General features: G+C 49.9%; 28 protein-coding genes, 2 tRNA genes and 3 rRNA genes (1 of these 33 only partly in view). 5 read left to right on the forward strand and 28 right to left on the reverse strand.

Annotated features, from left to right (window positions below):
- The 3 genes from pncA to IEX60_RS20830 all read right to left on the reverse strand — a co-directional run.
- Window positions 1–227, reverse strand: partial view of a bifunctional nicotinamidase/pyrazinamidase gene (pncA, locus tag IEX60_RS20820; RefSeq protein ID WP_188753328.1) — the 5' end (the start) only. 364 nt of this gene lie to the left of the window's left edge; only the first 227 of its 591 coding nucleotides appear in the window; its start codon is at window positions 225–227; its stop codon lies beyond the left edge, outside the window.
- Window positions 228–276: 49 nt separating this feature from the next.
- The gene (locus IEX60_RS20825) at window positions 277–1,284 is read right to left on the reverse strand and encodes a hypothetical protein (protein ID WP_188753329.1); all 1,008 of its coding nucleotides are present in this window, start codon (window positions 1,282–1,284) and stop codon (window positions 277–279) included.
- Between the two features lie 135 nt (window positions 1,285–1,419).
- Complete coding sequence (locus IEX60_RS20830) at window positions 1,420–2,409, reverse strand: aspartate-semialdehyde dehydrogenase (RefSeq protein ID WP_188753330.1); 990 nt, start codon at window positions 2,407–2,409, stop codon at window positions 1,420–1,422.
- A gap of 149 nt (window positions 2,410–2,558) precedes the next feature.
- On the opposite strand from IEX60_RS20830, the gene IEX60_RS20835 reads away from it, so the two are divergent.
- From IEX60_RS20835 to IEX60_RS20850, 4 genes are read left to right on the forward strand one after another with little or no spacing between them, the layout of a single operon-like run.
- Window positions 2,559–4,178, forward strand: coding sequence for a lamin tail domain-containing protein (locus IEX60_RS20835; protein WP_188753331.1), 1,620 nt, complete (start codon window positions 2,559–2,561; stop codon window positions 4,176–4,178).
- A 5-nt stretch (window positions 4,179–4,183) separates the two neighbouring features.
- Window positions 4,184–5,164, forward strand: coding sequence for an NAD-dependent epimerase/dehydratase family protein (locus IEX60_RS20840; RefSeq protein WP_229717686.1), 981 nt, complete (start codon window positions 4,184–4,186; stop codon window positions 5,162–5,164).
- A gap of 3 nt (window positions 5,165–5,167) precedes the next feature.
- Window positions 5,168–5,893 carry a YebC/PmpR family DNA-binding transcriptional regulator gene (locus tag IEX60_RS20845; protein WP_188753332.1) on the forward strand — a complete coding sequence of 242 codons (726 nt, stop codon included), beginning with the start codon at window positions 5,168–5,170 and terminating at the stop codon, window positions 5,891–5,893.
- A complete protein-coding gene (locus tag IEX60_RS20850; RefSeq protein ID WP_188753333.1) occupies window positions 5,893–6,567 on the forward strand; it encodes a hypothetical protein in 675 nt (224 codons plus the stop codon). The genes IEX60_RS20845 and IEX60_RS20850 overlap by 1 nt, the downstream gene beginning before the upstream one ends.
- Window positions 6,568–6,573: 6 nt before the next feature.
- Here IEX60_RS20850 and IEX60_RS20855 read toward each other — a convergent pair whose 3' ends face one another.
- Genes IEX60_RS20855 through IEX60_RS20950 form a run of 19 tightly spaced genes read right to left on the reverse strand, consistent with a single transcriptional unit; the run spans window position 6,574 to window position 32,439 of the window.
- Window positions 6,574–7,911, reverse strand: coding sequence for an ATP-binding protein (locus tag IEX60_RS20855; protein WP_188753334.1), 1,338 nt, complete (start codon window positions 7,909–7,911; stop codon window positions 6,574–6,576).
- Between the two features lie 10 nt (window positions 7,912–7,921).
- The gene (locus tag IEX60_RS20860; RefSeq protein WP_188753335.1) at window positions 7,922–9,040 is read right to left on the reverse strand and encodes a hypothetical protein; all 1,119 of its coding nucleotides are present in this window, start codon (window positions 9,038–9,040) and stop codon (window positions 7,922–7,924) included.
- A gap of 11 nt (window positions 9,041–9,051) precedes the next feature.
- Window positions 9,052–10,305 carry an eCIS core domain-containing protein gene (locus tag IEX60_RS20865; RefSeq protein ID WP_188753336.1) on the reverse strand — a complete coding sequence of 418 codons (1,254 nt, stop codon included), beginning with the start codon at window positions 10,303–10,305 and terminating at the stop codon, window positions 9,052–9,054.
- Window positions 10,306–10,308: 3 nt separating this feature from the next.
- Window positions 10,309–10,938, reverse strand: coding sequence for a hypothetical protein (locus IEX60_RS20870; RefSeq protein ID WP_188753337.1), 630 nt, complete (start codon window positions 10,936–10,938; stop codon window positions 10,309–10,311).
- A gap of 16 nt (window positions 10,939–10,954) precedes the next feature.
- Window positions 10,955–12,727, reverse strand: coding sequence for an eCIS core domain-containing protein (locus tag IEX60_RS20875; RefSeq protein ID WP_188753338.1), 1,773 nt, complete (start codon window positions 12,725–12,727; stop codon window positions 10,955–10,957).
- Between the two features lie 26 nt (window positions 12,728–12,753).
- Entirely contained in the window at window positions 12,754–14,373 is a 1,620-nt protein-coding gene (locus tag IEX60_RS24890; RefSeq protein ID WP_229717688.1) for an N-acetylmuramidase domain-containing protein, read from the reverse strand.
- Between the two features lie 36 nt (window positions 14,374–14,409).
- Window positions 14,410–15,903: a contractile injection system tape measure protein gene (locus tag IEX60_RS20890; RefSeq protein WP_188753339.1), complete on the reverse strand. Its 1,494-nt coding sequence runs from the start codon at window positions 15,901–15,903 to the stop codon at window positions 14,410–14,412.
- Between the two features lie 6 nt (window positions 15,904–15,909).
- A complete protein-coding gene (locus tag IEX60_RS20895) occupies window positions 15,910–19,584 on the reverse strand; it encodes a hypothetical protein (protein ID WP_188753340.1) in 3,675 nt (1,224 codons plus the stop codon).
- A 2-nt stretch (window positions 19,585–19,586) separates the two neighbouring features.
- Complete coding sequence (locus tag IEX60_RS20900; protein ID WP_188753341.1) at window positions 19,587–22,535, reverse strand: baseplate wedge protein; 2,949 nt, start codon at window positions 22,533–22,535, stop codon at window positions 19,587–19,589.
- A complete protein-coding gene (locus IEX60_RS20905; protein ID WP_188753342.1) occupies window positions 22,532–26,101 on the reverse strand; it encodes a baseplate J/gp47 family protein in 3,570 nt (1,189 codons plus the stop codon). The genes IEX60_RS20900 and IEX60_RS20905 overlap by 4 nt, the downstream gene beginning before the upstream one ends.
- A gap of 3 nt (window positions 26,102–26,104) precedes the next feature.
- Window positions 26,105–26,524 carry a GPW/gp25 family protein gene (locus IEX60_RS20910; protein WP_188753343.1) on the reverse strand — a complete coding sequence of 140 codons (420 nt, stop codon included), beginning with the start codon at window positions 26,522–26,524 and terminating at the stop codon, window positions 26,105–26,107.
- 3 nt (window positions 26,525–26,527) lie between these two features.
- Window positions 26,528–26,815: a PAAR domain-containing protein gene (locus tag IEX60_RS20915; RefSeq protein ID WP_188753344.1), complete on the reverse strand. Its 288-nt coding sequence runs from the start codon at window positions 26,813–26,815 to the stop codon at window positions 26,528–26,530.
- A 6-nt stretch (window positions 26,816–26,821) separates the two neighbouring features.
- Window positions 26,822–28,573: a type VI secretion system tip protein VgrG gene (vgrG, locus tag IEX60_RS20920; RefSeq protein WP_188753345.1), complete on the reverse strand. Its 1,752-nt coding sequence runs from the start codon at window positions 28,571–28,573 to the stop codon at window positions 26,822–26,824.
- A 4-nt stretch (window positions 28,574–28,577) separates the two neighbouring features.
- On the reverse strand, window positions 28,578–29,297 hold the full coding sequence (locus IEX60_RS20925) for a CIS tube protein (RefSeq protein WP_188753346.1): 720 nt from the start codon (window positions 29,295–29,297) through the stop codon (window positions 28,578–28,580).
- Window positions 29,297–29,461: a DUF5908 family protein gene (locus tag IEX60_RS20930; RefSeq protein ID WP_188753347.1), complete on the reverse strand. Its 165-nt coding sequence runs from the start codon at window positions 29,459–29,461 to the stop codon at window positions 29,297–29,299. Before IEX60_RS20930 ends, IEX60_RS20925 begins: the two co-directional genes overlap by 1 nt.
- 14 nt (window positions 29,462–29,475) lie before the next feature.
- Window positions 29,476–29,967: a phage tail protein gene (locus IEX60_RS20935; protein WP_188753348.1), complete on the reverse strand. Its 492-nt coding sequence runs from the start codon at window positions 29,965–29,967 to the stop codon at window positions 29,476–29,478.
- Window positions 29,967–30,401, reverse strand: coding sequence for a phage tail protein (locus tag IEX60_RS20940; protein WP_090628859.1), 435 nt, complete (start codon window positions 30,399–30,401; stop codon window positions 29,967–29,969). The genes IEX60_RS20935 and IEX60_RS20940 overlap by 1 nt, the downstream gene beginning before the upstream one ends.
- Window positions 30,402–30,446: 45 nt before the next feature.
- Window positions 30,447–31,865, reverse strand: a complete 1,419-nt coding sequence (locus tag IEX60_RS20945) for a phage tail sheath family protein (protein WP_188753349.1) — start codon at window positions 31,863–31,865, stop codon at window positions 30,447–30,449.
- A 22-nt stretch (window positions 31,866–31,887) separates the two neighbouring features.
- Entirely contained in the window at window positions 31,888–32,439 is a 552-nt protein-coding gene (locus IEX60_RS20950; protein WP_188753350.1) for a Pvc16 family protein, read from the reverse strand.
- Between the two features lie 574 nt (window positions 32,440–33,013).
- Here IEX60_RS20950 and cobA point away from each other — a divergent pair.
- On the forward strand, window positions 33,014–33,802 hold the full coding sequence (gene cobA, locus IEX60_RS20955) for a uroporphyrinogen-III C-methyltransferase (RefSeq protein WP_188753351.1): 789 nt from the start codon (window positions 33,014–33,016) through the stop codon (window positions 33,800–33,802).
- Window positions 33,803–33,888: 86 nt separating this feature from the next.
- On the opposite strand, the gene IEX60_RS20960 is transcribed toward cobA, so the two are convergent.
- The 6 genes from IEX60_RS20960 to IEX60_RS20985 all read right to left on the reverse strand — a co-directional run bounded on the left by IEX60_RS20960 (window position 33,889) and on the right by IEX60_RS20985 (window position 40,531).
- Window positions 33,889–34,995 carry a formylglycine-generating enzyme family protein gene (locus tag IEX60_RS20960; protein WP_229717690.1) on the reverse strand — a complete coding sequence of 369 codons (1,107 nt, stop codon included), beginning with the start codon at window positions 34,993–34,995 and terminating at the stop codon, window positions 33,889–33,891.
- Window positions 34,996–35,185: 190 nt separating this feature from the next.
- Window positions 35,186–35,297, reverse strand: a 5S ribosomal RNA gene (rrf, locus tag IEX60_RS20965).
- A gap of 68 nt (window positions 35,298–35,365) precedes the next feature.
- Window positions 35,366–38,254, reverse strand: a 23S ribosomal RNA gene (locus IEX60_RS20970).
- Window positions 38,255–38,448: 194 nt separating this feature from the next.
- Window positions 38,449–38,522, reverse strand: a tRNA-Ala gene (locus tag IEX60_RS20975).
- 153 nt (window positions 38,523–38,675) lie between these two features.
- Window positions 38,676–38,749 (reverse strand) — tRNA-Ile (locus tag IEX60_RS20980).
- Between the two features lie 260 nt (window positions 38,750–39,009).
- Window positions 39,010–40,531, reverse strand: a 16S ribosomal RNA gene (locus tag IEX60_RS20985).
- Together the 16S, 23S and 5S rRNA genes with 2 tRNA genes alongside form the textbook arrangement of a ribosomal RNA operon.
- Window positions 40,532–40,541: the final 10 nt, after the last annotated feature.

Consider the following 40,541-nt stretch of genomic DNA (forward strand, 5'->3'; position numbering starts at 1 on the left):
ACCTGCTCCAGTCCACCGAGATCAATGACTTCAAATGGCTTACGACCGGAGTGGGCAGAAGCAAAACTTTTATGGCCCGCAGGGTGCCAATCCTGCGTGGCCACAACCAAATCGTAATCTTGCTGTATCCGGTTTATTTTTTCGATAATCTCATCGCCCATTGGCACCGCCAGTGCTCCGTTTGGTAGAAAATCATATTGAATATCGACAACAATCAATGCGTGCATATCCGAAAATCCAGTTTATTTAGAATAACAAACTTACGGAATTTCAGAACTAAAGAGCGAATTGCACGCCAACTATTCCGCCGAAATAGAACCCATTGAATACGTCATCTCCCTGCCACTTCCATAAGTACCGGTCGTTACGGATGTCAGGCTGGTCGCTTTCAAACAACAGGTGGTTGAACGTGGGGCCGGCAAATAATTCGAAGCGCGGCGTAATCCGGCAACCGGCAAGTACGCGCAGGCTCTGCCTACCGTATACACCATCCTCAAAATTGGTCATTGCAGCACTCGCCAGTTCCGCATTGAGCCGGAAGGCCTTCGCAGTGACCAGGTGTGCCCCCAGTCCTCCTTCGATTACGTAACGGGCTTCTTCATAACCAAAGTGATACCCCACACCCAAAAGGCCATACAATACGCTCCCTCCCGACCGCAAAGCCAGCATCGCATTTCCCTGTTCATCCGCGGTAAATCCAAGCTGCATTTCGCCTTCCTTAATGACATTCACAATGCCGATCGGATAATCACTCTCTTCTGCCACATTGATCAAGCCGGCTATCTGAACTCCTTTTACTTTCTTTGCGATATTGATCAGCCCGGCTACCTGAGTGCCCGCATCTCCCGCCTTATTTATCAGTCCCGCTAGCTGCACGCCTTCTGCATCGCCTGTGGAATTCAGGAGCCCGGCCACCTGGGCTCCTTGCGCGCGACCGTGGATCTGATTCAACACCCCTGCTATCTGTACGCCGTTTGCATCGGCACCCACGTGATTGGATACACCGGATACCAGGGTTCCATGGGCATCGCCTTTGACGATACCGGAAACCCCGGCAATCAAACAGATGTCTTCCTGCTGTGAAATTCCCGCTATCAGGTGCAACGAAAATTTATTGGTATCCAAAGCGGCTGTTTTGCCATTGGTACTGAGTGGATAGATGATGCCAACATGTGCATGGTTGGTTTTACCATGCTGTGCGATGGCGTGATCCGAAAAAATTAATGCCAACAGTGCGCAAGCAAACAGCCGGACTGGGTTAAGGGTATTCCTGCTTTCTTTCATTTTTTGTTGTTTTCAGCATAAGACAACAATTTCAGGAATTACCCCTACCCGGCATTCCGAAAAACCCGGTAAAAACAAAAAGCATCCGCTGATCGGTCAGCGGATGCTTTTATATGTTAGCCGATTATGCCGTATTTATAGCAGTCCTTTTTCAATCAGCTTTTCGGCAATCTGGACAGCATTGGTAGCTGCACCTTTACGCAGGTTATCGGCCACCACCCAAAGGTTCAGGGTGTTGGGCTGGCTTTCATCCCGGCGGATACGCCCTACAAAAACTTCGTCTTTGCCGTGTGCGTCTTTCGGCATGGGGTATTCCAGGTTAGCCGGATTATCTACCACCACGATCCCAGGCTGCTTAGCCAGTAAAGCGCGCACCTCGTTCACGTCAAAATCATTGTCAAATTCAATATTGATTGATTCAGAGTGCCCGCCGACAACCGGAATACGCACCGTGGTAGCTGTCACACGGATGCTGTCATCGCCCATAATCTTATTGGTCTCCTTGATCATTTTCATCTCTTCCTTGGTGTATCCGTTGTCCTGGAACACGTCAATATGCGGGATGACATTCAGATCGATGGGGTATGGATAGGCCTTTTCGCCCTCTACACCGGCACGTTCATCCTGCAACTGTTTTACGGCCTTCACGCCTGTACCGGTTACGGATTGATAGGTGGAAACGACCACCCGTCTGATGGTATATTGCTCATGCAACGGTTTTAATACAACCACCATCTGAATGGTAGAACAGTTCGGATTCGCAATGATTTTATCCTCCGCAGATAACACATCTCCGTTTACTTCCGGCACAACCAGTTTCTTCGCCGGATCCATACGCCAGGCGGAAGAGTTATCGATGACGGTGATACCGGCAGCCGCAAATTGAGGGGCATATTCCGTTGATGTACCTCCGCCGGCAGAAAATAATGCAACGTCCGGTTTAAGTGCAATGGCTTCGTCGGGTGTCACCACCTTATATTTCTTTCCCTTGAATTCGACTTCCTTGCCTTTGCTCCGCTCGGAAGCTACCGGAATCAATTCTGTTACGGGAAAATTACGCGCTGCTAACACGGTTAACATCTCCGAACCCACAAGTCCGGTCGCGCCGACTACTGCCACTTTCATTTTTACCTTGTTGTTTTTTGTGAACTAAATTTAATAATGTTTACCTTTAATTTTTAAAGCTGCCAAACATACGAAATTTGGCGCAACATCAGGCTAAGGAATTGTAAAAACCTTTAACCAAAACCCATTGTTTATCAGTCTTCAAACCCATGAAAAGCTATTTATTCCTATTCTTCGGCTGGTTGCCGATGCTTCTCGCCATCCAACCCCCAGTCAAACCCTTGTCTGGTAATCCGGTAAAGCCATCCACGCCCGCGCAAGAAAAGTTCAAACTTATGCCGGATGATACACTGGGTGTCCTTTTTTTTGACGACTTCTCGGAAAAGTTATCTAGCCAATGGGCTGGTGATCTCGCTTCCTTTACGCTTGTTGACCAACGGCTGACACTCACCACACAGGCTGCTCCACCTGTGTTCCTTTCCACGGCAACCAATCGTATGCTGAATACGTGTTGGGAAGCCGGCATACAGGTGCAGGGTGCATTGACCGCAACCAATTATGTGCGGCTCTATTTAGCATCGACCAGCCACTTACTTCACGATCCGCAACAGGGCTATCATTTGCAGATAGATGGCAAGCAGCAGACACATATATATAGCCTATGGCGGCAAAATGGCCGTACCCGTTCGCTAATCCTGCAAAGCCGCCCGTTCCCCAATCAGGGAAATGCGTTCCGCGCACGGGTACGGGTTACCTGCAGTCCAACCGGTAATTGGCAGATCCTTGCAGATGAAAACGACCGTGGGAAGTTTGAAGTGGTGACAGATCCAAACGGCATTCCAACCGTAAAAGACATCACCTACACCGCTGCAGCGTATGCCGGCTACGCAATCAATTTCTCACCTGCCCGATGGGCCGACTTTCAACTGGATTATTTTCTCATCAAACCACTTGATCCGACATCGGACGGGGCAACAACCCAAACCATCCAACCCGGCGACATCCTCATCAATGAAATCCTTTCCAATCCGAAACCGGATGGTGTGGATTTCGTCGAACTTTATAATTACTCCGATAAAACCATTGACCTGCAACAGCTTCATATAGCCAGTGTCAACTCAAAAGGTTTGGTGGGAAGCCGGAGGAAAGTAAGTGAGCGATCCGTTCCCATGCCTCCCAATGACTATAAAGTACTGACTACGGATCCGACGCTTCTGCAACGGCACTACCCAAACGGTGCCGCCAGCACATTTGTGGAAATGCCTGCATTGCCCAATTTCAACAATGAAACGGGTGGTGTGGTCATTTATAGCAATAATCTAACCCTTGACAGCCTCTTTTATACACCGGAAATGCAGGCCCCGTTTATAGTTACTCCAAAAGGTATTTCACTGGAAAGGCAATACTTCTCAACGCCTACTAACCAACCCGGAAACTTCCGATCAGCGGCCACCGTAGGCGGCGGTGCGACGCCGGGATACCCAAACTCCCAATCGAAATCAGCAGCTGAGCAGTATGGTTTTTTCCTCAACTCTAAAACTTTTTCGCCCGACAACGACGGATTCGAGGATGAATTGGAAATCACCTACTTTCTGCCAGATCCTGGTTTTATGGTCAACATAGAAATCTACGATACCAGCGGGCAGCTGGTCAAAAAATTACAGCGTAACCAAAGTCTTGGTACTCAAGGCTATATTACATGGGACGGCTTATCGGATAGCGGACAGCACCTTCCTATCGGGATTTACATCGCAGCAATTGAAATCTACCATCCGCAAGGGGAAACAAAAATGTACCGTCTGAGCTTCGTATTGGCCGCCAAACTGTGACGAAAATGGAAATTTTGCTAAGTTTGCAACCGATGGATGAACGGATCGTTATCATTGGATCAAACGGCCAGATCGGAACCGAACTGGCAATTGCTTTACGGGCAAAGTTTGGGCTGCAACAAGTGGTCACGTCAGACATACGGGAACCGCAAATATCGGATCCTGCCGGACCGTTCGAAATCGTCGATGTATTAGACCGAAAAACGCTGCATCAACTTTTTACGAAGTACCACCCCACCCAGGTTTACCTCTTGGCAGCTATGCTCTCGGCCACGGGCGAAAAACATCCCCGTCAGGCATGGGACCTCAATATCAACGGCTTGTTGAATGTGTTGGATTTATCCCTTGAATATGGCGTAAAGAAGGTGTTCTGGCCCAGTTCTATTGCTGTGTTCGGACCCCATTCACCGAAAACGGACACTCCTCAGTATGCTGTGATGGATCCTAACACCGTTTACGGCATCAGCAAACTCGCCGGGGAGCGTATCTGCGAGTATTATTACCAACGCTATGGCCTGGATGTGCGCAGCATCCGGTACCCGGGCGTCATCAGCTGGAAAACTGCTCCGGGGGGTGGCACAACCGATTATGCAATACATATTTTTCATGAAGCGTTGAAAAGTAATCGTTATGCGTGTTTTCTTGCTTCCGGCACCACTCTCCCCATGCTGTACATGGACGATGCTATCCGGGGTACGTTGGCACTGATGGATGCTCCGGCGGAAGATCTCAGTATCCGGTCCAGCTACAACCTGACGGGCGTAAGCTTCACACCGGCTATGCTGGCCAATGAAATCCGCAAACACCTGCCGGGATTTATCATAACCTATGAAGAAAATGACCCGCGCCAAGCCATTGCCGATACATGGCCCAATAGCATCGATGATACCGAGGCCCAACGGGAATGGGGATGGAAACCCCGGTTCAATCTCAGCGAAATCACCACAGACATGCTAACAAACCTTAAAGAAAAAACACAGATATAAAAGATGGGAAGAGCATTTGAATTCAGGAAAGAGCGCAAATTCAAGCGTTGGGCTAAAATGGCCGTGCAATTCACACGTTTAGGCAAAGAAATTGCTATTGCAGTTAAAGAAGGCGGCCCCAATCCCGAAGGCAACTCACGCCTACGCACAGCCATCCAGAATGCCAAGGCCGTAAATATGCCAAAAGACCGTATCGAAGCGGCTATCAAGCGAGCTTCCGATAAGGACGCGAAGGGTTATGAGGAACACGTATACGAAGGGTATGGCCCCCATGGAGTGCCTGTTCTGATTGAGACGGCGACTGACAACACCAACCGGACGGTTGCTAACATCCGTAGTTATTTCAGTAAAGCGGGTGGCACGTTGGGGAAAACCGGTTCACTGGACTTTATCTTTCAGCGGAAATCTGTTTTCCGGTTTACGGTAGGAGAAGATGTAGACCTGGAAGAATTAGAATTGGAACTTATTGATGGAGGGTTGGAAGAGCTTTACGTTGAAGCAGATGAAGAGGGAAACGATGTGGTGGTAGCACAAACTTCATTTGAGGATTTTGGCAATATGCAACGTTTACTGGAAGAAAAGGGTATCGAAATAAAAAGCGCAAAACTGGAACGGATTGCCCTCTCAACTACTGAAGTCTCTGAAGAAGATGCGGCAGAAGTACTCAAATTGATTGACAAAATCGAAGAGGATGACGATGTACAAGCTGTATATCATAACATGGCCTGATGACGTTTGAGGAATTTTTCATAAAAAAGAAAATTGACTTGGTACAGCTGCGACGTGCCAAACCCGATTTATATGAGGAATTCCAAAGTCACTATGTGAAAATGGGCGAAAAGAGTTTCGACCATACCAAAAAATACTGGTTCAATCGGCTCCGTAAAGACTATTTACTCAGGGAGTCAGATACAGTGGAAACTAAAGCCGTAACTACCGCCGCAGCGGTACCTGCGTCATCCCGAGATATTTCAACTACGAGCGCAAAAAATACATCCCCAGCAGCTGCGCCCCCCACTGGACTATCTTCGATGAGCCCTTCGGGCTTCAAACCTCGGTTTAAGCCGGGCGTAACCAAACCCGCCGAACCCGAAGAGCCGATAAAGGACAAGCCGACAGAACCGACGGAGAACAAGCCGACAGCTAGCGAAGCATCTCAGAAAGCTGCACCACCCACCGGGTTCAAACCACGCTTTAAGCCGGGTGTAACCAAACCAGCCGCACCTACGGAACCAGCGAAAGATCCGGTCCAACAGGAGCCAACCGCAGAACCGGAAGCTCCAAAAGAGGCCCTAGAGCAAACACCTGCAAAACCGTTGGGATTATCTTCGATGAGCCCTTCGGGGTTCAAACCACGCTTTAAGCCGGGAATCACCAATAAAAAAAATGAGGATAACGAATAATTAACGCTATTTAAATACCCGATCTTCCTTTTCAAATTCACGGCGAATGCCGGCGAGCAATTCATCCTTCTCCATAAAACGGTTTCCCTTTGAAAAGGCCTGGAGCGCCGCATAGTGCACGGCCTGCACAATAGCTGAGCCACTGAGTTCATACTTTTCGGCAACTTCTTTAAGCGCTATGTCGTCCTGAAGCTTCCCTTTGGTCGGAATCATGGTTTGCCAAAGCTTGAGTCGCTCTGCAATACCCGGCATGGGGAAATGAACCACCGCATTGAATCGCCTCATAAACGCTTTATCGATGTTATTTTTAAAATTAGAAGCCAAAATAACCAACCCCGGGAAATCTTCGACCCGTTGCAATAAATAGGCTACCTCTTGATTGGCGTATCGGTCATGGGAGCTCTGCACATTGGATCGTTTGCCAAACAGGGCGTCCGCTTCGTCGAAAAACAATATCCAGTCGCGGTTTTCCGCACGTTGAAAGATTTTCTCCAAGTTTTTCTCCGTTTCACCGATGTATTTGGATACCACCTGTGAAAGATCGATCCGAAAAACCTCCCGGTTGAATTCCTTTCCCAATAACGTAGCCGTGAGTGTCTTGCCTGTACCGGGTGGACCATAAAAAAGCACACGGTAGCCGGGCTTGATCACCCGATGCATCTCCCACTGGTCGATCAACGTTGCATTATAGCGAAGCCATGTCCTGATATCCTCTAATTGCTGGCGTGTTTTATCGGCAATCACCAAATCCGGCCACTCCAATAATGTACTTATCGGCTTAGCGGGAAAATCCGGACCAAACACGGGCCGTTGTTCTTTACCGAGTAATAATTTGGATAGCCATTCCGGCGTCACGACCAACCGCCCGCTCATCGGGGGTTCACCTTCTTTCACGGCCTCCAGGTAAATTACGCCTTGTTTGACTAACTGGCTTTCTCCCATAAGCAGCCGCTGGACTTCCATACGTTTTTCGATGTTACCCCCGGCGATAATAAACAAAGCGGTTTCACCCGTAGGAAGAAATCCACGGTGGTTACCTGCATTCTTTACGCCCCCCATTTCGATGATATCTCCGCCGTTGGGTAAAAAATCCTGAATGATGCGGTCGTAAAAAGCCGGGTGGAGATGCGGAGCCAAGGATAACATCAGCAAGGTTTTCTCGGTATCTGTTGCCTGTCTCAAGCACATCGAACAGTAAGACCCGTCATCGCGCACCGCCCAGTGCGGCTGTTCATCAGTGCGCGCATCACCCGGAGCAAAGTACGCGCGGAGCCTCAGCCTAACAAGCTGTTCGGTTTGCCTAAGCAGATCGGTCCATGTATGTGTCAACGTCTGTCGGTTCATATTTTTAGTTTCAAGCCATATGACGAAATTCTTCGATCACCGGAAAATCCCCACGCAATGCCGGTGGCGGCAGCGCTTGCATTTGCTTCTTCCATATATCGATATGATCCATAATGAACCGATGCCGTGCCGGCGAACGCAGTAGCAGCACGGAATTAGTATAGACATACGCAGCGATGGTTTCCGCAAAATCCTCCCCGGGTCCTCCCGCTACGGCATAGCGGGACATCGGCTGTTCGATCCACTGGGGGTTGTTCCAATCATGCTCCTGTATGTGATATTGAGTGGGAGGCGGCGTACCTTGACTTATCGCATCGGCAACCGTTTGCTGGCCGATATCAAATAACTGTCCGCCCACCCAGCCTGTTGCACGATTGAACTTGGTAAATACGTTGGAATCAGCACGGTGCGCATCTTCAGCCATCGCGTGCCCCAGTTCATGCACGATGTTCTCCCTCAGGCTGTGTTCACGCGATTGATAAGGCCGGGGGGCTCCCGGTGTTTCCCCCGCTGCGGGGGCAAGAACTACCCCTGCGGAGGGATAGGAACCACTGGCATTGCTCCTGGCATTTGGAAACGCGCGACTACGCGAAAATGCCTCAAAAACCGTCAACCTCCCTCCTCCAAATGAAGCCCCGACATCGGGTCTGGCAACGCCGATACCGGCAGCATCCGGCTCGTAATCCATCTTAAAAAACATCACTGTACGGATCGTCGGGATGGCACCAAAGGTTGCGGCCACATCTTCAATTGCCCGGATGATGTGAGTGTAGTCAGCCGAAGACGTACCGGGGTTCCAGGATTGCCAATTGGGAATGGAAGGTGTTGCGGGGCTTCCATGCCTGGTCAAAGACTCTTCTTGTTCGTCTTGGGTGCCTGTACGGATATCCTGCACCCCAAAGTAATCCATCAGGTATCGATCAAACTCCGCACGGCTGATCTCTCCTTGGGGTATAGACCTGAATAAAGGATTGGGTTGTCGCTGCGGGTTGCGTTGGAGGACCTGATTGCCTAACGGACTGAGCGCGGGCTGGAAAAAAGGCATGGCACCCAAACCCGGGTGACGGTGGGGCAATGTGACTGCCGGCACTGACAAAGAGGAAGTCCGCTGATTGTGATCGTACGCCATAAGGTTCGTCGTTAAGCCATGTGTGAAACCGTCCCTGCCGCCGGATAATCACCGATAGGGTATACTCGGGTATGGGACGCCTTCCAGTTACACCCTGTAAAGTAATACATCGCAGTGGTAAAGGGTGTGTAATCCCGTGCCGAAACAATCCACCCTGACCCCATGAGGTCGCCCCGCTCGCCGACTGTGTCGCCATATTGATCACCCGATGGGCAGGTACCTGTCTGCGGATCACACTCAATATGCGGTATACCCAACATATGCCCGAACTCATGCTCGGATGCCCGTTGCTGAAAATCCTGTCCGAGCCTATTGCGTGTCACCCTATCGTTGTCCAATGCATCCAGCCTTGCCGTCCGGGCATCCGAATTGGCACTGCTTCTTCTGGAACCAGCAGCCACCTCAACGGTATAATGCGGATTACCGGTAACCGACTGTACATTGACCCGTGCAAAAATAGTTTCATGTGTATTCAGGCAGATGCCTTCGGGAACTAAATAAAAACGGTAACTCCACCGATTCTGTACATGATTGATAAAATCCGTTATCCAGTCTTGCTGGTCCTGGTCGGAAGCCCATGCACCCGTAAAATCAAATTTGATACGCATAAGCAAGGTCAATGTATTCGTATCCCGGTTCAATTCGGCATCGTATAAGCCAAATCGATTGCGCATACCCAACCCAAACCTCCGTTCGACATCGGGACCGGCAGATTGCCGTTGTACGTTACCGCTTATTCCTCCCTGTTGCACCACGTGCGTCAACTCATGTGCCATTAACCGTTTACCATTTGCGGAAGTCGGCTGGTACTGCCCTTGGTTGAATACGATATGGTTTCCCATCGTATACGCCAAGGCATTGATTTGCTGGGCAGATTGTGCAGCATGCATATCTGTGTGAATACGCACGTCCGAAAAATCACGGTTAAACCGTGGCTCAAAAAAGTTCCGTTCGTCGGCAGATAATGGCCTGCCCAATCCACGCAAACCGTTAATATAGCGTTCGAAGCCTCCATTAACCTGCGGTATTGCCGGATTTTCTTCTTTCCGTTGTAGCTGCTTTTCTTCTTCCTCACAGTGCTTGCATTTGCGTTGCACCGGCATGCGCATTACGCGATCGGCTGTGGCGTCGGCTTCCTGTTCGTAGTGATCATCCGGCGGGTTTATCGCAAGTTTGGGTTGAAAAAACAACGCTTTCACTGCCCGCCCTTTATGGGCTGCCTCGTGGTTGGCCTTATAGGCTGAGGGATGTGCATGTGCGTTCATGACCTATCGTTTCTTTTGGATTAATGAATCAGACTTTCTCACGGACTGGTGCAACCGTACGTTGTTCGCCGCCTTATTGAACAGTTTGTCCTTGGAGATACGCAAGATTTCCAGGTTATCGTCTGTAGGGGCCTGTTCTGCCTGTTGCAGTTTTCGTTCGATATCCTGGGTTACCAAGATGGTGGTTTTTAGGTCGTCCGCTCCTACCGCTTCCCTCGCTTCTTCCGGAATCTTATCAATAGTCTGCAACGCATCCCGGTCTTTGCCCAGCATATAGTTGGCCTTGGCAACATTTATCAATGTTTTGGGGTTCTTCACTTCCTTGTCTTCCAGTTCCTTTACCTGGGCTTGCAGCGCTTTTCGGGTTTCGGGATTTTGGGGATCGTCCTCATATGCGCGCAAGGTGTTTTCCAGTGCGATACCTGCTTCATTGATTTGTATCTTGGCAATGGAAGGCCAACCGATCATGACTACAGGTATAATAAAGAAAAACAGCAGCACGTTAAGTTTTTCCTTTCGCCAGGCATACAATACCATTAAAAAGAGCAAAACCAAAAAAAACAAACTTCCCAATACGAAGAGCAATACTTCGTGCATGTGTAATCCATCTGTTAGTTGTTCCCAAAAATTCATGAGTTTACCGAATTAATTAAAGTAAAAACTGCCGTCTTGCCGCTGTTTCGACTGCCTGCGGACAGCCCACCCTGCGATAACCTGCCGGTTCTTCCAGCGTTATCTGTTCGTCCCGCATGCCGGATTTTTCCAACGTGATGGTTGCCCGTCGTAACAGCGGGTATACCGTATCGCGCTGCTGTTCCAAACTCATAGATTCCATTTGCTCCAGCAGTTCTTCCGTGCGATGTGCCGATTCATCTGTTGACGTTTTGAATTCATCAACAGCATGCTGTGCTAATGGCGTGCCCTCTATTTCGCGGCCCCTATCGTCTGAGAGCGTATACAATTCGCCCATTCCAATGGGTCGCACATCGCGCACTACGTCTGCCGTACACCGTCTGGAATCCCGCATACTTAATTGTTGCGCCGTACAGATGGATTCGATCTCAGCGAGTGCAGCAGTTGCTCTACTTTCTCCCAATTCTCTGTTGCCTACAAATCGCCTTCCCCGCTGCATCGGCCCTTCGGGAGACGTATGCCCCGTGATGCGCGTCACCCGATACCCCTCTTGCAACAGTGTGGTAATCTCCGTCAGCATCCGGGCGCTGCGGGTCCGATCGATGGTAGCACTTGCGTAGTCAAAATAGATAAAGCGTTCTTGATCACGGTAAGGAACCCGAACCGTAATTTCATACGGCGAGGCCTCATGCCACTTCTCGCAGACCAGCTTGACCGAAAGCGGAACAGACGTACATTCAAACGTTTCATCGGTACGGCCGGGGGTGACCGTAATATTGCCGCCAAGCACCCATCCCTCATCGTCACCTTGTCCCCGGACTCCGATGTCAAGGGGTCCTATCCGAATACCCAAAGAACCTGCTCCTCCGGTAACACCTTCCAATCCAACCGTAACCTCTCCCCGCGCGGTGATACTGAACTGACCGGACCGGGCGACTAAGACTTCGATAAAAGGTGTTACATCGACCCCTTCAAGGACACGTTCGATGTCGCCGATGGCTCCACGAGTGACGGCATCCAAAATTCGTTGGGCAACTCCGATAGCACTCTCCGGAATGTTCGCACCCAGTTCGACCGTGCCCCGCGTGGTATCGCGACAGACCTTTATCGTAATCGTGACGTTTGTTCGGTCGATGTCGGCGTCTATGGAGCCTGAGGATCCGCTGCCTCTTCGTCTGCTCTCCAATACGCGGGTTACCCGATAGCGTTCTCCTTCATGTTCCACTTCCACAAGATTAGGCGCGATGCGACGTGTCGTCTGCCGCTGTATGGCCCCGGCACCGCCACCTTGCTGCACCACATGGGTCAATTCATGCGCCAGGAGTCGCTTCCCGTTTTCCGATCCGGGTTGATACTGGCCGGTGTTAAATACGATATGAGTTCCTGCGGTATAAGCTAATGCGTTGATACGATCGGCAGACTGTGCGGCATCGCTCCCTGTATGGATGCGCACATTGGAAAAATCATAGCCAAAACGCGGTTCAAAGAAATCCCGCTCGGATGGCGGCAGTATGGTGCCTCGTCCATGCAGCGAAGACACGTAGTTTTCGAATCCTTCATCCACCACAGGGGTAACCAAGTCGGCTCCCTTTCGCTGAATCCGTTTTTCTTCCTCCTCGCAATGCTTGCACTTGCGCTGTACGGTCATCCGCATGACCTGATCGGCCATTGCATCCGCTTCCTGTTCATATTTATCTCCCGGTTGGTTTACCGTCAATTTGGGCTGGAAGAAGACGCCATGGGTGGCTCTGTTAGCCTCAGCATTCGAAGCGACTTTTGGTGACAGCATCGTAGTAGCATTTTATTAACAATCGATTACCCATAAACCCTAGCAAAACCCAGTAATTTTTCCATGCGTGTTTTCACGTACGAAAACCCCGCAACATTGGCGGCTTTGTTGCCTTCAATGGTATACAGAAACCCATCTTTACAATGGTGTACAAAGCCGATATGCCCGTTTACGGAAGCCAATGAGGTACGCCACCAGCAAACGACGTCTCCCGGCATGGGTTGCTTTTCGGAATCGCCGGAAAAACTCCAGCCCTTACTTTTCAATTGGTTGAATACATCGCGTGCGCCAGCTGAATACTTGAAGGGCATGTCTTTGCGATTCCCGCCCACAGCTTGCAGAAAACACCAGCTCACGAACGCTGCACACCATGGGTATCCATCGGGCAACCCGGCTGGCTCCATATATTTCTGCACCCAGGGGCCTTTGTTGTTTCCGCCTACCTCACCTGCCCCGGCTTTCAACTCGTTGATGGCTATGCGTAGTGCCGCTCTTCCCAAGGGACTTTCTCCATACTCCGAAGGGGGCAGTTTATCGTATTCAATGACACCGGATGCCACACGGGGACGGGGATTTTCAAGCGCCCACCACGTCAGTGCTCCGACAACGCCGTCTACGGTCAGCGGTTGTTCGTGCTTATCCAGATGTGAACTTTGGAAATCCTTTACCGCTTGTTCCGTTTGGGCGTCAAACACACTATTTACCGGCACGGCATAATCCAGTTCATTCAGTATGGATTGCAGTTCCTGCACCAACGTTCCGGTATTTCCCTTTTTTATCAACTCCCGGGTTACTTTCGGTGCACCTCCATCGGGTTGCATTGCGGCATACTTCTGATAGGCTTCCTTCAGTTTGATATCGTATTGGTTGGCTGCATAGTCAGATCCGTTGTATCGTTTAGCGAATTCTGCCCATTGCCTATTCCGAAGGTAACTGATCAGGTTGTTGGCCTGCAGGAATTTGCCAAATGCTTCCAGCTGCTGCCGTTCACCCAATTGCATGTCGCCGACAAATCCGGTTACCGAACCGTATCCCAACGCTTCGTAGTGATATCCCATTAGTTGGAATAGCCCCCATGAAGCTGACGCATAGGCTGCGTCCGCTACCTTGCTGTTATTGGGAATGACGTTAATGGCCTTGTTCAATCGCTCATACTCTGCAATTCCACCTTTGTAGTAAGCCTTTGTCCATTTTTTGTACAACACATCTTCGTTGCCCGAAACGTGGGCAGCCGGATCGATGCCGCGCTTTTCCAGCTCCTTCCAAAATACATGCCCCTCAAACAGGATCTTCGGGTTGCCATCTGCGTTGAATCCGCGGCCCCGGCTCTCCACCTCATTCACCGCCTTGATAGTCGCAACATCCAAGGAAAGAGTTTCCGCAAGCCGGTTAAGGTCCGCTTCTTTCAGGTATTTGTCTTCCATCTTACTCAGGTCCACCGGTGTTCCATTGATGAGCTTCGTCCATGTTTTGGTATAGACAATGCCATCGGCAACCAGGTCATTATCCGCTTGAAACGAGCGGACAGCCTGTTCGGTCGCCTCATCAAATATTCCATTGACGACCAACGGATGTCCATACTCGTTGAGCAATTCCTGAAGCAGCTCTACGGCGTCTCCACGGCTGTTGATTTTCAGTAGTTCCATACTTAATAGGTTTTACATCGTTGTAGTTTTAATCGTTCATATCCACTCGACATATAATATCCGATCCATCCACGGCAGTTTAATGATGCCGATGGACCAAGGCAGGCTGGCCAGCAGCACATCCACACCCCGCGAACCGACCTGCAATAACCAGCTGTCGGCCCTTCGGGTCAATTTGCCCTCCCGCTGCAAAAAGGTTTCGCGTAGCCCATCGACACTGGTGTTACGGAGTACTTCCCAGTGTGTAATAATGGAATGCAATACGTCCTCACATTCCTGCTCGACCAAGGGAGTCCATTCAAATCCATCCGGATTGATAAAAGACTCTGGATGCAACCCCGAAAGAACTTTATTCAATGCCAGCATACTTTCATCGGGCGCAGGCGATGCATATACCAAATGGTGGAGCAGGAGTGCAGCCTGAGCGCTGTTTTCTGCTGAGAAGGAAATCTCATCACCGATAAGCCCCACATGTTGCATCAATGGCTCGATAAAGGGATGGACCAGTACCAACCCGGCATTGCTGAGGTAAAAGGACTCATCCGCACGTTCGAAAGACAGCCTTTCGTCCGCGTTGCTGTTGCCATTGGCAGCTTTGGTTGCCCCTTGAATGGTTTGATGATCCAAATTTCCATTGCTGGCATGCACAGGTTCCACACGATCCCGTTTAACACGCTCATCCGGTTGGAATGCATCGGGCAATTCCGGAAACTCGTCACGAGTCCATGGTAGTAGGGTAGCGGCAAATTTTGGCTTCTTTTTCAGGAACGAGTGGGCGCGTTGCAACACCCTCGTTCGGTTGGTCGTATCCATCGCCGGCCAAACAAGGGATGTCAGGATAACGGAAAAGGGTGTGGATTCTGTTGACGGATTACCGAAGGCATTTGCATAAGCCTTGACAACCGACTTCGACAATATCGTCGGATTCACCCCTGTTTGCTGCAAAAATGCAATGTATGCGGCGTCATCAACCGGAATTCGGGCAACGAAGGCAGCGCATAACCGATGGATAAAATCAACCGAAAAATAGTGGAATAAGCGGTCTGTCGCATCGGCAGACGCATGTAACACCTTCGCCAGTTCATCCAGAAAGGCAGGTATGGGTTTTAACCGTTTTTCAAAATCAGAAATTGCCTCTTTCCGGCTTTCCCATTGGAATTTTCCCTTTTTCAAAAAATGGATAAAATCTTCGGTCCATTGCAGATCCTGCATTTCCCGATTGTCCCATTCTTCCGGGTCAACCGCCGGACTGCGGTGGGACTGGAGTTCCTTCCTCACCAAATTGAGTACATTTTTCGTAAGCATTTCTTCCCAATTCGCTTCGGAAAGTTCCCCACAATCAATCGATAAAACAGGAATCGTCAATGCTTCCGATTCGGCACTGAAATCGTCAAACAAGTTAGCCAGTTGGGGTAATATCCGTTGATGGTAGACGGCAGTCACCCGGTCCTGCATCCCTTTGCCCTGTCCCGGTCGGCGAAAGTCAACTTCCAGCGATTGCTTGTAAATGATATGTTGGCTGCGGTCCATTGTTTTTTATTCCACAACGATTTTTCCTTTATTGGTTGCCAACTGTTTGCGAAGTGCAGCGATGGGCTGCGTAAATGTCTTCTCGGCTCCGCAGGGACCGTCACCGAAATCAATCTGGTGCGTAATGGTCAATTCTTTGAGCTGTTCGAACTCCGCAAGCGGAATGCTGACCGTTTCCTTGGCTTTCTTTCCGTTGACTGTCCAAGTTGATATACCTCCGGTCGATATCGCTTTTAATGCGATGCTTACGGCATTTTTAACTTCTCTCCCGATTACAACTACATCGCTTTGCGGTAACCCGATGGTTGCTTCAAATGCTGCGGTCCCTAACGTGATCGTCAATACCGCCAGTACGTGGGCATCGCCATCCGCATAGTGGTACGCAATTACACCCTGTTTGAGTCCGTCCTTTGTCATCTGTGCAGGTGAAATAATCAGGCCCGTACCTTTGGTAGTTACGCCCTTGGGTGCCGCTACGACAACAACCGTCCCCGAAGTTTTTACGGGGATCGTCAAGGTCGCAGCGTCCGAACAAACGGTCTTTGCCTGTTCATCGCGGACAAACGTACGGGTCTTTTCTCCCTTACCGCAAACTCTTCCGGTGACCGAATAGGCAATCGTAGCACGCGGGTTATTGACGGTAAGGATTTGGCTGATTTCAGACTGGTTTTCTGCAACAGATTTGCCATCCAGCAGCCACTGCGATTTGAGTGAATCGCCACTGGACACGGCAGACTTCAGCATCAATTTCCAATTTTCGTCTTTTTCCGAATAGTCGGCTCCCACAACTTCAAAATCCGGCTCTACGGCTTCTTCCACCGCGAATTGTGTACTTGCTTTCGTACCGGATGCCAAGGTATATACCACCTCAAATGTGCCTTTTCCTAAGCGCGCAGGAACTATTTTTGCTTCGCTCTCTTTTCCATTAAGGGTCAGTTTTCCCCCTTCGGGGCTGACCTTTATCGAATATTCCTGCGTATCATTGGTACAGAACGTGGTAGGTTCTATGGTGACAGCGAGCTGATCATCTTCGGGTTCTTCCGGCTCTTCCGGTTGCGAAGGTTCAACTTCTACGTCCTTTTGAAAGACATAGGCGATCGGCTGACAATTGCTTTTAACCAGATAAGGCACATAGAAATCGGCTATGACTACACCACCAGGCAATTTACTCACCAACTTCTCAGCTTCTTCTCTCTTTTTCAAGGCATCCAGCACTTTGGTTGCGTCGGCCCCAAGGCCTAATTTTTCGATGAGGCTTACGGTGTCTGCGTACTTCACGGTAGCTGAAGAAAGTAATGACGCAGACTTGGTATCTTTTAATAGACGACCTGTATCTTTTTTAGTAATTGTTTCAGCCGGTTCCTCCTTTACGACATCGGTCAATCGATCCACCAAACGTATTTCCTTTTCCGGTATAACGGCGGTATAACGCGGTGCCGACGGTTGGTATACCAGCACAAAAGTTCCTCCTTTAGGCACCCCGGCCTTATGTTCCAACCCCTTGTGCCGTTCAAAATAACGGGCAAAGGTGGTGGCCTCCTGATATTGCTTGAGCCGCTCGTTGTATTCCTCCTTAATGGCGTATAACTCTTCGTTCGCACAATTAAACAACACGTTGTTGTTTTTGGGGGCGAAATACGCTTTCAATTCCTCGTTCTGTGAATTCGCAGACTCTTTGATGATGCTGTTTACGGTCGACTCGTATTCCGCCCACAGTTTATTATAGGCATCTACATCAAATTCGCGGAGATCATTTTCAAAGAGATAGCCAAAGATGGCATTGAGCCGCTGAAGAAACACCAGCAGCAAATCCGGTTTCGGCAGTACGTACTCAAATAACTTTCTGTCGGTAACCAGAAATGAATTGATATCCTTCGCTACGAAATCCATCAATTTCACTTCCTGATCATCTTTGCCCAAATCGACGATCTTCTCAATGTAGTTTACTTTCTCAACCACCGGCTGCGTGGTGACTTTCTTTTGTAGATCCACTTCTTTCCGGATTGCGGTCACCTTTTTTGAAAGGGTAGGCAGCGACAGCTCATCGCTGACTTTGAGTGTGTCGATCACCCGTATATCACCGATGTCGGTATCTTTCTTCGGTCGCAGACCGCCTACATAGGTCAGCAACTGCTCTACACGGCACAGCAATCCCGCAATCATTACATTATAATTCGATTCCAGATCCTGTACCTGGCACGATACTTCATTTCCATCGGCTATCCGTTCCAGGTCAACCGCGCTGAGTGCCACCACGTCAAAAGGCAGGTTGTATTTGTCCCGTTCAGCAATGATTTCCGACAGGGCCGTGCTATAGGGTTTGCCAACATGCCCTTCTATGCGAAAGGCATTGAAGCGCTCATTGTCATAAAGCAACACGTTCTTCACAGCCTCGGGCGCATCGATACCCGCACGCAGGTGATAGCCGCGGTTCATCTGGGGGATACCCATCCGGCTGAGCCGATAGTTCCACCACTTATGAAGGTTATTGAGTTGATAGTAAAACGGAATACTCCGGTCGGAAAGCAGGTTCGCCCCGATCTGACTTGGTGTAATCTGAAGAACCTGGTTTTTGGAAGGCAACGTATCATCAAAATCGGCTATCATGTACCGCATACGCTGCAACAGTAGGGCAACTTCCTCTTTGAGGTGTTGCTGCCCGTGAAGGTAATGCACCGGAACGAAGTATTGGCGATACGGATCCCAATAACCAAACCGGGTGCTTTCCGATGCCAATCCAAGGGTCAGGTGCAGCGGAAAATGGGTTTCGTTGGCATTCCGCATACCCCAGAAGTCCTGTGCTTTTTCGTCAAATTCCCGGAAAGCCTTGATCAGATCATCGATAAAGTCGTAGAAATATTGGATGTAATGGAAATTTCCCTTTTGGTAGCTAAATTTATCCCGCAATGCTTTCAGATCAAGCTTTTCGAATGGATTGGATGGGGTAAGCTCCAATAAGACTGCATAACGGTTCCAACACATTTTTAGATTCTGTTCCAGCTTGGTCAGCGTATCGTCGTCTACCAGTTCGTAAAATCCATTAAGTATGGACTCGCCGCTCTCCCAACGGTTATTTGCCGGCACGCCGTATCGTTTCAAAAGCAGGGTGTTAAAAAACGATTCATCGTCGCCCTTCAGCAGGTCGATGTGTACCAACAGGGGTTTCACGGTAAAATCAAGCCGGCTGCCCTTGTCGTTACAGTCGTTGGTGTCACAGTTTTTCAGTTTGACCTGTTTTGCCTCCAACAAAAGTACCACGACGTATTCGTCTTTTTTTAACGAAGAGACCGCTTTCTTGCCTTCGGCAGGTGACGCTGCGGGCACGAGTTCGAAAATCCCTTCCATCCCATAGTACGGCCATCCGGAAGCTTCGTCTTCATCACATCCCACAATGAAGTCTACTCCTGTGGGAATATCCGGGGAAACAAAATCGATGTAATGGGTATATTCCTGCTGGCAATGCCGGATAAGATATCCTTGTGAGGTGATGCCGTGGCCTTCACCGATTACAATGCCTTCACCAGACGCGGTTATTTCCAATCCGCTCACAATCCCGTTCCCGATAAGCCGGATCCTGGATAGGCGGCCTTGCCGCTCCAAATAGCTGACAGTGTCGTTCAGGTGATTGTTGGTCAGTACCTGATCTGCCTCAAAAATGGGATATGACTCAATATTGTTCATGGTCATTGATTTAAATAAGTACCTAAAATTGTTCTGCCCAACATGACAGGATTATTTTCTATGTTGCTTTCCGAACAGTTGTGAAGTGTCGCCTGCGGATGGATATTCTTCAGTTGTGGCAATAATTCCAGCAGCTCATCGTTGGTTTCCTGCAAACGGGAGAGGTCTTGTTTATCCTCCTGGAAATAGTTTGCCAGTGCTTCTATCCAGGCTTTGTATCGGATCTCAAACAGCCGCATCTGTTCATTGCTGATCCAGCAGACCTTTAGTTGGATGTGTGCCGGCGCTTCCTCCTGCAACCGGTCTTCCACGTAATTACGGAACGAAGGATGGTCGAAATGGTCCGGCCAATAGGGCAATACCACCGACGCCCTGAACGAATACGTATCCAGCTCACAGGGACAATCCCCTTCCATTCCACATAGGTCCATCAGCTTAAACGCATTGCTTCTGGGCCTGAGCAGCACATGCTCGATCAGGTGCATTCCTTCCGGATCTCCGCATTCACTGCCGAATTCGGCAACCAGCTTTTCGATGGCCTCATTGGCTTCCAAAGCAGTTTCAAAGGTATTTACCGTCTCCAGCAGCTTTTCTCCATCGATCGACAGGACGAGCTTATTTCCTTCAACCCCGAAATGCTGGGCAAGGAGAACCGTATCAAAAATTTTCTTCAAGATGGCTTCGGCTTGTGCTTTCTCAGCGAATTTTTCGGAAGCCAATACAATCCCCTCGCGGGAAGTAAGCTCAAAACGATGTGTACAATGGGGTTCTCCATCCACCCACTCTTCTTCGCAACGGACTTCGGTATTCCGGATGCAGTATAAAAATCTACGAGACACATCCCGGACGCCGATCAGCGTTCCCACCCGCTTTTCCAGACCGGAAACATTCTCCGTCTCCCAAAACTGCTCTTCCGCCAATCCGTAATCATCTGTCTGCGGGAAATAATTAAAAGCCTGGGACCGGTTTGCGCTGATCTCCGGATATCTTTTCAGTGCCTGGATTTTGGCGGCAATGAGTTCTTCGCTGTCAATCCGTTCGGCTGCCTGCTCTTCTATATTGATTCGGTACTGCAACAACGCAAAGTCATTGAAAGACTCCGCGAAGCGGGCAAGCAAATGATCTAACAAGCGATTGCGACGCGCAGCGTATTGGGTTTTATTCTCATAAAGGTCTCTCCACCCTTGCGCATCCGGAGCACCCGCAATCGCATCCTTGAACGCTTCAGACAATAATCCCTCGCTGTCTTTGATATCGCCGAGATACTGTGCAAAATACGTTTGCTTGATATCTCCTACGGAAAACAACGCGTGGGCATGTGTCAGTTGGGCAAGGAAATCTGCCAGAAGTTGTTCAAAAAATAGCAGGTATCCTTTTAACTGCCGCTGTTGCGCTTTGCGCAGTACGTCCGCATGCGGGGGCAGGCCAGCTTCTCCTACGCCATATACCGTTGGCAGGTCGTACTGAACCGGACGGTAACTGAGCGTATCGCGTGACCGCCCCTCATCCGGCGTGAGTTCTACATCATACCCCTTGCGCTTTCCGAAGGTACGCTGGGCCTTCAGAACCAGCAAGGTATCCTTCACTTCATCCACATTGGCGTGGAAAGGAAAACCGGCTTTATAAAATAGGATTTTTGACCGGGACGTACTCAAAACCGGCTTATGCTGCCCGCTGATCTGCATACACCAATCTACTCCAATGGCACCGTCCAGGGGCTGACCGTCCGTATCATACTTGGTCATCAACAGATTCCTGACAGCCAGGACTCCCTCAATATCCATCACCAAGCTGATGATATCCGAAGCGTAGATATGGGTGCGCAACTGGGTTTCTTCCAGCTCCTTCGGATCGATAAATCCATTCGTAAGCGCCACCCCATTATAGATATCGGGGACTTCCCAGCCCTTATCAAGCAATTCCTTCAATGAATAAAAATTGACCGAAGGATTCAGGTAATTTTCAATGGCAAAAAACAAAGCAGCCTGTACATACTCGATGTCGGTCTCCGGTGAGATATCCACATCCATGCACAAAGCGACTTCTTCATAGGACACCTGTTTGATGGATACAAAATCCTCGCAGAGATTCCGATGTGATTGCAATCGACGGGTCACACGCTTGAATATATCGTCAATCGCATTCAGTTTTTGAACATAAGCGTCCGCCAGTTGGCTCGCAAACCCTTCTGCTTGCAACAGGTCCCAAATCTGAGTGGCTGTTATCTTTCCCGTAGGTGGATATTTTGCAACGGTAACTGCAAAGGGAAACTTGAACGTGGTATCTTCTGTCGCATTCAAGACCAATGCATACGGGTATTTTCCGGTCGCATTGGCAACCGTTGCCGAAACGATTTCAGTCTTCAAAACCGCCCGATCAATAGCTCCATAACTTGGAAATTCAACGTTTAGCACAAATTCACCATCGGGACTTATCCATTCCACGTCTCCCGAGTTCAGATCGCCATACGGCTCTTCGTTGTCAAAATCCAGCACCACGTCATACAGACCGTTGATGCGGACGGGAGTGTCCGTGGCCGCCAGCTGTAACGTCTTATCCGCACGGTTATAGAAGATAGGTATTTCTTGGCCTCCAGCAGGATACAGCCAGGCATTGTTTACTCCGTCGATATCGATCAGCAGCTTCCGGTAATCCGCAATTGTAAAAGGATGGTTCGTCAGAATTTCCCGGGCGGTATACAGTACCTGGTCCGGTGCACCGTGCAGCAGATCCTTTGTGTCGAAATCACTCCGGTAGCCCAGTTCGGTAAGGACATAGCAAAGCGCTTCCAACAGAGTAATTCCCGGATCATGGGCGTTGTAGTCGGTCCACAGGTCGCTGGCCAGTTGCTCAATGTATTTCAGCCCCTCCTTGCGGAGCCATTCATAGTCCATCGCCGGAGCCAGTTGCCGCTTTGTGGATATTGTGTAACTTTTCAGGACAGGTTTCATACGCATTCGCAGTTTTGTAATACCCGGATTTGGTGTCTGATCGCCCCGTTGGCATACGAAACCAATATGGAACGAGCGGAAGACGCCACAATTTCTTCTACATTGTAATATGCCGTTTGGACGGCATTGTCTTCATTGCGGATGATATGGTGCATTTTAAAACCACTCACTGCATGGACGTAAGGCCGTTCATCTATGAAATCAACGAGTGTGCTTTTCTGCATTTTACCGCCAAAGGAAACTTGCTTTGCCGTGTCGAACGCCCATGGACAGAGAAAACGTTCAATATCGTCGTTCAGTTGATTGAGGTAAAAAGCCGCATCCATATTGGAACGGAGCATCACGTCAAACTCAAGTTGTATCTCTTCGAATTTCGGATTACGGACATGCAGCGTAACAAATGGATTGCTGATTTTCCGCAGGTAATTGGTGATATCCACCAATGTCCCGATTGGCGTATACGGGCGCAGGGGATTTGCGTAGGTTGATTTACTTAAATCGGGGATAGTCACCAGGGTAACATGGCCGGGATAGTTTTCGCAGAATTCGGTCACGCCATTGTGATCAACAAATCCCGCCCTGTTGATGCATTTCGCCTTGTAGATCGAAGGAAATTGTTCCAGCACCAGGTGCTCATAGTCCCACATCGTAATGGCCCGTTGTTTATGACGCAGCCGCTCGCTCACACGGGTATAGAATGCTGCCCCGGGTTCCGCGGGCCTGCCTCCGAAAGAATCCGCAGGCTGGTTTATCCCTTTAATCGCCGCGTCGCTCACCAACAGCTTTGCAATGCTTCCCTTCGGCCGCATTTCCGTAAAATACACGTTATTGATTTCATCCTGCACCAACTCCACTTGGCCGGCCTGCGCCGTAATCGCCTTTAGTTTACAAACGGCGTCAATCTGTCCCTCCACTGCCACCTTCAACCACAACATTCCTGCTGGCATCACGGTACCCGTATGCACGGCGTCGGAAGGAAATGAGACGGTGACAATGCCCGTCCGCGTCAAATTCAACGTCCCGTCTACCAACATTGCTTTTTCAAAAGCTTTCCAGTTATTTTCACGATCGAGGTAATACCACGAAACATGTTCACTGGGTTTCAACGGGTTGGAACTGCCTTCCACTACCTCGAAAAGCACGGATATGGTTTTCGGCGATGTAACTTGGGTCATGCCGATGAGCAGCTCACCCTGATTTGAAAACCCCGGCAATAGCCCCAGTAATTTTTTGTTCGTTACCTGCTTATATCCAAATGGATAGAGATGAAAAAAGGCACTCCGCTGCGGCTGGGGCAAAAATGTTAGGGTATCCACGGCCGTATAACTGGCTTCAAAATGTTCTACGATCAACTCCTTGGGTGTGGGAGTCGAATTCCGGACCATCCGGAATCCTTCAAATTGGGTAGCCAGGGTTATTGTTTTCAGTATTTCCTGCTGGGCAATGTCTAACGATACTGGCGATGCTGCAATCTTGTCGATATTTATTTCTTTCGCAGCCGTCAATCCCTGTGCTTGTACCTTCGTCCCCGCCTGTTCCGCAAAGACCCCGTTGATGGCCACCGATGTCTCCATGGGTATTTTCATCATCCGGGTATCATTGAAGCTTTGCGTCAGGCTATCCATAAAGGACGACAACGAATATTGATCGCTATTCAGCGACAGCCGGATGTAACCATCCCGCTCCCCACTGCCATAAGCACGTCTGGATTGCGCTGTTGGAATCGTCGTTTGAATCGGTTGACCCGGTAACTTTAACGTATGTTCTTCCCCAACCGTTGTCACCGCCAGCGGATTCCAGGTTCCCCGTTGGAGGTAACTGGCAGAAAAAGCCACGGGCATGTCCATAGTTAACGTCAATGCGGTAAGCGGCTTTTGAAACAGTTCATCACTTCCGATGTAAAATCCAGCATTCCTACGGGGCAGATCTCCAAACGGCTTGAAAGGTTTGCTTCCATCCAGCAACCCTACATCATTGCTGAGCACAAAATCTTTATAACCCCGCACCGATACAGTGATCTGAACCGTGTCAACGAGCTGTTCGGCCAGTGTATCGTAAGCGAATCCGGAAGCCTCCCGGTCAAAATAAATCAGCAACAGGGGTAAGGAGACCTGCATATTCCGTTGATGTATTTTTTCCTCATACCCCCGGATGGCTTCTTTTCCACCATCGACGGTGATGGAAAATGTCAACTCGCCCCGCTGTGGTTGATAATTTGCGGTGACCCGATCCTCCAACCAGCCTTTTTCGCCCGTCAATAATGTGCGGAATACCAAGTTATCTGTCGAACGCCCTTTACGGATCCGCGTCGATGATTTAAACCGGATGGACAGGGTGATTGTCCGTTCGCCCCCTTTCAAGAAAAGCAGGTTGGAAGCGACTGCAAAACCTGTTGAAGCAAGCGGAGCTCCGGCTTCGCCAAATAAAAATGGCTGTACGTCGTTGCTATCCGCTGTTGCATACAGTGCTCCGTTTACTTTTTTCAACGAATGGACCGCCCCCACCTTCGCTTGGTTGAGTACCGTATCCTGTGACAGCCGGTATACCAGCGAGTTTCCGCTTTGATCCTGGCCTCCCTTGAACAAGGTGCCTGCCTTCAGCAGGTGGTTTGCCCTATGCGTATGTAAGTCGAAGATCAAATGGGCGTAATCCGGCTCGGCTTTTCTCGATTTCAGTTGTAAAACATCCCTGTAATAATATTCCAGGTGTTTCCGCCCATATTCATTCAGCTGGGTTTGCGCACGACGGAATAGCTGCAAAAAAGTCAGCAGCAACGCCATATGGGGTTTATGTTTACGATAGTTTCCAACTGATTTGTCAAACAAAATTTCCGCTTTTACGGTAGCCGACGAAATTCCCGCGAAGACCGTCTTCAGCTGCTGCTGGAATAGGTTGTGGTGGACAATAAAATGAATTTTTGAGCCATCGTCCGTATCCGGTATCGTCAGGTTCAGGGCTTCGGTTGCATCGGTATCGATATAGTGAAACGTATAAACCGTCCCAGTGGAATTCAGTACAGCAAAGGGAGCCAGGGAATCCGTTTCATTTGATGCAGCCAACAATGCCGTGTGTGCATCTTTGAATGTGAACAAACGCCGGAAAGCCCGACTGATTTTCGTGGTAATGATGTCTTGTATGCTTCGCTGATAATCCGATTCTTCCGTCAACTGCGCACACTGGTCGTCAACCGTCTTAACCAGCGTATATACCAAATCGAATAGATATTTAAAGCACTGTTTGGCCTGTTCCGCTTCCTCCGCTTTGACGGCCAACCGGATGCGTTTCACGAGTGATTTATAATAATCGGTGAAGGTAATCGGATCAATCGACGCCAATGTTGCGAGGGCCACACTCAAGTCGGGTTGGATGAAGGGTTCCCAAGTGCCTTTGGCCTTATTTCCGTTATCGAAATAGGTAACCTGAGCTGCATAACGTTGCACAAACAATAACAGATCTCGCAATTCCCGCTCGTCTACCTTGGCAAAATCAGGCGACAGCGCCGCCAGCGATAGGTTATATCGCCCGGTTCCCTCACGGATTAAGTTATTTTTATCTGAACATGCCATGGTTTATCGTTTTACTTCGGTGCCTTCCTGGATATAGAAAGGAAAAACATAATTGAATCGCGAATTGGTGGAGCGTATCGTATATTCAATATTTATGAGAATACGTCCTTCCATTTCCCCGGTATCCATCAATTCGATTTTATCGACCGCGATACGCGGTTCGTGGTATAATATGGCTGTCTGTATCAGGTCTTTCATGTAGGTTTTCATGGTCGTCGTCAAGGGCTCGAACAGCAATTCATCCAGATTACAGCCATAATTGGGAAGCATTACCCGTTCACCGGGCCGGGTCGACAGCAGGATTTCGAGGCTGCTCCGGATATCCTCCCCGTCGCTCAGCATCTCAACGCTTCCACCCTCGTTGTCAAACTGTGGCGGGAAGCTCCATCCAGTACCCAAAAAGGATTTATGCAACTTATCCATCGGTTATCCTCCTATTAATACGGTGCCACAGCCACTTGTAATTACCCCTCCATGAGCCGTTGGGTCGCCCATCCGTGCGGCGGGAAGCCCACCGATGAGCACGGTGGCCGATCCTTTCACAATCGCATTCGGAGGTCCCGGGCAGGCACAGAGATCGCCCATCCGTGCGGCGGGCAATCCACCGATCAGTACGGTTGGGCAACCGGCAGGCAACACCATTCCGCCCACATGCGGATTCGGGCTGCTCATCGGGCAGGTATGCATATCAGTGACTCTTGCAGCTAAACTCATGATCGATTAATTTATTTTTACCATGGATCCTTTTATTTCAGTGATGCCTGAGCTCCCCACGCTTAGCGATCCATTTGCCGATAGCTCGGCGGTAGCTTCCGCTTTGATCGTCAGCTGAGGAGCCGATATCGATAGCGAAGACACGGCTTCCAACGTCAAATCTTTGGCAGAAGACAGGGTGATCCCACTGTCATTCAGTACCAGCTTATTGCCCGCCGCATCTTCCAGACTGCACAGTCCGTTGGTATCATCCAACGTCAGTTTCCGGCCTCCCGGCGTTTCGATAGAAACGCGTTTGTCTCCATCGTGGAAAAGCACTTTTATTTCTGAACGGGACACATAGCCCTTTTCGTTATTTTCATCGGTTGCTTCGATGGGCGACGGGTTCGCCCCGCTATGCAGCATCCCCAACACCACCGGGTAGTTTGGATCGTCACCCAAGAAACCGACAATCACTTCATCGTTTATTTCCGGCAAGAAGAATGTTCCCCGGTTATTGCCCGCATCCAAGGTTGCCAAACGCGCATAAATTCCATCTTCCGCCATACCGATGATCGGCAGCCGCACCCGGATCCGCCCTTTCCCTGCCGGATCAATAAGATCCGTCACCACTCCTACGTGCAACCCTTGCGTGGCCACATATTGTCCGGAAAATGAAACCGGATGTTCCGGAAAGATTTTTTCGGAAAAGAATGCCTCTTCCCAGCCCAGCGTTGCTTCGGTCATCCAGTTACCCTCGCCGATTTCATGCTGCACACCGGAAACAAACACCTTCCCGTTGAATTGATCTCCCAATCCGGATAAGGTGACGTATGTCCCCGGAACCACCGCCGATTCTCCCGAAAACTTAACTTTACCCTTGATCTTGGAAAGCGATTGCCGGACTTTTTTTGCGTTTGCCAACTGTTGCAGTTCCTGAACCGGCATTCCGCCCGGTAGGCGCATCTCAAACGCCTGCCCCATCACTTCGGCCAATTCATCCGCGGATTGATCTCCCGCATACGCAGACAGACCCGCTTCCCCTTCAGACTCCTCGATATCCTGCACCGACTGGTCCCACGCATAGCCGAGTACGGCAGTAGATTGCGTACGTGCGTCAACAGTTGCCTCAAATGATACGATATTGCTTCCAAACGTGAGGGTCAATACCGAATCTCCGTCGGCATCCGCCTTCCCGATTACAATCTTCCCTTCGTTTACCGAATAATACAATCCGTTCACGTCCAATCGGGTCATCATGAAATCCCAATCGCTGACCTGGTTCTGGAGCAACTGCTCGTGCACCACATCGGTCGTGGCGATCTCGTATTCACTGATGCCGCTTTCCGCAAGCAATTGTTCAGCCACGTCCCTATCCTTCATGTCCGTATAGTAGCGGCTTTTTTTGCCCGCTGTCATCCGTACCGTCTCGTGTTTACAGGTAACCACCAACAGCGATCCGGATTCTTGTATCTGATGACTGTTTGCAACAACAATTCCTTTGAATACCGTTGCATTGTCGCCGTCATACCCTGCTTTGATCTCGATGAACTTTCCCGGTGCCAGCCACCGGCTTCCGCTCACCTCAAAACCCTGCTCTGCGGCACTGCCATCCGCTATCGTCAAAGTTGCCGTGGGAATTTTATTCAGTGCGCTGTCAATATGGATTTCGACAACAGGCACCACCCCGGGCAGTTCGTCGGCCGCTGTGAGCACCGCGCTGCTCCCCGCAAGAATCGTATAAGTGACCAAATCCCGATTGTTGGGTGCTGTTGGCATGGCTTTATTGTTTTTCTAAGGGTGGAAAATAGAGTTTGCTGCCCGGTTTGATCGTTCGGAAACTATCGAGCGCATTAAAAGTGGCCACATCGATGTAAAATTCATTCCGCGCATAGATTCGCTCCGCCATCCGGTCGATGCGATCCGTTTCCGCAAAAATCCGCTCATGGGTAATGTCCGGACTTTGCCTGTTTTCCATCGCCTCACGTAGCTCATCTTCGATGCTTTCCGTAAAAGAGCACTTCGCCACCGCACGTATCGGTGTCCCATCGGTGGTAAACACTTTGTACTCGATATCGATCTGATTCAGCACGCCCTTGAACAGCAGGGTTCCCCAATGTATTTTGAGGTAATACGGACGATGGGTGTCGCCTTTAAACTCAATGATCTTTTTCTTGAAGTCTTCCAATTGTTCGGCCACAGAGGCAGGCTTTGCAAATGGATTAGCAACGGAAATATTCAATACCGACGCATTTTTGACCACCCCGGTGCTGTCAAACAGAAAATCAAACGTAAACTTCTGGGGCTTGATCTTATTGAATTTCATTTTCACAGAAGATCGTCCCCCTGGCTGCGTGTCGTCGTATTCAAACTCGTACTTACAGGTATAGGAAGCCGGATTAATGAGTGCGCTGAATTTCTCACCCGGTGCTTTCCGGGTGAAAGCCGCATCGAGGTACGGTTCGATATACAGCTTCTCGGCAGATGTAAGGTCTCCAAACATTATCGTTCATTTTTTTGTCCCAGCTTCTGCAGTACCTTCCGAAGTACTTCCTCGGAGATCTCCCGCTTTAACTTTGCGACATTGATCGGCTCCCGTGGCTGGAGTGGCGACTGCTCGGCCACAACCACAGCTTTGACATGCAGTTCTTTGATTTCGATGGGCATGACGTTTCCTGTAATTAAATACTGACAGACCCACTGATGCTTCCCGCGGCAGACAAGAGCGAATCCACACTGATGATGTTGAAATACTGATAACTCAATGTGATATTCTCGATGACCACGCTGCTTTTTTCCGCATCAAAAGCAGAGACGGACCACGCCTTGGGGATCGCGTTGACCACATACCAGGCCTGTATGGGCACATGTTGATCGTTCAGCAACGCAATCAGGATATTTACGGGTTCAAAAACAAAATTCTCAAATGCATTTTTGCACCACATCAGTATCCCCGAGCCGATGAACATACCCCGTTTCAGCACCAAATCGCTGTATTTGGCTTTTACAGGCAGCTCCCAAGTGAAGCGGTTCTGACCGCCTTCGGTAAAAGGCTCCATTTCCATGGTCATTTCCAGGCCTGTCACTTCCTGAAAACGGAAATCATTGGGCGTCTGCGGAAACAGCTCGAACGTCACCAAAAAGTGAAAGCCAACGGGAGGATATGCAAACATTACCCTTCATTTTGAATGGTCAAACCTTCGTGTGCAATCTCGATGGTCTCAATGGCCACATCATTTCCCGTGGAATTGAGGTCAGTCGACTGGACTTTAAGGGGCCAGGCATTTTTTATTTTCCAGACCACCACAGGTGCATGGGCTTCATCCAGCAACGAAATGATGAGATCCCGGCGTTCAATGGTATTCAGGGCCACGGTATTCCACCAATTGTAAAAATCATTGTCGCCCTTAAAAATGCCCCGTTTCATCGTGATATTTGAAAAACTCTGCAGCCCGGGCATCTTGATTTTGTGGTATTCCGGGCTTGCGCCATCGCGGTATTCAAGCGGTTCGATGGATACGTCCAAGCCCGATACTTCGCTGAAACCGATCTTTGCTCCACCCCATTCTACCTGGAAGTGAAACTTTGGAAGAGGATAATTTGCCATTTTATTACTGATTTATAGATTCAACTTATTTGATCAGGTCCACTGCTAAGATTCCTGCATTTTATGCGAGAATCGAAGGATAATAAATTCTGCAGGACGTACTGCTGCCATGCCGATCTCGACAATTAATTTGCCATCGAGAATATCCTGTGCAGTCATCGTCTGATTTAATCCACAGCGAACGTAAAAGGCGTGCTCCGGCTTGCTGCCCGCCAGGGCCCCTTGCCGCCATAGGAGGGTCAGGTAATTTTCGAGCATGGCCCGTACCTTTACCCACGTGTTGGCATCGTTGGGTTCGAATACAAACTGCAGGGTAGCCTTTTTAGCCGATTCTTCCACAGTGATGAACAGCCGCCGTACATTCACATAGCGCCATTCGTTGTCATTCCCCGCCAATGTACGTGCACCCCACACCAGAAATCCCTTGCCCTGGAAGGAGCGTATTGCATTTACTGATTTTCCCGTAGTGGCATCCACATTCATTGACCCTTGTTCGGCATCGGAAATATTAGCACTTAACCCATATACCGAATTGACCGATACATTGGCTGGGGCCTTCCAAACCCCTCTTGAACCGTCTACCCGGGCATAGATACCTGCCATGGCCGCTGCCGGGGGCAACGTTGGGCCCAATTTATTGTTGATGGTTTCCACACATAGGTTATAAATCGCCGTCTGAGTGGTTTTTAATGTATTCAGTTTTACCGCGGCAGCGGCCGTTCCATTGGTTACCACAACTACGTTTACCGCTGTATCAGCATATGCATACTCAAAGGTTGTTTTCAGGTACGGATAATAGACTGCCGCGTAATTCAGGTTATCATTTTTCGTAAAATCCGTCCGGAAACCGTTGACGGTATTGGTGACGTTGGTTCCTTCGGAATGCACGTCGATTAACGTAAATCGATCCTGTAACAAAACACATTGGTCAATCGCCTTGCCCATCAATTCGTAATACTTGTCTTTTGCAAGAGACAGCCCATCCGGAATTACGATGATGGTGGGTTCATCGCTGGTTGCCAGCGCACTCAAACCACCCTCTAACGTTGCAGTGGTAATGTTTGCTGAGGTCGGAGCGGCCGATACGATATAACAAGGGCCTCCGCCGTTGGCAAAATAAAGCCGCAGACTGTAGTACATTTTGTATTTTGAGACCTTATCCGCAGGCAGTTCAGCCACAGCAGAGAGTGCCGATACCGTGGTGCCCTCCGTTGTTTGCTGGACCGTTACTTTGATGTCCGTCTGGTTTTCAGGCCCTCCGAAATACTGTTCATACTCTTTGAGCGAAAATATCTTGGTAGGTTTGTTGATCAACGACTCTCCCAGTTCGTTCTCAGCTTTTTGTGTATGACCGATAAAAGCCGGAATCGCGGTTTCCACCTGAGCCACTGAGGGTGGAAACAAGGGTATTTCATTTACATATACCCCTGGAGTTTTGATTGCTGTTTCACTGATTTGTGCCATCGTTATGAATTTTAAGTTTATATTAATTTTTTCTCTTTAAAATTGTTTCCACTTCTTTGATCGGAGCAACCGGTCGATCTTCCATACTGTCAATGGTCAGCATGCGCATTTTGTAAAGTACGGAGGGTTGATACTTGCCTCCCAACATAGACCATAGTTGTTGCAGTTGTTCAAATGCAAGCGTCACTATTTCCAGGGTTAGGCGTTCAATCCCGTCCGCAGCGAGTTCTGCACTATCGGCCGCCCTAAAAACAGGCTGTTTCTGAAAAAACGCAATCACTTCCTGTAGATTCCGGATATTGTTCTCATATCCAGCACCATAGGCAGTGAACAGCAGGGAGAGATCTAAGTGGACCGCTGGGTTTTTGGGATAAAGCTCATCGTCGATTTTTACAACGTATCGTTGCTCTCTGGCTAAGCGAACTTCTTCAATGTTGACCAGGGAAATAAGAATATCTGCATCGTGTTGCTCTTCGGTTCCGCTCACATATTCCGCTACATTCGCAATAGCCACCGCGGGACCAATGCTGCTATTTAAGATACGCTGAATATTCTCGATTGCGGGGTAAAGCATTTTGATCGTTTGTTATTGCCGGCAACATCGCCGAACAACACAAATATCAAAAGCACTGAAAAAGTGGGCAATACCTATTTTGGTGTAATTTTACTTACGGTTTAATTGGTGTGCGTTTAGAGAAAAAAGGTGTTTTGCTAGAGAAAAGGCAACAAAAAAGCCCCGCTGCTGGTGCAGCGGGGCCCTGAATGAAATCCGGCACCGACCTACTCTCACGCCTGTTACGGCAATACCNCTTTTTGTACTGTATGTTTAAGCACAGATTATAACACCCTCTTTTCAATAATATGCCGACAAACATCAAAAAATATCTATCTAATTTTCAAATAGTTACAAATATAAATAAAAATATACTAAATTAAATCTACCTAATTAATAGACTTTATATATATTTGCTTCGTGAAATCAATAAATTCATATCAAGTAAGAATCGGCAACCTGCGGTGTATGTGCAAAACAATGTATCACCGACAGGATTGAAGATGCTTTATGATGATTGATGTGATACAGCAAAGCCTCTTCGACATAAAAATACCGAAGGGGCTTTTCGATTAAATAATAAGAATAAAAAGCAATGGCAGTAACAACGGAAAAGCAGTATGTCGATCCCAAAATCACCCTGGTGGGTGCCGGGCCGGGAGATCCAGATTTAATTAGTATAAAAGGCGTGAAGGCGCTTAAGACTGCGAATGTCATTTTATATGATGCGCTGGTAGATGAACGGCTATTGGAATATGCGCCTCAAGAAGCTATTAAAGTATATGTAGGCAATCCATCCGGCGACGAGAATTTCTCGCAGGACGTTGTCAACCAACTAATGGTTGACTATGCCCTCAATTTTGGTCACGTTGTCCGGCTCAAAGGAGGAGATCTATTCGTTTTTGGTCGTGGTTATGAGGAGTTAGATTACGCTGCTTCGTACAGCATTGAGACTGCAATCATTCCGGGTATATCCAGTGCGATTTCTGTACCGGGGTTACAAGGAATTCCTGTTACACATAAGGGGACGAGCGAAAGTGTGTGGATTCTTTCAGGTACCGATAGCAAAGGCAATTTATCAGCCGAATTATTCGATGCCGCCAAGAGTAAGGCTACGGTCGTTGTATTATTAGGCTTCGACAGATTAGCGGAGATTGTCACCATCTATCAGCAAATCGGAAAAGGTGGCCTACCTGCGGCTATTATCCAAAATGGCTCCATGGGCAACGAAAGAACGGCTATTGGATTGGTTAATACGATCATTGAAGTAGCCGAGGAAAAAGGTATTGACAACACAGGCCCCGTACTGCTGGTCTTCGGTTTTGCGGTTGAACTACATCATGATTTTCAGCGGATCAAACAATTCTTTGAATCGAGTCTTTAAGATTTCTCTCTTCATATAAGTTTACAATTGGGTTAGTAAGTATGGAGTGCCTGTCCCGCAGGTACTCCAACTATTTTTCAACCACCCTATTCTCTAGGAGGAGGTTCGTCACTCACACACCTAAAGCCAAGGTTATTGCTCCCGCTGCTTATCTCCCCCTTACCTCTACTGCCGGCTATATATCGCTCACAGTACTGTTCGTTGCACAAGAATGATCCACCACGTTGTACCCGTTTGACAGCGCCGGGCTCCATCGGATCGTAACTATCATTCGGTCCCTTGGGATTTTTTGCAGGACTGCTTTTATAATAATCCGGACGGTAATAGTCTGAACACCATTCCCATACATTACCATCCATATCATACAATCCAAAAGCATTGGCCGGATAAGACTTTACCGGAGCTATGCCTTTGTATCCGTCTTCTGCAACGTCCTTCACCGGAAAACTACCTTGATATACATTAGCCGACCACTTCCCATCAGGCTTCAACTCATTCCCCCAATAATATTTGCTAGTAGGCTTTCCGGCACGTGCAGCAAACTCCCATTCCGCTTCTGTAGGAAGGCGCTTCCCTGCCCACTTGGCAAAAGCAGCAGCATCTTCATAGGCGATATGCACCACCGGCTCATTCTCCCGTCCCTTGATGCTACTTCCCGGACCTTCTGGTTGCCGCCAACTCGCACCCATTACATACTTCCACCATTGAAGATGATTCTCCAACCCTACCGCATGGTCCGGTGGCGTAAACACAGCAGAACCAGGCTGTAACGCATCCAATGGCACATTCGGAAAATCTTTGGGATCCAGCGGTCGTTCGGCTACCGTCTGATAACCCGTAGCCGATACGAAACGGGCAAATTGGGCATTGGTTACTTCGTGCTCATCCATCCAAAAGCCATCCACCGTTACCTCATGCACCGGGCTTGCATCTTCAAACTCACTGGTTCCCATGCGAAAAGTTCCGCCCTTTACATACACCATCGGCGCATCATCTGATCCGAGAAAGCTGTGCGTAGCCTTTGCTTCCGCAATGGCGGCAGCACGGGAAGGAATTCCATGTGATACACAGGTAGCCGCACTGTCTTTATCCAATACCTTTTCTTGAGAAGTATGCTGTTGGGATTGATTCATGCAAGCTGTGGCCAGCAAGTATGTAACACCAACCACGGAAAGAAGTCCTCTTCGGTTCATATAGTTTATCCTTACTTCTTTAGTCATGCCAGGGGCATAGCTCCCGACAAAGAGTTAAAGGTATCATTTGAATACTAATATTACAAGTCTCTTTGTGTAAGAAATCCGTATAAAGAACCAAGCGATTTCAGGTCCAAGTCCAATAAAAACAAAAAAGCCCCGCTGCTGGTGCAGCGGGGCCCTGAATGAAATCCGGCACCGACCTACTCTCACGCCTGTTACGGCAATACCATCGGCTCTGGCGGGCTTAACTGCTCTGTTCGGGATGGGAAGAGGTGGACACCGCCGATATAGGCACCTGAATACCTTTATGACAATAATCGGAAGAAAACAGTAAGAGAAAACCGAGAAGGCAACAGCGTATCTCTGCGCGAGAAAGCTTTCGGGCTATTAGTACCGCTCGGCTCTGGTGTCGCCACCTTTAGACCTGCGGCCTATCGACCCCGTAGTCTGCGGGGACCCTCAATGGAACATTCATCTCGTGGCCGGTTTCGCACTTAGATGCTTTCAGCGCTTATCCTAACCCGACATAGCTACCCAGCAGTACACCTGGCGGCATAACTGGTACACCAGCGGTCGGTCCAGCCCGGTCCTCTCGTACTAAGGCCAGCCCCACTCAATATTCCTACGCCCGCAACAGATAGGGACCGAACTGTCTCGCGACGTTCTGAACCCAGCTCGCGTGCCACTTTAATCGGCGAACAGCCGAACCCTTGGGACCTTCTCCAGCCCCAGGATGTGACGAGCCGACATCGAGGTGCCAAACCTCCCCGTCGATATGAGCTCTTGGGGGAGATCAGCCTGTTATCCCCAGAGTACCTTTTATCCTTTGAGCGATGGCCCTTCCATGCAGAACCACCGGATCACTATGTCCGTCTTTCGACCCTGTCCGGCCTGTATGCCTCACAGTCAAGCAAGCTTATGCCATTGCACTCCGCGTACGGTTACCAAGCGTACTGAGCTTACCTTTGAAAGCCTCCGTTACCTTTTTGGAGGCGACCACCCCAGTCAAACTACCCACCAAACAGTGTCTCCCGAGTCTTCGGGATTAGGAACCGGATACGCAAAGGGCGGTATTTCAAGGATGGCTCCACGGGTCCTGGCGAACCCGCTTCAATGCCTCCCGCCTATCCTACACATCACGCACCCAGTCCCAATGTTAAGCTGTAGTGAAGGTTCATGGGGTCTTTCCGTCCCGTTGCGGGTAACCGGCGTCTTCACCGGTACCACAATTTCACCGAGCTCATGGCTGAGACAGCGCCCAGATCGTTACACCATTCGTGCAGGTCGGAACTTACCCGACAAGGAATTTCGCTACCTTAGGACCGTTATAGTTACGGCCGCCGTTTACCGGGGCTTCGATTCAATGCTTCGGGGTCACCCCCTGACATCCCCTCTTAACCTTCCGGCACCGGGCAGGTGTCAGGCCTTATACATCATCTTTCGATTTCGCAAAGCCATATGTTTTTGTTAAACAGTCGCCTGGGCCTTTTCACTGCGGCTCCGGTTGCCCGGAGCGCCCCTTCTCCCGAAGTTACAGGGCCATTTTGCCGAGTTCCTTAGCCATGATTCACTCGAGCACCTTAGGATTCTCACCCCGACCACCTGTGTCGGTTTACGGTACGGGTTCTGGTTGCCTGGAGCTTAGCGGTTTTTCTCGGAAGCAGGATTACCCACACTATCGGCGCAGCCGGAGCCTTGCCGTACTATCGGGGTTCAGCACATATCCCGGATTTGCCTGGGATACGTATACCTACGCCCTTCAACGCACTATTCCGTCAGTGCGCGGTGGTGTCACTTCTCCGTCCCCGCGTCGCAGCAACCAAAAGTACGGGAATATTAACCCGTTGTCCATCGGATTCGCCATTCGGCTTATCCTTAGGCCCCGACTGACCCTGATCCGATTAGCGTTGATCAGGAAACCTTGGTCTTTCGGTGGGGGGGGTTCCCACCCCCCTTATCGTTACTTATGCCTACATTTGCTTTTCCGGAAAGTCCACCGGATCTCACGACCCGGATTCGCCCCCGCCGGAATGCTCCCCTACCGATCCGCCACATGGCGGATCCCACAGCTTCGGTAACACGCTTGATGCCCGTTCATTATCCACGCCCGGCCGCTCGACTAGTGAGCTGTTACGCACTCTTTAAATGGATGGCTGCTTCCAAGCCAACATCCTAGCTGTCTGTGCAGCCGGACCTCGTTAGTCCAACTTAGCGTGTATTTGGGGACCTTAGCCGGTGGTCTGGGTTCTTTCCCTCTCGGCCCCGGACCTTAGCACCCGGAGCCTCACTGCAGCGCATATCCCGCGGCATTCGGAGTTCGTCTGGATTTGGTAGGATGTGACTCCCCCGCACCCAATCGGTAGCTCTACCTCCGCGGAACTAAGCGCCACGCTGTTCCTAAAAACATTTCGGGGAGTACGAGCTATTTCCCAGTTTGATTGGCCTTTCACCCCTACCCTCGGTTCATCCGGAAGCTTTTCAACGCTTATCGGTTCGGCCCTCCAGTACCTGTTACGGCACCTTCAGCCTGACCAAGGGTAGATCACAAGGTTTCGCGTCTACCTCCACCGACTGCACGCCCTGTTCAGACTCGCTTTCGCTTCGGCTCCCCCACTGAATGGGTTAACCTCGCCGGTGAAGTGTAACTCGTAGGCTCATTATGCAAAAGGCACGCCGTCATCCGTCAGCTGACGGACTCCGACCGATTGTAGGCACACGGTTTCAGGTTCTGTTTCACTCCCCTGTTCGGGGTTCTTTTCACCTTTCCCTCACGGTACTGGTTCACTATCGGTCTCCCAGGAGTATTTAGCCTTGGCGGATGGTGCCGCCGGATTCCCGCAGGGCGTCTCCGACCCCGCGGTACTCAGGATACCATTAGGCTGCATTTGCTTACGTGTACGGGACTATCACCCCCTGCGGTACCGGCTTCCCTTCCGGTTTCCACTTAACGCTTGCATGCCATGTCATGGTCCTACAACCCCGAATATGCCGTAACATATCCGGTTTGGGCTAATCCGCGTTCGCTCGCCACTACTTGCGGAATCACTGTTGTTTTCTCCTCCTACGCCTACTTAGATGTTTCAGTTCAGCGCGTTCGCGTATCTATACATCCGATCTTCAATCGGATAGGTTGCCCCATTCGGAAACCGCCGGATCAATTCGCATTTGCCGATCCCCGGCGCTTATCGCAGCTTGTCACGTCCTTCTTCGCCTCTGGGAGCCTAGGCATCCCCCGTGTGCCCTTTCCTACTTTCTTCAACCCATGACCCTTTTGCTGTCATGGATCTGCTCTTTTCCGCCCATACAATATCGTATGGAACGGCTGTTGCCTTCTCTTTCTCTTCTTGTTTTCTTCCAATATGTCAAAGAACTTTATTAGATGTGCCACATCAGACATCAGATGCGGGACGGATTGTCCCTTATCCCATGCTATCCGCACATGTCTAACCGTGGAGAATAACGGATTCGAACCGTTGACCCCCTGCGTGCAAGGCAGGTGCTCTAGCCAGCTGAGCTAATTCCCCATGTTCCGGCGAAAAGCCCCGTTGACCCTCCCGACCATGGCCGGGATGCTCCAGCCACCTGAGCTAATTCCCCATGTTCCGGCGAAAAGCCCCGTTGACCCTCCCGACCAGGGTCGGGATGCTCTAGCCACCTGAGCTAATTCCCCTGAACCGTAGTCCCGAGCAGACTTGAACTGCTGACCCCTACATTATCAGTGTAGTGCTCTAACCAACTGAGCTACGGGACTGGCTTGCTCTCGCCTCTCGGGACACCGCGTAAGGGAACGGTGCCCTGTCTATTTTATCTCCTTAGATATCTATTGATGATTCATGGCGTAACGAGTACCAATCAAGTACTCTAGAAAGGAGGTATTCCAGCCGCACCTTCCGGTACGGCTACCTTGTTACGACTTAGCCCCAATTACCAGTTTTGCCCTGANATTCCTTTTGTTAAAAATAAAGTAAAGATACTACATGCGCACAGCGAGCGTCATTTCAGACACTCTAGAAAGGAGGTATTCCAGCCGCACCTTCCGGTACGGCTACCTTGTTACGACTTAGCCCCAATTACCAGTTTTGCCCTGACACGCTCCTTGCGGTCACATGCTTCAGGCACCCCCGGCTTTCATGGCTTGACGGGCGGTGTGTACAAGGCCCGGGAACGTATTCACCGCGTCATTGCTGATACGCGATTACTAGCGAATCCAACTTCACGGGGCCGAGTTGCAGGCCCCGATCCGAACTGTGAACGGCTTTGCGGGATTGGCGCCCTGTTGCCAGGTGGCTGCCCGCTGTACCGCCCATTGTAGCACGTGTGTAGCCCCGGACGTAAGGGCCATGATGACTTGACGTCGTCCCCGCCTTCCTCACTGTTTGCACAGGCAGTCTGGATAGAGTCCCCACCACTACATGCTGGCAACTATCCACAGGGGTTGCGCTCGTTGCGGGACTTAACCCAACACCTCACGGCACGAGCTGACGACAGCCATGCAGCACCTAGTTTCCTGCCCCGAAGGGAACAGCCATCTCTGGCTGCGTCAGTAACTTTCAAGCCCGGGTAAGGTTCCTCGCGTATCATCGAATTAAACCACATGCTCCTCCGCTTGTGCGGGCCCCCGTCAATTCCTTTGAGTTTCACCCTTGCGGGCGTACTCCCCAGGTGGATGACTTAACGCTTTCGCTTGGGCGCCGGCATTCTATCGCCGACACCGAGTCATCATCGTTTAGGGCGTGGACTACCAGGGTATCTAATCCTGTTCGATCCCCACGCTTTCGTGCATCAGCGTCAATCGCGCCTTGGTAAGCTGCCTTCGCAATCGGTGTTCTGTGGCATATCTATGCATTTCACCGCTACTTGCCACATTCCGCCTACCTCATCCGCATTCAAGCGCACCAGTATCAAAGGCACTGCGATGGTTGAGCCACCGTCTTTCACCCCTGACTTAGCACGCCGCCTACGCACCCTTTAAACCCAATAAATCCGGATAACGCTCGGATCCTCCGTATTACCGCGGCTGCTGGCACGGAGTTAGCCGATCCTTATTCTCAAGGTACACTCAAAACGGTACGCGTACCGCCGTTTGTTCCCTCGCAAAAGCAGTTTACAACCCATAGGGCAGTCCTCCTGCACGCGGCATGGCTGGTTCAGGCTCCCGCCCATTGACCAATATTCCTTACTGCTGCCTCCCGTAGGAGTCTGGTCCGTGTCTCAGTACCAGTGTGGGGGATTCTCCTCTCAGAGCCCCTAGGCATCATCGTCTTGGTGGGCCGTTACCCCACCAACTAACTAATGCCACGCGAGCCCATCCGTCCCCTATAAATATTTGGTCGAATCACGATGCCGCGATTCAACGTCATGCGGTGTTAATCCCTCTTTCGAGGGGCTATCCCCCTGGGACGGGCAGGTTGCTCACGCGTTACGCACCCGTGCGCCACTCTCACCGCCAGCAAGCTGGCGGATCCCGTTCGACTTGCATGTATTAGGCCTGCCGCTAGCGTTCATCCTGAGCCAGGATCAAACTCTCCATTGTAAAATGAAGT

The organism is Parapedobacter defluvii, from assembly GCF_014642075.1.
In the GTDB taxonomy this organism is placed as follows: Bacteria; Bacteroidota; Bacteroidia; order Sphingobacteriales; family Sphingobacteriaceae; genus Parapedobacter; species Parapedobacter defluvii.

Bases quoted from the DNA above. Each gene is read 5' to 3' on its own strand.
- IEX60_RS20825 (WP_188753329.1), bottom strand. From the start codon at position 1,284: ATGAAAGAAAGCAGGAATACCCTTAACCCAGTCCGGCTGTTTGCTTGC.
- IEX60_RS20830 (WP_188753330.1), bottom strand. From the start codon at position 2,409: ATGAAAGTGGCAGTAGTCGGCGCGACCGGACTTGTGGGTTCGGAGATG.
- IEX60_RS20835 (WP_188753331.1), top strand. From the start codon at position 2,559: ATGAAAAGCTATTTATTCCTATTCTTCGGCTGGTTGCCGATGCTTCTC.
- IEX60_RS20840 (WP_229717686.1), top strand. From the start codon at position 4,184: ATGGAAATTTTGCTAAGTTTGCAACCGATGGATGAACGGATCGTTATC.
- IEX60_RS20845 (WP_188753332.1), top strand. From the start codon at position 5,168: ATGGGAAGAGCATTTGAATTCAGGAAAGAGCGCAAATTCAAGCGTTGG.
- IEX60_RS20850 (WP_188753333.1), top strand. From the start codon at position 5,893: ATGACGTTTGAGGAATTTTTCATAAAAAAGAAAATTGACTTGGTACAG.
- IEX60_RS20855 (WP_188753334.1), bottom strand. From the start codon at position 7,911: ATGAACCGACAGACGTTGACACATACATGGACCGATCTGCTTAGGCAA.
- IEX60_RS20860 (WP_188753335.1), bottom strand. From the start codon at position 9,040: ATGGCGTACGATCACAATCAGCGGACTTCCTCTTTGTCAGTGCCGGCA.
- IEX60_RS20865 (WP_188753336.1), bottom strand. From the start codon at position 10,305: ATGAACGCACATGCACATCCCTCAGCCTATAAGGCCAACCACGAGGCA.
- IEX60_RS20870 (WP_188753337.1), bottom strand. From the start codon at position 10,938: ATGAATTTTTGGGAACAACTAACAGATGGATTACACATGCACGAAGTA.
- IEX60_RS20875 (WP_188753338.1), bottom strand. From the start codon at position 12,727: ATGCTGTCACCAAAAGTCGCTTCGAATGCTGAGGCTAACAGAGCCACC.
- IEX60_RS24890 (WP_229717688.1), bottom strand. From the start codon at position 14,373: ATGGAACTACTGAAAATCAACAGCCGTGGAGACGCCGTAGAGCTGCTT.
- IEX60_RS20890 (WP_188753339.1), bottom strand. From the start codon at position 15,903: ATGGACCGCAGCCAACATATCATTTACAAGCAATCGCTGGAAGTTGAC.
- IEX60_RS20895 (WP_188753340.1), bottom strand. From the start codon at position 19,584: ATGAACAATATTGAGTCATATCCCATTTTTGAGGCAGATCAGGTACTG.
- IEX60_RS20900 (WP_188753341.1), bottom strand. From the start codon at position 22,535: ATGAAACCTGTCCTGAAAAGTTACACAATATCCACAAAGCGGCAACTG.
- IEX60_RS20905 (WP_188753342.1), bottom strand. From the start codon at position 26,101: ATGGCATGTTCAGATAAAAATAACTTAATCCGTGAGGGAACCGGGCGA.
- IEX60_RS20910 (WP_188753343.1), bottom strand. From the start codon at position 26,524: ATGGATAAGTTGCATAAATCCTTTTTGGGTACTGGATGGAGCTTCCCG.
- IEX60_RS20915 (WP_188753344.1), bottom strand. From the start codon at position 26,815: ATGAGTTTAGCTGCAAGAGTCACTGATATGCATACCTGCCCGATGAGC.
- vgrG (WP_188753345.1), bottom strand. From the start codon at position 28,573: ATGCCAACAGCACCCAACAATCGGGATTTGGTCACTTATACGATTCTT.
- IEX60_RS20925 (WP_188753346.1), bottom strand. From the start codon at position 29,297: ATGTTTGGAGACCTTACATCTGCCGAGAAGCTGTATATCGAACCGTAC.
- IEX60_RS20930 (WP_188753347.1), bottom strand. From the start codon at position 29,461: ATGCCCATCGAAATCAAAGAACTGCATGTCAAAGCTGTGGTTGTGGCC.
- IEX60_RS20935 (WP_188753348.1), bottom strand. From the start codon at position 29,967: ATGTTTGCATATCCTCCCGTTGGCTTTCACTTTTTGGTGACGTTCGAG.
- IEX60_RS20940 (WP_090628859.1), bottom strand. From the start codon at position 30,401: ATGGCAAATTATCCTCTTCCAAAGTTTCACTTCCAGGTAGAATGGGGT.
- IEX60_RS20945 (WP_188753349.1), bottom strand. From the start codon at position 31,865: ATGGCACAAATCAGTGAAACAGCAATCAAAACTCCAGGGGTATATGTA.
- IEX60_RS20950 (WP_188753350.1), bottom strand. From the start codon at position 32,439: ATGCTTTACCCCGCAATCGAGAATATTCAGCGTATCTTAAATAGCAGC.
- cobA (WP_188753351.1), top strand. From the start codon at position 33,014: ATGGCAGTAACAACGGAAAAGCAGTATGTCGATCCCAAAATCACCCTG.
- IEX60_RS20960 (WP_229717690.1), bottom strand. From the start codon at position 34,995: ATGAACCGAAGAGGACTTCTTTCCGTGGTTGGTGTTACATACTTGCTG.